This is a genomic window from Campylobacter bilis (assembly GCF_016806695.1).
In the GTDB taxonomy this organism is placed as follows: domain Bacteria; phylum Campylobacterota; class Campylobacteria; order Campylobacterales; family Campylobacteraceae; genus Campylobacter_D; species Campylobacter_D bilis.
Map to the genome: position 1 here is coordinate 1 of NZ_WUED01000008.1, position 57,671 is coordinate 57,671.

General features: G+C 29.2%; 55 protein-coding genes, 1 tRNA gene and 3 pseudogenes (1 of these 59 running past the window's edge). 39 read left to right on the forward strand and 20 right to left on the reverse strand.

From position 1 onward, the window contains the following. The 6 genes and pseudogenes from GRQ01_RS04800 to GRQ01_RS04825 all read left to right on the forward strand — a co-directional run. A pseudogene (locus tag GRQ01_RS04800) lies at positions 1-319 on the forward strand (ABC transporter substrate-binding protein); the annotation flags it as partial. A gap of 19 nt (positions 320-338) precedes the next feature. Continuing rightward, positions 339-1,235 (forward strand): branched-chain amino acid ABC transporter permease, encoded by an 897-nt coding sequence (locus GRQ01_RS04805; protein WP_158334687.1) that lies wholly within the window; start codon positions 339-341, stop codon positions 1,233-1,235. Continuing rightward, complete coding sequence (locus tag GRQ01_RS04810; RefSeq protein ID WP_373447881.1) at positions 1,235-2,329, forward strand: branched-chain amino acid ABC transporter permease; 1,095 nt, start codon at positions 1,235-1,237, stop codon at positions 2,327-2,329. Before GRQ01_RS04805 ends, GRQ01_RS04810 begins: the two co-directional genes overlap by 1 nt. Then, positions 2,289-3,059 carry an ABC transporter ATP-binding protein gene (locus tag GRQ01_RS04815; RefSeq protein ID WP_203121223.1) on the forward strand — a complete coding sequence of 257 codons (771 nt, stop codon included), beginning with the start codon at positions 2,289-2,291 and terminating at the stop codon, positions 3,057-3,059. The genes GRQ01_RS04810 and GRQ01_RS04815 overlap by 41 nt, the downstream gene beginning before the upstream one ends. Beyond that, complete coding sequence (locus GRQ01_RS04820; protein ID WP_158334688.1) at positions 3,046-3,741, forward strand: ABC transporter ATP-binding protein; 696 nt, start codon at positions 3,046-3,048, stop codon at positions 3,739-3,741. The genes GRQ01_RS04815 and GRQ01_RS04820 overlap by 14 nt, the downstream gene beginning before the upstream one ends. 17 nt (positions 3,742-3,758) lie before the next feature. Next, positions 3,759-7,004 (forward strand): cytochrome c biogenesis protein, encoded by a 3,246-nt coding sequence (locus GRQ01_RS04825; protein ID WP_158334689.1) that lies wholly within the window; start codon positions 3,759-3,761, stop codon positions 7,002-7,004. A 125-nt stretch (positions 7,005-7,129) separates the two neighbouring features. On the opposite strand, the gene GRQ01_RS04830 is transcribed toward GRQ01_RS04825, so the two are convergent. From GRQ01_RS04830 to tgt, 3 genes are all read right to left on the reverse strand, one after another. Further along, positions 7,130-7,206: transfer RNA gene (locus GRQ01_RS04830), tRNA-Arg, on the reverse strand. Between the two features lie 45 nt (positions 7,207-7,251). Then, the gene (locus tag GRQ01_RS04835) at positions 7,252-8,022 is read right to left on the reverse strand and encodes a CorA family divalent cation transporter (protein ID WP_158334690.1); all 771 of its coding nucleotides are present in this window, start codon (positions 8,020-8,022) and stop codon (positions 7,252-7,254) included. Between the two features lies 1 nt (position 8,023). Next, entirely contained in the window at positions 8,024-9,145 is a 1,122-nt protein-coding gene (gene tgt, locus GRQ01_RS04840) for a tRNA guanosine(34) transglycosylase Tgt (protein WP_158334691.1), read from the reverse strand. Positions 9,146-9,174: 29 nt separating this feature from the next. On the opposite strand from tgt, the gene GRQ01_RS04845 reads away from it, so the two are divergent. Genes GRQ01_RS04845 through GRQ01_RS04865 form a run of 5 tightly spaced genes read left to right on the forward strand, consistent with a single transcriptional unit; the run spans position 9,175 to position 16,081 of the window. After that, entirely contained in the window at positions 9,175-10,575 is a 1,401-nt protein-coding gene (locus GRQ01_RS04845) for a COG3400 family protein (RefSeq protein ID WP_158334692.1), read from the forward strand. A 44-nt stretch (positions 10,576-10,619) separates the two neighbouring features. Next, positions 10,620-11,675: a 3-dehydroquinate synthase gene (gene aroB / locus GRQ01_RS04850; RefSeq protein WP_158334693.1), complete on the forward strand. Its 1,056-nt coding sequence runs from the start codon at positions 10,620-10,622 to the stop codon at positions 11,673-11,675. Beyond that, positions 11,672-13,228, forward strand: coding sequence for a mechanosensitive ion channel family protein (locus GRQ01_RS04855; RefSeq protein WP_158334694.1), 1,557 nt, complete (start codon positions 11,672-11,674; stop codon positions 13,226-13,228). Before aroB ends, GRQ01_RS04855 begins: the two co-directional genes overlap by 4 nt. Beyond that, positions 13,225-14,487 carry a tRNA (N(6)-L-threonylcarbamoyladenosine(37)-C(2))-methylthiotransferase MtaB gene (mtaB, locus tag GRQ01_RS04860; RefSeq protein WP_158334695.1) on the forward strand — a complete coding sequence of 421 codons (1,263 nt, stop codon included), beginning with the start codon at positions 13,225-13,227 and terminating at the stop codon, positions 14,485-14,487. The genes GRQ01_RS04855 and mtaB overlap by 4 nt, the downstream gene beginning before the upstream one ends. Then, entirely contained in the window at positions 14,477-16,081 is a 1,605-nt protein-coding gene (locus GRQ01_RS04865; RefSeq protein WP_158334696.1) for an AAA family ATPase, read from the forward strand. The genes mtaB and GRQ01_RS04865 overlap by 11 nt, the downstream gene beginning before the upstream one ends. 7 nt (positions 16,082-16,088) lie before the next feature. On the opposite strand, the gene GRQ01_RS04870 is transcribed toward GRQ01_RS04865, so the two are convergent. Next, positions 16,089-16,505, reverse strand: a complete 417-nt coding sequence (locus tag GRQ01_RS04870) for a PepSY-like domain-containing protein (RefSeq protein WP_158334697.1) — start codon at positions 16,503-16,505, stop codon at positions 16,089-16,091. 93 nt (positions 16,506-16,598) lie between these two features. Here GRQ01_RS04870 and GRQ01_RS04875 point away from each other — a divergent pair, with 93 nt between their 5' ends. Both GRQ01_RS04875 and GRQ01_RS04880 read left to right on the forward strand, forming a co-directional pair. After that, complete coding sequence (locus tag GRQ01_RS04875) at positions 16,599-17,111, forward strand: rhomboid family intramembrane serine protease (RefSeq protein ID WP_158334698.1); 513 nt, start codon at positions 16,599-16,601, stop codon at positions 17,109-17,111. 1 nt (position 17,112) lies between these two features. Further along, the gene (locus GRQ01_RS04880; protein ID WP_158334699.1) at positions 17,113-17,625 is read left to right on the forward strand and encodes a SixA phosphatase family protein; all 513 of its coding nucleotides are present in this window, start codon (positions 17,113-17,115) and stop codon (positions 17,623-17,625) included. Positions 17,626-17,639: 14 nt separating this feature from the next. Here GRQ01_RS04880 and rpoD read toward each other — a convergent pair whose 3' ends face one another. Both rpoD and GRQ01_RS04890 read right to left on the reverse strand, forming a co-directional pair. Then, positions 17,640-19,505: an RNA polymerase sigma factor RpoD gene (rpoD, locus tag GRQ01_RS04885; protein WP_158334700.1), complete on the reverse strand. Its 1,866-nt coding sequence runs from the start codon at positions 19,503-19,505 to the stop codon at positions 17,640-17,642. Between the two features lie 80 nt (positions 19,506-19,585). Next, positions 19,586-20,467: a LysR family transcriptional regulator gene (locus GRQ01_RS04890; RefSeq protein ID WP_158334701.1), complete on the reverse strand. Its 882-nt coding sequence runs from the start codon at positions 20,465-20,467 to the stop codon at positions 19,586-19,588. Between the two features lie 113 nt (positions 20,468-20,580). Between GRQ01_RS04890 and GRQ01_RS04895 the strand changes: the two genes are divergently transcribed. Both GRQ01_RS04895 and GRQ01_RS04900 read left to right on the forward strand, forming a co-directional pair. Beyond that, entirely contained in the window at positions 20,581-21,678 is a 1,098-nt protein-coding gene (locus GRQ01_RS04895) for a YeiH family protein (protein ID WP_158334702.1), read from the forward strand. Positions 21,679-21,759: 81 nt separating this feature from the next. Beyond that, positions 21,760-22,332: a hypothetical protein gene (locus GRQ01_RS04900; protein WP_158334703.1), complete on the forward strand. Its 573-nt coding sequence runs from the start codon at positions 21,760-21,762 to the stop codon at positions 22,330-22,332. A 15-nt stretch (positions 22,333-22,347) separates the two neighbouring features. Here GRQ01_RS04900 and rsmG read toward each other — a convergent pair whose 3' ends face one another. Then, positions 22,348-22,914 carry a 16S rRNA (guanine(527)-N(7))-methyltransferase RsmG gene (rsmG, locus tag GRQ01_RS04905; RefSeq protein ID WP_158334704.1) on the reverse strand — a complete coding sequence of 189 codons (567 nt, stop codon included), beginning with the start codon at positions 22,912-22,914 and terminating at the stop codon, positions 22,348-22,350. Beyond that, on the reverse strand, positions 22,911-23,474 hold the full coding sequence (ribA, locus tag GRQ01_RS04910) for a GTP cyclohydrolase II (protein ID WP_158334705.1): 564 nt from the start codon (positions 23,472-23,474) through the stop codon (positions 22,911-22,913). The genes rsmG and ribA overlap by 4 nt, the downstream gene beginning before the upstream one ends. A 55-nt stretch (positions 23,475-23,529) precedes the next feature. Here ribA and hemB point away from each other — a divergent pair, with 55 nt between their 5' ends. From hemB to GRQ01_RS04935, 5 genes are read left to right on the forward strand one after another with little or no spacing between them, the layout of a single operon-like run. Next, entirely contained in the window at positions 23,530-24,507 is a 978-nt protein-coding gene (gene hemB, locus GRQ01_RS04915; RefSeq protein ID WP_158334706.1) for a porphobilinogen synthase, read from the forward strand. A 2-nt stretch (positions 24,508-24,509) separates the two neighbouring features. Next, positions 24,510-25,430, forward strand: a complete 921-nt coding sequence (argF, locus tag GRQ01_RS04920) for an ornithine carbamoyltransferase (RefSeq protein WP_158334707.1) — start codon at positions 24,510-24,512, stop codon at positions 25,428-25,430. Further along, positions 25,427-25,918 carry a DUF2603 domain-containing protein gene (locus tag GRQ01_RS04925; protein ID WP_158334708.1) on the forward strand — a complete coding sequence of 164 codons (492 nt, stop codon included), beginning with the start codon at positions 25,427-25,429 and terminating at the stop codon, positions 25,916-25,918. The genes argF and GRQ01_RS04925 overlap by 4 nt, the downstream gene beginning before the upstream one ends. Next, entirely contained in the window at positions 25,905-27,260 is a 1,356-nt protein-coding gene (gene hemN, locus GRQ01_RS04930; protein WP_158334709.1) for an oxygen-independent coproporphyrinogen III oxidase, read from the forward strand. The genes GRQ01_RS04925 and hemN overlap by 14 nt, the downstream gene beginning before the upstream one ends. Positions 27,261-27,262: 2 nt before the next feature. After that, positions 27,263-28,534 carry a (Fe-S)-binding protein gene (locus GRQ01_RS04935; RefSeq protein ID WP_158334710.1) on the forward strand — a complete coding sequence of 424 codons (1,272 nt, stop codon included), beginning with the start codon at positions 27,263-27,265 and terminating at the stop codon, positions 28,532-28,534. A gap of 149 nt (positions 28,535-28,683) precedes the next feature. Here the strand turns inward: GRQ01_RS04935 and GRQ01_RS04940 are convergent, their stop codons facing one another. Further along, the gene (locus tag GRQ01_RS04940; RefSeq protein ID WP_158334711.1) at positions 28,684-28,890 is read right to left on the reverse strand and encodes a hypothetical protein; all 207 of its coding nucleotides are present in this window, start codon (positions 28,888-28,890) and stop codon (positions 28,684-28,686) included. 233 nt (positions 28,891-29,123) lie between these two features. Between GRQ01_RS04940 and GRQ01_RS04945 the strand changes: the two genes are divergently transcribed. Further along, positions 29,124-30,275: a M20 aminoacylase family protein gene (locus GRQ01_RS04945; RefSeq protein ID WP_158334712.1), complete on the forward strand. Its 1,152-nt coding sequence runs from the start codon at positions 29,124-29,126 to the stop codon at positions 30,273-30,275. A 1-nt stretch (position 30,276) separates the two neighbouring features. Here GRQ01_RS04945 and GRQ01_RS04950 read toward each other — a convergent pair whose 3' ends face one another. Continuing rightward, a complete protein-coding gene (locus GRQ01_RS04950) occupies positions 30,277-31,017 on the reverse strand; it encodes a YaaA family protein (protein ID WP_158334713.1) in 741 nt (246 codons plus the stop codon). 103 nt (positions 31,018-31,120) lie between these two features. Continuing rightward, a complete protein-coding gene (locus GRQ01_RS04955) occupies positions 31,121-32,212 on the reverse strand; it encodes a JlpA family lipoprotein adhesin (RefSeq protein WP_158334714.1) in 1,092 nt (363 codons plus the stop codon). A gap of 182 nt (positions 32,213-32,394) precedes the next feature. Here GRQ01_RS04955 and GRQ01_RS04960 point away from each other — a divergent pair, with 182 nt between their 5' ends. Together GRQ01_RS04960 and GRQ01_RS04965 are read left to right on the forward strand one after the other, a co-directional pair. Beyond that, positions 32,395-33,234: a cysteine ABC transporter substrate-binding protein gene (locus GRQ01_RS04960; RefSeq protein WP_158334715.1), complete on the forward strand. Its 840-nt coding sequence runs from the start codon at positions 32,395-32,397 to the stop codon at positions 33,232-33,234. A gap of 32 nt (positions 33,235-33,266) precedes the next feature. Continuing rightward, positions 33,267-34,514 carry an MFS transporter gene (locus tag GRQ01_RS04965; protein ID WP_158334716.1) on the forward strand — a complete coding sequence of 416 codons (1,248 nt, stop codon included), beginning with the start codon at positions 33,267-33,269 and terminating at the stop codon, positions 34,512-34,514. On the opposite strand, the gene GRQ01_RS04970 is transcribed toward GRQ01_RS04965, so the two are convergent. Then, a complete protein-coding gene (locus GRQ01_RS04970) occupies positions 34,497-35,765 on the reverse strand; it encodes a M20/M25/M40 family metallo-hydrolase (RefSeq protein ID WP_158334717.1) in 1,269 nt (422 codons plus the stop codon). The genes GRQ01_RS04965 and GRQ01_RS04970 overlap by 18 nt on opposite strands. A 67-nt stretch (positions 35,766-35,832) precedes the next feature. Between GRQ01_RS04970 and GRQ01_RS04975 the strand changes: the two genes are divergently transcribed. After that, entirely contained in the window at positions 35,833-36,360 is a 528-nt protein-coding gene (locus GRQ01_RS04975; protein ID WP_158334718.1) for a thermonuclease family protein, read from the forward strand. 9 nt (positions 36,361-36,369) lie between these two features. After that, on the forward strand, positions 36,370-36,543 hold the full coding sequence (locus GRQ01_RS04980) for a hypothetical protein (protein WP_158334719.1): 174 nt from the start codon (positions 36,370-36,372) through the stop codon (positions 36,541-36,543). Between the two features lies 1 nt (position 36,544). On the opposite strand, the gene GRQ01_RS04985 is transcribed toward GRQ01_RS04980, so the two are convergent. The 5 genes and pseudogenes from GRQ01_RS04985 to cas9 all read right to left on the reverse strand — a co-directional run bounded on the left by GRQ01_RS04985 (position 36,545) and on the right by cas9 (position 42,725). Further along, positions 36,545-37,117 carry a hypothetical protein gene (locus GRQ01_RS04985; RefSeq protein ID WP_158334769.1) on the reverse strand — a complete coding sequence of 191 codons (573 nt, stop codon included), beginning with the start codon at positions 37,115-37,117 and terminating at the stop codon, positions 36,545-36,547. 69 nt (positions 37,118-37,186) lie between these two features. After that, positions 37,187-38,062: a tRNA 5-methoxyuridine(34)/uridine 5-oxyacetic acid(34) synthase CmoB gene (cmoB, locus tag GRQ01_RS04990; protein ID WP_158334720.1), complete on the reverse strand. Its 876-nt coding sequence runs from the start codon at positions 38,060-38,062 to the stop codon at positions 37,187-37,189. Positions 38,063-38,417: 355 nt separating this feature from the next. After that, on the reverse strand, positions 38,418-38,825 hold the full coding sequence (gene cas2, locus GRQ01_RS04995; protein ID WP_227656238.1) for a CRISPR-associated endonuclease Cas2: 408 nt from the start codon (positions 38,823-38,825) through the stop codon (positions 38,418-38,420). A 14-nt stretch (positions 38,826-38,839) separates the two neighbouring features. Continuing rightward, positions 38,840-39,732: pseudogene (gene cas1 / locus GRQ01_RS05000) on the reverse strand (type II CRISPR-associated endonuclease Cas1). Further along, positions 39,722-42,725 (reverse strand): annotated as a pseudogene (gene cas9, locus GRQ01_RS05005) (type II CRISPR RNA-guided endonuclease Cas9). Before cas9 ends, cas1 begins: the two co-directional pseudogenes overlap by 11 nt. Before the next feature lie 297 nt (positions 42,726-43,022). Between cas9 and GRQ01_RS05010 the strand changes: the two are divergent. After that, entirely contained in the window at positions 43,023-43,397 is a 375-nt protein-coding gene (locus GRQ01_RS05010) for a YbgC/FadM family acyl-CoA thioesterase (protein ID WP_158334722.1), read from the forward strand. Here GRQ01_RS05010 and GRQ01_RS05015 read toward each other — a convergent pair. Genes GRQ01_RS05015 through GRQ01_RS05025 form a run of 3 tightly spaced genes read right to left on the reverse strand, consistent with a single transcriptional unit; the run spans position 43,389 to position 45,660 of the window. Next, a complete protein-coding gene (locus GRQ01_RS05015) occupies positions 43,389-44,579 on the reverse strand; it encodes a hypothetical protein (RefSeq protein ID WP_193699221.1) in 1,191 nt (396 codons plus the stop codon). The genes GRQ01_RS05010 and GRQ01_RS05015 overlap by 9 nt on opposite strands. Next, entirely contained in the window at positions 44,576-45,184 is a 609-nt protein-coding gene (locus tag GRQ01_RS05020; protein ID WP_193699222.1) for a uracil-DNA glycosylase, read from the reverse strand. The genes GRQ01_RS05015 and GRQ01_RS05020 overlap by 4 nt, the downstream gene beginning before the upstream one ends. After that, complete coding sequence (locus tag GRQ01_RS05025) at positions 45,178-45,660, reverse strand: GNAT family N-acetyltransferase (RefSeq protein WP_158334723.1); 483 nt, start codon at positions 45,658-45,660, stop codon at positions 45,178-45,180. Before GRQ01_RS05025 ends, GRQ01_RS05020 begins: the two co-directional genes overlap by 7 nt. A 132-nt stretch (positions 45,661-45,792) precedes the next feature. Between GRQ01_RS05025 and rpmH the strand changes: the two genes are divergently transcribed. The 13 genes from rpmH to GRQ01_RS05090 form a co-directional block, all read left to right on the forward strand. Further along, positions 45,793-45,927, forward strand: coding sequence for a 50S ribosomal protein L34 (gene rpmH / locus GRQ01_RS05030; RefSeq protein ID WP_158334724.1), 135 nt, complete (start codon positions 45,793-45,795; stop codon positions 45,925-45,927). Continuing rightward, a complete protein-coding gene (gene rnpA / locus GRQ01_RS05035) occupies positions 45,924-46,250 on the forward strand; it encodes a ribonuclease P protein component (RefSeq protein ID WP_203121226.1) in 327 nt (108 codons plus the stop codon). Before rpmH ends, rnpA begins: the two co-directional genes overlap by 4 nt. Then, positions 46,247-46,585 (forward strand): membrane protein insertion efficiency factor YidD, encoded by a 339-nt coding sequence (gene yidD / locus GRQ01_RS05040; RefSeq protein WP_203121234.1) that lies wholly within the window; start codon positions 46,247-46,249, stop codon positions 46,583-46,585. The genes rnpA and yidD overlap by 4 nt, the downstream gene beginning before the upstream one ends. Then, positions 46,585-48,159 carry a membrane protein insertase YidC gene (gene yidC / locus GRQ01_RS05045; RefSeq protein WP_203121228.1) on the forward strand — a complete coding sequence of 525 codons (1,575 nt, stop codon included), beginning with the start codon at positions 46,585-46,587 and terminating at the stop codon, positions 48,157-48,159. The genes yidD and yidC overlap by 1 nt, the downstream gene beginning before the upstream one ends. Beyond that, the gene (locus GRQ01_RS05050) at positions 48,156-48,974 is read left to right on the forward strand and encodes a Jag N-terminal domain-containing protein (protein ID WP_158334725.1); all 819 of its coding nucleotides are present in this window, start codon (positions 48,156-48,158) and stop codon (positions 48,972-48,974) included. The genes yidC and GRQ01_RS05050 overlap by 4 nt, the downstream gene beginning before the upstream one ends. Beyond that, positions 48,967-50,295 (forward strand): tRNA uridine-5-carboxymethylaminomethyl(34) synthesis GTPase MnmE, encoded by a 1,329-nt coding sequence (gene mnmE, locus GRQ01_RS05055; protein WP_158334726.1) that lies wholly within the window; start codon positions 48,967-48,969, stop codon positions 50,293-50,295. Before GRQ01_RS05050 ends, mnmE begins: the two co-directional genes overlap by 8 nt. A 12-nt stretch (positions 50,296-50,307) precedes the next feature. Further along, on the forward strand, positions 50,308-52,494 hold the full coding sequence (purL, locus tag GRQ01_RS05060) for a phosphoribosylformylglycinamidine synthase subunit PurL (RefSeq protein ID WP_158334727.1): 2,187 nt from the start codon (positions 50,308-50,310) through the stop codon (positions 52,492-52,494). Continuing rightward, positions 52,491-53,249, forward strand: a complete 759-nt coding sequence (locus tag GRQ01_RS05065) for a J domain-containing protein (protein ID WP_158334728.1) — start codon at positions 52,491-52,493, stop codon at positions 53,247-53,249. The genes purL and GRQ01_RS05065 overlap by 4 nt, the downstream gene beginning before the upstream one ends. Positions 53,250-53,251: 2 nt before the next feature. Beyond that, the gene (gene purH, locus GRQ01_RS05070; protein WP_158334729.1) at positions 53,252-54,784 is read left to right on the forward strand and encodes a bifunctional phosphoribosylaminoimidazolecarboxamide formyltransferase/IMP cyclohydrolase; all 1,533 of its coding nucleotides are present in this window, start codon (positions 53,252-53,254) and stop codon (positions 54,782-54,784) included. Positions 54,785-54,954: 170 nt separating this feature from the next. Next, positions 54,955-55,392: an META domain-containing protein gene (locus tag GRQ01_RS05075; protein ID WP_158334730.1), complete on the forward strand. Its 438-nt coding sequence runs from the start codon at positions 54,955-54,957 to the stop codon at positions 55,390-55,392. A gap of 81 nt (positions 55,393-55,473) precedes the next feature. Further along, the gene (locus tag GRQ01_RS05080; protein WP_158334731.1) at positions 55,474-56,451 is read left to right on the forward strand and encodes an agmatine deiminase family protein; all 978 of its coding nucleotides are present in this window, start codon (positions 55,474-55,476) and stop codon (positions 56,449-56,451) included. Continuing rightward, complete coding sequence (locus GRQ01_RS05085) at positions 56,448-57,335, forward strand: cation diffusion facilitator family transporter (RefSeq protein WP_158334732.1); 888 nt, start codon at positions 56,448-56,450, stop codon at positions 57,333-57,335. Before GRQ01_RS05080 ends, GRQ01_RS05085 begins: the two co-directional genes overlap by 4 nt. Then, positions 57,332-57,671, forward strand: partial view of an N-carbamoylputrescine amidohydrolase gene (locus tag GRQ01_RS05090; RefSeq protein WP_158334733.1) — the 5' portion only. 533 nt of this gene lie beyond the right edge of the window; 340 of the gene's 873 nt are visible here — the first part of the coding sequence; it begins with the start codon at positions 57,332-57,334; the stop codon falls past the right edge of the window. The genes GRQ01_RS05085 and GRQ01_RS05090 overlap by 4 nt, the downstream gene beginning before the upstream one ends.

Here is a 57,671-nt window from a genome sequence, read left to right on the forward strand (position 1 = left end):
CAGTTTTGATTATAATAATCCTAGCACCAAATTAAGCAAAGATTTCATTGCAGCTTATGAAAAAGTCAAATCAACAAAAGAACTTCCAGCATTTTCAGCTATGGGTGCAGATGCTTATTTTGTAATGTTAAATGCTATGAATGCTTGTATTGATAATCTTACAAGTAAATGCGTAAATGAAAAAATTCATCAAACCAAAAATTTTGAAGGGGTTTCAGGTATTATTAGCATTGATCAAAGTGGCAATGCTATCCGTTCTGTTGTGATTAAAGAAATTAAAAATCAAAAACAAAGTTATAAAGATACTATCAATCCTTAAAAAAGGAAAATAAAAGATTATGGATTTAACCTTATTTTTGCAGCAACTTGTCAATGGATTGAGTTTAGGAAGTATGTATGCACTTATTGCTGTAGGATATACTATGGTTTATGGAGTATTAAGATTAATTAATTTTGCCCATGGCGATATTATGATGGTAGGTGCTTATGCGGCTTTTTTTAGTGTGAGTAGCTTTCATGTTCCTTTTTTAGGTTCTTTGGCTTTGGCTATGATTTTTGCTGTTTGTGTTGGAATTGCTACAGATAAAATCGCGTATAAGCCTTTAAGACAAGCACCTAGAATTTCTTTGTTAATTACAGCAATTGGAATTAGTTTTTTCTTGCAAAATTTATTTAATATGCTTTTTACTTCAACTCCTAAAACTTTTATACCGCCAAATTATTTTGAAGAAAGTGTTAATTTAGGCGGAGTGATAACAACTTATGGTTCTTTGATAGTTCCTGCACTTACTTTTATTATTTTAATGGCGCTATTATGGATTTTATATAAAAGTAAATATGGCATTGCTATCCGTGCTTTAGCTTTTGATATACAAACAGTTAATTTAATGGGTATTGATGCTAATCGTATTATTGCTATAGTTTTTGCTTTAGGTTCAGCTTTAGCCGCAGTTGGGGGTGTGTTTTGGGCTGCGAATTATTATTTAGTAGAGCCTACTATGGGCACTTTAATAGGTTTAAAGGCCTTTGCTGCAGCAGTTTTAGGAGGTATAGGTTCTATAGTAGGTGCGGTTTTAGGTGGGCTTATTATAGGATTTACTGAAGTTGTTGTTGTGGCTTTGTTTCCTGATTTATCTGGTTTTAAAGATGCTTTTGCCTTTATATTTTTGGTATTTATATTGCTTTTTAGACCGACGGGAATTTTAGGTATCAATTTTGAAAAGAGTAGGTTTTGATAATGGTTAAGATTAAAGCTTCGCATTTGCTTTTTTTGATCGCTTCATTGGTTTTTATTTTTATTTCTCCTTATATTTTTGGTGATTATGGGTTAAATATCCTTAATCAAATTGCTATTTTTATTATCTTAGCTGTAAGTTATAATCTTATTAATGGCGTCACAGGGCAGTTTTCTTTAGAGCCTAATGGTTTTGTGGCTGTTGGTGCTTATGTAGCAGCTTTGGTTCTTTTAAGTGCTGATGCAAAAAAGGATCAGTTTTTTTTAGAGGGACCTAATGCTTTTATTTTAGCTATGCATTCTAATTCTTTTATTTTAGCTTTGTTAATAGCTGGAATTTGTTCTGCTTTACTTTCTTTTATTTTAGCTTTTGCCGTATTTCGTGTTAGGGGTGATTATTTAGCTATTGTAACTTTAGGATTTGGTATTATTATAAAAATTGCTGCTATTAATTTTCCTTCTATTACCAATGGTTCAAGAGGACTTGTAGATATTCCTCAATTTTCTACGATTTATTGGACAGGTGCTATTGCTATTTTAGCTGTTATTTTGATTTTAAATATAGTTTATTCTAAGTATGGCCGTGCTATGAAAGCTATAAAAGATGATGAAGATGCTGCTAGTGCAATGGGCATTGATACTTTTTGGATAAAAACTTTGGCTTTTGGTACTTCGGCATTTTTAGAAGGTGTTGGCGGGGGACTTTTAGCATGTCTTTTAACTACAGTTTCGCCTATGCAATTTGATTTTTTACTCACTTTTGAGCTTTTAATTATTATTGTTTTAGGTGGACTTGGATCCACTACAGGGGCTATTATAGGAACGGTTTTGGTTATTGGTGGGAGCGAATGGTTGAGATTTTTAGATGAGCTTAGTATAAAAATAGATTTTTTAAATATCAATATGCAATCAACTCCAGGCTTTAGAATGGTTGTTTTTTCTGTTGTGTTGATTTTGGTAATGCTTTTTGCAAGGAGGGGCATTATGGGGCATTATGAATTGAGTGATGTTTTAAGAAAAATAGGTCAATATTTAACTTTAAAAGGAGTAAGAAGTGATTTTGGAATTAAAACAAATTTCAAAAAGTTTTGGTAGTGTTCAAGCTATTAATGAAACTTCTTTTAAAATTAATGAAGGAGAGATTTTTGCCCTAATTGGGCCTAATGGAGCAGGGAAAACTACTCTTTTTAATATTATTACGGGTAATTATAAGCCTACTTCTGGTTCGGTTGAGTTTTTAGGACGAAAAATAGATCATTTAAAACCTCATAAAATTGTGCATTTAGGTATAGCTAGAACTTTTCAAAATATCAGACTTTTTGCTAGCATGAATGTGCTTGAGAATGTTTTAATTGGTTTTAATAAGCAAATGACTTATAGTGTTTTAGAAGCTTTTTTGCATTTAGGACGCTTTAAAAAAACAGAAAAGACTTTCAAAGAAAAAGCCTATGCTATATTAGAAGAGCTTGGCATTGCACAATTGGCTTTTGAAAAGGCTACGAGTTTAAGCTATGGACAGCAAAGAAAGGTTGAAATTGCAAGAGCTATGGCAACCCAGCCAAGATTATTATTGCTTGATGAACCTGCTGCAGGGATGAATAATTCTGAAAGCCATGAACTTGCTGAGCTTATTTTTAAATTGAAAAAAGAACATAAAATGAGTGTTTTATTAATAGAGCATGATATGAAATTTGTAAATAAATTATGCGATCGCGTTTTAGTGCTTGATTATGGAAAAACAATTTTTGAAGGAAAGCTTTGTGATGCTATAAACTATAAAGAAGTTATTGCTGCGTATTTAGGGGACTTTAATGCTAATAGTTAAAAATTTACATGTTTATTATGGTTTAATTGAGGCTGTTAAAGGTATAGATTTTAAAGTTCAAGCAGCTAGCATTGTTTCATTAATAGGATCTAATGGAGCTGGTAAAACTTCAACTTTAAATGCACTTTTAAATTCAGTTAAAAAAACAGGTGAAATCAATTTTTTAGGTTACGATACTAAAAGACATTTAACCCATACTCTAGTACAAAAAGGCATAGCTTTAGTTCCTGAAGGAAGGCGTGTTTTTATTAATTTAAGCGTGGAGGAAAATTTAAAAATAGGTGCTTTTAATAATTGTGAAAATTATGAGCATTTAAGAGAACAAATGTATAAACTTTTTCCAAGACTTGCAAATAAAAAGCATACTTTAGCCGGGAATTTAAGCGGAGGAGAGGCACAAATGCTTGCAATTTCTAGGGCTTTAATGAGTGAGCCAAAGCTTTTGATGCTAGATGAACCTTCTTTAGGCCTTGCGCCAAAAATTGTAGGCGAGGTATTTGATATTATTGTGCGTTTAAAAGAAGAAGGTATAACTATACTTTTAGTGGAGCAAAATGCTTACTCGGCATTAAAAATAAGCGATTATGCTTATGTTTTAGAAAATGGTCATATAGTTATGGAAGATAAAGCTAAAAATTTAATAGGTAATGATGAAATTAGAAAAAAATATTTAGGGCTTTAAGATTTAAGGATTAAAAAATGAAAAATATAATAAAAAGTATAGGAGATTTAAGAATTTCAATTGTTTTGTTTTTGCTTTTTGCATTTTTTTGTGCTTTAGCTACTTTTGTTGAAAGCATTTATGGAAGCCCGACTGCTTGGGCAATGATATATGATACTTTTTGGTTTGAATATATACAACTTTTGCTTGGTATTAATTTATTATGCGGAATGTTTTATTATAAAATGTTTAGGCTTAAAAAATTGCCTTTAATGATTTTTCATATTTCTTTTTTGTTTATTTTAGTAGGTTCTGCAATGACTCGGTATATGGGTTTTGAGGGGATTTTGCCTATTAGAGAACAAGAGCAAAATTCCCTTGTAGAGAGTTCTAAAACTTCTCTTCGTATTTCTGCTATTAAAGATGGACAACGCTATAGTGCGGTTAATGAGCGTTATATAGGTAATTTGCCCTTTGTTAACTCGTTTAAACTTAAGCTTGATTTAGGAGATGATCAGGCTATATTAAAATACAAAGATTTGATTTTAAATGCGCATTATACTTATGAGGAAAATAAAACTTTTAATCCTTTGCTTGTTTTAATGCTTGCACAAAAAGGATCTCAGGGTGTTGATGTGAAATTTCAAAAAGGCGAAATTAAAAATATAGAAGGGATTAATTTTGCTTTTATGAATGATGATGTGAAAGCCCCATTTGTTAAAATTGATGAAAATTTGACCTTAAGTTCAAGTGAGAATTTAGATTTTTTAAATATGTCAGAAGGTAAAAATTTAAAACTTAATGCGGGAGAAAATGCAAATACTAAAGAAAAAAGACTATATGAGATTAAAGATATTAGCTTTGTAGTTAAGTTTGCTTCTTTGCATGCACAAGAAATTTTAAAAGGTTCTAATAAAGAGCAAGATGAGAGTTTTTGGCTATGGGTGAAATCTGCGTGCTTAGAAGTGGCTAGAACTGTTTTGATTTCTGTTTTTGGAGAACCACAAAATTGGAAAAATTCTTTATTATTGCATTTTAAAGAATTTGCATTGAGCAATGAGGATAACAATACAGATTTAACAACAAATAATGCTTTAAAATTAGAATTAAAGTATAAAAATCAAAGCAAAGAATTTTATGTTTTTGAATTTGATAATCCTGTTGCTATAGAATTAGTAGGACAAAAATTCTTTATTTCTTGGGCACTTTCTTATAGACAATTGCCTTTTGATATTTATTTAAGAGATTTTATATTAGATCGTTATCCAGGTTCTATGTCTCCTTCTTCTTATGCAAGTGAAATTACTGTAAAAGATAATAATCAAAATTTTGATTATAGGATTTTTATGAATAATGTTTTAGATTATGATGGTTATAGGCTTTATCAAAGTTCTTATGATCAAGATGAAAAAGGGACTGTTTTATCTGTAAATAAAGATCCTGGCAAGATTCCAACTTATATAGGTTATTTTTTGCTTTGTTTGGGCATGTTTTTAAATTTTTTAAATCCTTATTCTAGATTTAGAACTTTAGCAAGATTGGTTAATAAAGATACTTTAAAACATACTAGTGCGATTTTTGTTTTTTCGTTTTTATTTTTAGGGTGGGAAAAAGGCATTGCCCAAGATATAAATTCAAGCTTGGCTTTGGTAAATCCTCAGCATGCTAAAGAACTTGCAAGTTTAATAGTGCAAAAATCATCAGATGGTAGAATGGTTCCTTTTGATACTTTATCAAGAGAAATTTTAGAAAAAATTCATCAAAGTCAAAGCTATAAAGGACAAGATTCTAACGCTATTATGCTTTCTATGCTAATTGATGTAAATAGCTGGCAAAAGGAGCCTTTTATTTTGATGCCGCAAAATAAAGCAGTGCGTGATGCTATGGCTAATATTTTAAAACTTCCTAGTCTTAAATATATTGCTTATAAAGATTTTTTTGATAAAAATGGAAACTATAAGCTTCAAAAATATGTTGAAAATGCTAATCGTAAAAACCCTAATGCAAGAGGAGTGCTTGATAAAGAAATTTTGAAATTAGACGAGAGGGCTAATATTGTAAATTTAGTTTTTAGCGGAGAATTGTTTAAATTCATTCCTATTCAAAATGATGTTAATAATACTTGGCTTGCACCTTTTTCTGCTGTAAGTACTCTTAAAGGGGATGAAGGATATATTGTTTTGGCTTTAATACAAAATTATTTTAGTGCAGTTGATAATGCTTTTAAAGATCAAAACTGGACTAAAGCCGATGAAGCTTTAAAATTGATCAAAGAATATCAAGAAAAAGCAGGATATAAAGTCATGCCAAGCAAAACAAAAATTGAAATGGAAATTTTTTCAAATAAAACTGAAATTTTTGTTAAACTCGCACCTGTGTATTTAATCGCAGGTTTTTTGCTTTTGCTTCTTGTTTTTCTAAAAATGATTGTGCCTAATTTTAAAATCACTTTCATATTTAAAATAGTTTATATTTTAAATATTTTAGCCTTTGTTTTACATACTATAGGTCTTGGAATTCGTGCTTATTTATCAGGACATGCCCCATGGAGTAATGGCTATGAAAGTATGGTTTATATAGCTTGGGCCTTATCTTTATCGGGTATATTCTTTTCAAGAAAAAGTCCTATGGCTTTATCATTGACTTCGATTTTATCGGGTATTGTGCTAATGGTTGCACATTTAAGCGAAATGAATCCACAAATTACAAATCTTGTTCCTGTGCTTAATTCTTATTGGCTTAGTATCCATGTATCTGTTATTACTGCTAGTTATGGATTTTTAGGACTTTGTGCCTTGCTCGGTATTTTTGTATTGCTTTTAATGTGTTTTCTTAAAAAAGATGGAAAACATAATACTAATATTTTAAGAAATATCACAGAAGCAACAAGGATTAATGAAATGGCAATGATTTTAGGGCTTTGTTTGCTTACTACGGGGAATTTTTTAGGTGCAATTTGGGCTAATGAAAGCTGGGGAAGATACTGGAGTTGGGATTCTAAAGAAACTTGGGCTCTTGTTAGTATTTTAGTTTATGCAGCTATTTTACATCTTAGAATGATTCCAAAATATTGCAATCAATTTATCTTTGCTTTATGGAGTATGTTTGCTTATTGGGTTATTATTATGACTTATTTTGGGGTAAATTATTTTCTAACAGGACTTCATTCTTACGCAGTAGGTGAGGCCGCTAGAATTCCTGATTATGTTTATTGGGGATTTGCATTAATGGTAGTTTTAGCACTTTTAGCAAGAAGAAAACGTGGATTTATAGGAAAGCTTTAAAAGATATTTGAGAGTTGTTTGATTAAATGCTATTGTGAAGACAATATCATTTAATCAAACACTTCATTTATAAATAAAATGCTAGTTTAATGTAAGTTGTATAAGCGTATAAAATTAAAATATTATGGTGCGCTTAAGAGGATTCGAACCTCTGGCCTTTTGAACCGCAATCAAATGCTCTATCCAGCTGAGCTATAAGCGCAAAAATGAAAATTATATATAAAAATCCTTAAAATAAGCCAAATTTTTATTTTATTGATGAAATTTTCGTGTTTTTACTATCATCTAGATCTAATTCTTTAAGCTTTTTAGAACGATAAAAAACAGCTCCAAGAATTAAAATAAAACATATGATAGTGAAAATGTATAAAGTCCCATAAGGATTATCTTTGAAGAATAAATTATTAGTATTCATGCCAAAAAATCCTACAATAAGATTTAAGGGTAAAAATATCGATGAAAGTATGCTTAAAAGATAAATATTTTGATTCATTCTTTCGTTTTTAATCTCACTGGTTAGTTTATAAATATTATCTAATCTTATGAGATTTTCTTTAGTATTTTTTAATAGCATATTAATGCTTAAATTAAGAGCTTTGAGATTTTTTTTATATTGGTTTTGTTCGCTTAAAAGAAGATTGAAAGCTTCGCTAAGAAGATTGATTTGCTTTAAATTTTTATTCATTTTTTGTCTTAAAACAAAGGCATTTTTAAAGAAATTTTTTACAAAATTGTCTTTTAAAATAATGCTTTCTTTGTATTCTAAAATATTTTCACAATGTAAATTTTGATTTTTAAAATTCTCGATAATTTTTTTAATAAAATTTGAAAATTCTTCAAGATCAGAGGGTAAAAAACGGTTTTCATCAAGTTTGTAAATTTTATCTTCTTCAAAAGAAAAAACTTTGAATTGTTTTGCATTGGCATACACAAAAATCTTTTTTCCATAAAGATCTGAATAAAGCGTTTCTATATTTTTATTTTGTAGCATTTTTTTTAAATTTTCATCAATTTGCATTTTACTTTCCTCTTTTTGTATAAAATTCTTTTTTAAATTGTGAAAAAGAATTTGAGAGTATAGCTTTTTGCATTTGTTTTGTAAGATCAAGATAATAATGTAAATTATGCAAACTTGCTAAGCGGAAAAAAGTCAGTTCTTTAGCCTTAAAAAGGTGATTTAAATAAGCACGTGAAAAATTAGAGCAAGTATAACATGTGCATGTTTTATCTATGGGTTCATGGTCGTTTATAAATTCAGTTTTTTTGATATTAAATTTTCCAAAACTTGTAAAAAAACTTCCATTTCTTGCATTTCTTGTTGGCATAACACAATCAAACATATCTATTCCGCGTTCGACATTTTCTACTAAATCTTCAGGTGTTCCAACTCCCATTAAATACCTTGGGCGATTTTCATCCATAAAAGGGGTTAAATTTTGTACAGTTTCATACATTAAAGCATTTTCCTCTCCTACGCTAAGCCCTCCAATTGCCAAACCATCAAAAGGCATTTCATTTAAGGCTAAAGCACAGCGTTTTCTTTCTTCATAATCAGTTCCTCCTTGAATGATTCCAAAGATATTTTGTTTTAAAGTCCTGCCTTGATCTTGCATCAATTTATGGTAAGTGACGGCTTCTTTTGCCCATGATATAGTGCGATCTACAGAGATTTTGATTCTTTGTTTTGTTGTGGGTAAGGCTGTTAAATCATCTAAAACCATAGCAATATCAGAATTAAAATCATATTGCATATCTAAAACGTTTTGAGGCGTAAAAAGATGATAGCTTCCGTCAATATGGCTTTTAAATTGTATGCCTTTATCATAATGTTTAGAATTTTTACTTAAAGAAAAGGCTTGAAATCCTCCACTATCAGTTAAAAAACTTCTATCGAAATTTGTAAAACCATGCAATCCTCCGCAATTTTTAATGATCTTAGATCCAGGGCGTAAGTACATATGATAGGTATTTGCTAGGATGATTTTTGCGTCAAGTTTATCTTTTATATCATTAGCATCAAGACTCTTAACACAAGCAAGCGTGCCAACTGGCATGAAAACAGGGGTTAAAAAACCACTGTGTGCAGTGCTTATTTGACAAACTCTAGCCATGCCATCTTTATGCTTTAATTTAAATTCCATTTGTTATAATTCCTTTTTTGGAGTTAAAAATGAATCATATTTTAATTATAATAGATGGTATTTTAGCAAAGCATTTCTTAGAAAGGCTTTGTTTTGAAAAAGGATTGGGATATTTTTTTACAGTTGTGTGTCACAATGGTCAAAAAAGCAATTTAAATCTTCTTAGTGAAGATATGGATTTGCATTATTTTGATCCTACAAGTACAGCACGTCTTGAAAATATCATGGTTAAAGATTTTAAACAAGCCTTTATTTATATGCAAGATGAGTTTGAAACTAAAAAAAGTTATGAGGCTTTGCGTTCTTTAAATGCGAATTTAGAAATAGAAATAATGGATTTTTGGGGTTTAAGTATAAATGATACGCATGCGAATTTAGCTGATGCTAGAATGACTTTAAGTCGTAGATTTATGGATTTTTTGCCTGATATTGCTTTAACAGCTCAATATATAGGATTAGGGCTTGGGGAAATAATGGAGGTAAAAATTCCACCAGGATCTATTTTTGCATATAGACATATAAGTTCTATACAGCAAAAAAGATGGCGTATTGTTCTAATTTATAGGAATTCTAAAATTTATTTTGTTAAACCTTCTTTTGTTTTAGAGCCTAATGATAGTATTTTAATTGTAGGCGATCCTGTTGTTTTGCAGAGTATTTTTCATAATATACGAGGTAAAGCAGGGCAATTTCCTATGCCTTTTGGAAGTAATATTTTTGCTTTCATTGATATGAAAAACATGAGTGAAGAAATACAAGAAAGAATACTTGATACGACTTTAAAATTAGCCCATAAAAGCAATACAAAAAAGTTTTTTATCCATGTGATCAATCCTACATTAGATTCTATGTATGAAAGATTAAAGGAATTTTCTTATGAGAATCAAGGAGTATTTTTTGATTATTTTAACACCCATTTTAAAAAGCTTTATGCGCAATTGCAAAATAAAGATATTGGTTTAATCATAACTGATATAAGGACTTTTGAAAAAGAAAAAAGAAGCTTGTTTGATTTAAAGATTCCTATTATAAAAGTAGGTGAGATGGAATTTGATAAGGTTAAAGAAGCTATTATTTTAAGTGCGGATGAAAGTGAACTTGAAAATAATGCTAATGTGATTACGGATTTAAGTAAGCAGCTTGATTTTGGAGTGGTTTTGTATTATTATAATCCTAATTTGCAAAACACCACAGATATGGAAGAATATTTTAGAAGCTTATCCAAGCTTTATGATAAAAATATACAAATTATCAATAAAAATGATCAAAACCCGCTTTTAAATTTGCAATATCGTCAAGATTTATTGCAGTTTGTAAGTTTTCAAAAAGAGTTATTAAATGGAAATTTTGGCAGAAGTTTGAGTATGAATTTAAATAGACATTATTATAAAATGAGACAAAATTATCAACTTTTCATACCAGTAGAATAAATAATTAATTAAATGTGTTAGAATAAAATCAAAAAGAGTATTGAATGCAAGTAGAAGTAAAATTAAAACAAAATCCTTATAAAGTTTATATTGATGAGCTTGAAAATTTAGAATTTAACACTAAAGTTTTTATACTTTCAAATCCTAAAATTTCAGGACTCCATCTAGAAAAACTATTATCTAAAATTAAGGCAAAAGAACTTTTTATAGGCATTGTAAAAGATGGGGAAGAATACAAAAATTTAGCTACCATAGAAGAGATTTTAAACCAAATGTTTAATTCTAGGCTAGATAGAAAAAGTATACTTATAAGTTTTGGAGGTGGAGTTATTAGCGATATGGGTGGTTTTGCGGCCAGTATTTATCAAAGAGGAATTGAATTTATTAATATCCCTACAACTCTTTTAGCTTGTGTGGATGCTGCAGTAGGCGGGAAAACAGGAGTAAATAATGATTTTGGCAAAAATCTTATTGGTACTTTTTATCAGCCAAAAGCTGTGTATTGTCAAAGTGAGTTTTTAAAAACCTTAGGTTCTAAAGAGCTTAGTGCGGGCATGGCTGAATTTATAAAAATGGCTATAATTTTTGATAAAAATTTGCTTGATTTTATAGAAAATATAGATGAAAAGAGTTTTTTAAATGCTAGTTGTGAAAATGAAATTTTTACTCAAATTATTGCTAAGAGTGTGCAGCTTAAGGCAAAAATTGTAGAATTAGATGAAAAAGAATCTAAACTTAGAATGCTTTTAAATTTTGGACATACTTTTGCCCATGTGATAGAAAAATTTACAGATTATAAAGTATATTTACATGGTGAAGCCGTAGCTATAGGTATGAATATGGCAAATTATTTAGCTTGTAATTTGGGATTTTTAAGCAAGCATGAATGCCAAAGAATAGAATCCATTTTACTTAAGTTTGCTTTGCCTATTTTTTATAAAATCGATAAGGTTGAGGAATTTTATGAAGCTTTTTTTATGGATAAAAAAAGTTCTGATAAAAAACTTAATTTTATTCTTGCGGATTCTTTAGGTAAAGGTGTAATAAAAGATGATATTTCTAAAAAAGATATCATTGCAAGCTTAAAAGAGTTTCAATGAAGAAAATTATTGTTTTGATTTTTTTTGTGCTTGGTGCTTGGGGTGATGCAAATGTTAGTATTGTTAATAATGTCAACGAAAGAATTAAAACTTTAGATACAGCTATTAGTGCTAGTATTTGGAACATACGCTATGAAAATTTTATAAAATATCAAGATATTAAAGATGAATTAGCTTTATTAAATCTTGATCTTAAGAAAAGTTCTAATACTTACGAACAAGAAGAGCTTAAACGTAAAATAATCAATTTAGAAGAACAATTAAGCTTGCTTAAAGAATATAAAGATTTAAATTTCGCCCAAAGTTTTAATACACCTAATAGCATAGAAACTTTGCCTAAGCTTACTAATCCTTTAGCTATTATTGGAGCGTTTTCTCATATTAAAAAATTAAAAGAAAAAAAAGAAGAATACGCTTTTAAATTTAATGATTTTAAAAATTTAGTGGATAAAATCAGAGAAAAAAATTTAGAACTTAAAGAATTGGCTGAGCTTAGGCCAAATCCTAAAAATATAAAAGCATTAAAAATATCGGATAAGAAGTTAGAAGAATTTGAGCAAGCTTTGAATTTTGCTAGTGTTTCTTATTCTGTTTATGAGAAAAAAATTGATGAAGAATTAGTGCGAGTGGGCATTGAGATTAAAGTTCAAAGTTTAAGGGCTGTGAATATACTTATTGCTATTATTATTGTTATAGCTATAGCTTTTATTTTAAAATTCCTTGCGAAAAAATATATTAAAGATAATGAGGGTTATTATACAGCAACTAAAATCATTAATTTTATTAATATTAATATTATTTTTCTTATTTTGCTTTTTGCTTATATAGAAAATATTACTTATCTTGTAACCATACTTGGTTTTGCTTCTGCGGGTTTGGCTATTGCGATGAAAGATATGTTTATGTCTATGCTTGGTTGGTGTGTGATAGTTTTTGGTGGTAGTTTTAGAGTAGGGGATCGTGTTAAGGTTTTTCAAAATGATACGACTTATGTGGGTGATATTATAGACATTTCTTTTTTACGCATTACGCTTTATGAAGAGCTTACTCTTGAAACTTATAGTAAAAATCGCCGTAGTGGGCGTATTATATTTATACCTAATAATTTTGTTTTTACTAATTTACTTGCTAATTATACCCATCATGGCATGAAAACAGTACTTGATGGTATTGATATAAGCATTACTTTTGATAGCAATCTAGACAAAGCACAAGAAATCGTTGAAAATATCATTACACGTCATGCTAAAGGATACACAGAGCTTGCTAGAAAAAGCATGATACGTTTGCAAAATGAATATAATATTAAAAATCCTAAGGTAGAACCAAGATTTTTTATGTTTTTTGAACATTGGGGGATGAGAATTTCAGCTTGGTATATGACTAATGCTTATGCGGCTTTAGCTCTTAGAAGTACTATTAGTAAAGAGATTATTAAAGAGTTTAATAAGCATGAGGATATTAAAATTGCCTATCCAGCACAAAATTTATATTTAAGAAAAACACATGATTTTAAGGAGAATTCTTATTTTCATACAAAGGATAAAAATTGAAAGAAAAAGTTTTTTTTAAAACCTTTGGATGTCGTACAAATATCTATGATACAGAGCTTTTAAAAAGCTATGTGAAAGATTATGAAATCATAAATGATGAAAATCAGGCCCAAATTATTGTTGTTAATTCTTGTACGGTTACTAATGGTGCTGATAGTGGTATAAAATCTTATATCAATTCTATGCAAAAAAAGGGGATTAAAATCATACTTACAGGATGTGGAGCAGTCAGTAAAGGCAAGGAGCTTTTTAATGCAAAGCAAGTTTTTGGGGTTCTTGGGGCTTCAAATAAAGATAAGATTAATCAATTTTTATCTTTTAAAACAAGTTTTTATGAGCTTGGAAATTTAAATTTTATTGATAAAGATATAGTGAGTGAGTATAAAAATCATACTAAAGCCTTTGTTAAAATTCAAGAAGGTTGTGATTTTGCTTGTTCTTATTGTATTATCCCTAGTGTGCGTGGTAAGTCAAGGAGTGTAGATGAAAAAGTGCTTTTAAAACAAGTTGAAATTTTAGCATCTAATGGCTATAGTGAAATTGTTTTAACAGGGACAAATATAGGATCATATGGGCTTAAAAATGGGACAAGCTTAAGCAAGCTTTTACAAAAAATGGGACGAATTTCTGGTATAAAACGCATAAGGCTTGGCAGTTTAGAACCTGCACAAATTGATGAAGCTTTTTTAGAACTTTTAGATGAGGCTTGGCTTGAAAGACACTTGCATATTGCTTTGCAGCATACAAGTGAAACAATGCTTCGCATAATGAGAAGAAGATCACACACAAATAATGATTTAAAGCTTTTTAATATTATAGCAAGTAAAGGCTATGCTTTAGGAACTGATTTTATCGTAGCGCATCCAGGAGAAAGTGAAGAAATTTGGCAAGAGGCTTTAGAGCGTTTTAAAGAATTTCCTCTTACTCATATCCATGCTTTTATTTTCAGTCCTAGGGATAATACTTATTCTGCCACTATGAAAAACACTATTAATGGGGCTTTAGCCAAAGAAAGGTTAAATATTTTAACAAGTATAATTAAAGATAATAATTATAAATTCAGGCAAAATCATAAAATCCCTCTTGAGATTTTAATAGAAAATAAAAAAGAAGGTTTTTTTGAGGGTTATGATCAGTTTTTTAATAAAATTAAAATTAAAAGCAATGAGGATATAGCTAAAGAGTGGATCACTCTTTCTCAATATGAAGTACAAGAAAAATTTAATTTTGCAAATTTAAAGGCTAGCAATGAAAAATAAAAAAATTATAGGGATTTCTTTTTTGATAATATGTGTGCTTTTTGGAATTTTATATTTTAAAAATGAACCCAAATATATAGATCAAAATCTTTATCAAAGTTTATTAAATCAAAATTTGATACAAAAAGCTATAGTGGATAAAGATGAAATTTGGTTAAAAACTAGCGGAGAAAATTATGTTATTATTAAAGAAGGGGTAGATATAAAAGAGCTTTTAGAAAAAGTCCCTGTCGAAAATAAGCAAGATAACACCCTTTGGATATTTTTTATTTTGTTTATCTTTATCATTACACTTTTATTAAGTCTTGGTTATTTTGCACGCAAAAAAGAGCTTGCAAAATACCCTATATCAAGCAAGAGTCAAAGTCAAAATTCTAATGTAAATTTAGAAAATTCTCATATTAAACCTGTGATTTCAAATATCACTTTTGATGATGTTGCAGGGGTTGATGAGGTGAAAATGGAGCTTAGTGAGCTTGTGGATTTTTTGCAAAATCCTAAAAAATATAAAGAATTTGGTGTAAAAATGCCAAAAGGTGTATTGATGGTAGGGCCTCCAGGGGTGGGTAAAACACTTATTGCTAAAGCTGTTGCAGGAGAGGCTGGAGTGCCGTTTTTTTACCAGAGTGGTTCTAGTTTTGTTGAAATTTATGTAGGTATGGGTGCAAAAAGAGTAAGAGAGCTTTTTTCTAAGGCTAAAATGATGGCACCTAGTATAGTGTTTATAGATGAGATAGACGCTGTAGGCAAGGCTAGAGGTGAAATGTCGAATGTAGAAAGAGATAGTACCTTAAACCAGCTTTTAACTCAAATGGATGGATTTGAAGATAATAGTGGGGTCATAGTCATAGCTGCTACTAATAAAATCGAGCTTATGGATCCTGCTTTGTTGCGATCAGGGCGTTTTGATAGGAGAATTTTTTTATCTTTACCTGATTTTAAAGACAGATTAAAGATTTTAGAAATTTATATGAAAGATAAAAATAATAATGTCAATTTAAGCAAAATTGCTAAGGCAAGTGTGGGCTTTAGTGGAGCGGGGCTTGAAACCTTAGTCAATGAAGCTGCTATTAATGCTTTAAGAAGAGATAATAGCTTAGTCGAAGAAAGCGATTTTTATGCTGTATTAAATAAAGTGCTTTTAGGCAAAAAGAAAATTTTAAGTTTTAATGATGAAGAGAAAAAGATCCAAGCCACCTATCAGGCTGCAAAAGCTTTAAGTGCGTATTATTTTGATATAGGATTTGAAAAAATTACTCTTATAGAAGATCGTTTTAGAGAATATGAGCATAATATAAGATCAAAATCAGAGCTTATAAATCGTATTAAAGTTTATTTATCAGGATCTAGGGCTATGAAATTAATTTATAATGAAAGCTATACGAATTCGCAAAATGATTTTATAAAGGTTAAAGAATTGCTTGATTATATGATAAGTTTTGACATGTTAGAAGAAGCTAATTTAAAGCAGCAAAAACAAGAAATGGATGAATTTTTAAGTTCTATGAAGGATAAAATTTTAAAATTAGCCGATCTTTTACTTGAAAAAGAAAAATTAGAATATGAAGATGTTAAAAATATAATCCAAATTTAGTGTCTATTTAATCATCTATTTGTTTATCTAGTATGCTTCCATTGAAGTCTATAAGGAATTTTATGTCATTGTCGAGTTTGATTTTATAATGATTGATTTTTCTTTCGATTTCTTTGGCTTTGGTATTAGGAAATTCGTTTTTGATGATATCGACTAAATTCTTAGGTAAAAAATCTAAATTAAAGGGAAAAGCCTTGTTTTCGATCTCCTTCCAGCTTCCATCTATATCAAATTCAAGTTCAGTCCCATCACTAAGGTATACTTCATAAGAGTTTTTATCTTTTTGGACTACGCCTATGGGAGCTTTAAAATTACGCTGTAAAAATTCTTTAGAAGTATGAGGCAAATTTTCAGCAGAGATAATAATATCAGCGTTTAAACATATGCACAAGATATTAATAATGCTTAAAATTTTAATTTTCAATATTTTTCCTCATTATTTTTCACAAAATTGTAAAGAATTTATGTGAATTTTATGTGAATTTTAAGACAATATTACAAAAAATAAAGGCTGTGTTTGTTGACATTTTTTTTCATTTTTTTAAATATTTTATGTTATTTTTTAATCTCTTATGATTATTATGATTTGCTTGGGCTTAATATTTTGTTTTTCAAAGGAGCTTATTGGCAGCTTTTAAGTGCTATGTTTATACATGGTAATTTAACTCATCTTATTTTAAATATGATAGTTTTATTTCAATTTGGACGTATTTTAGAGACTTATTTGGGATCTTTTCGTTTTTCTTTGCTTTATCTTGGCGGAGGGTTATTGTGTTCGCTTTTAAGTGCTTTTTATGTATATTTTGATTTTAATTATTTTAAAACAAGCATCAATCTTGTGGGTGCTAGCGGAGCAATTTGTGTTTTGATGGGATTTTATGCTGTTTTTGATAAAAATAGTGCAAAAGGACTTGTGGTTGCGATTTTGCTTATGAGTTTTGTTCCTTTATTTATGGGTATAAATATCGCTTGGTATGCACATATTTTTGGTTTTATTTGTGGCTATATTTTAGCTAAATTAAAGAGGTAAAATGAAAAAGATTTATATCATAAGACATGCAAAGGCAAATAAAGATAAAAGCATTAATGATTTTGATAGAAAATTAGCTAAAAGTGGAAAAGAAGATTTGAAAAAACTTTGTAAAAACCTTGCTGTGTATCAGATACAACCTGATTTTATATTATCAAGTCCTGCTATTAGGACTGCTAAAACAGCCAAAAAATTAGCCAAATTTTGTAATTTTAATAAAAACAAAATTCAATTTAATAAAAAACTCTATCTTGGCAATGTTGAAGTTGTGTTAAAGATTTTGCAAGGTATTGATAATAAGTTTAATGAGATATTCTTAATAGGTCATAATCCTGTATTGATAGAACTTGGAGAATTATTAAGTTCATTGTGTTTGGCTTCTTTTCCTACCTCTTCTATATTGTGTTTGGAATTTAATATTGATGAATTTGAAAATTTAAAAGAACATACAGGAAAATTAGTGTTTTTTGAACACGTGAGAAAACTTAAAGAAGAAAAAGATTTGGATTTTTAAAAAAATATAAATTTTTATTTCCAACCTTCTATATAATTTTTAAGTTTTCTTCCTACCTTAGGATGTTTAAGTTTTTTAATAGCTGAACTTTCGATTTGTCTTACTCTTTCTCGGGTGACATTAAGTTCTTTGCCTATTTCTTCTAAAGTCCTATCACTTTCATCTTCCATGAGGCCAAAACGCATACGAATAACAGCTTTTTCTCTGTCGTTTAATTGATCTAAGACTTCATCGATTTGTTCTTTTAAGTCGTCTTTTAAAATATGTTCCATAGGAGAAAGCGAATTTCTATCTTCTACAAAATCTCCAAATTTTCCATCATCTTCATTGCCTATAGGAGCTTCAAGAGAAATAGGTTCTTTAGTGATTTTAATCACTTGTTTGACTTTATCTATACTTAAGCCAACTTCTTTAGCTATGATGCTTACATCAGGTTCTTTGCCGTCTTTTTGCAGGTATTCACGGATGATTTTATTGATTTGATTAATAGTTTCTATCATATGAATAGGAATTCTTATAGTTCTTGCTTGATCGGCTATAGCTCTTGAAATAGCTTGTCTGATCCACCAAGTCGCATAGGTAGAAAATTTATATCCTCTTTTGTACTCAAATTTATCCACTGCTTTCATTAATCCTATATTGCCTTCTTGAATAAGATCTAAAAAAGGCAAACCACGATTTGTATAGCGTTTAGCTATGCTTACAACAAGACGTAAATTGGATTTAGCCATCCTACCTTTGGCTTCATCAGAGATTTTTTTACCCCGTTTGATTTGTTCTAAAATTTCTTTTAAACGCGATTTTTCAAGATCAAAACTTTTTTCACTAGCTTCTTTGGTTTGAAAGAGTTTTTTAATCTCCATATAAGTACTTACCATGGTTGTTTCAAGAGATCTTTCTGTGATTTCTTCTTTGCTAAGTTTGGTAATATCTTTTAAAATATCTGCATGACGTTTTTTAAGTTCATCAGAAAACATGGGTAAGCGGTATTCTAAACGCTTTAATTCTTTATCAAATTCCTCATCGCTTTTTAATGCAGTTTCCATTGATTTAACAATTTCACTAATAAGTTTTGAAGTAGGACCTAAATCCATTAATTTTTCTTTTAGAATATTTTTTTTAAATGCAATGCTAAGTTTGTCTAGAAGTTCATCCCCGCTTTCTTTATCTTTAGAAGTTTTTAGCCAATCTTTTTTGGCTTTTTCAAGAGCTTTAAATTTTTCAATCACTTTTAAAGTTCTTTCATCTTCTTTTTTATAAGTTTTTTTATTCTGTTCTTCATCTGCTTCTAATTCTGTTTCGTTTTCATCTTCATCGATATCAAGTTCATCGAGTTTGTCTTCGCCTTTTTCTTCATCGTCAAAACTTTTAAATAATTCTTTTACGCGTCTTTCTCGATTGATTAAAGGTTCTTGATAATCTAAGATAAAATCGATCAAATAAGGCACAGAACAAAAAGCATCAATGATAATATCTTCACCAAGTTCTATTTTTTTAGAAATTTCAATTTCTTCATCTTTATTAAGCAAGGCAATTTGCCCCATTTCTCGTAAATACATACGTACAGGAGAGTCTGATCTACTCCATTCTAAGAGATCGTTTTCATTGGCTAAATCAAATTCATTTTCTAAGCTTGTATCTTGGAGTTTTTGTTTTTCTTCTTGAAGTCTTTTTGCATCTTCAATATTTTTCATTTGAGCAATTTCAGCAGCCGAGAAAAGCTGTACTTTGTGCTTTTTCATCAAAGCTTGCACTTTTTTGGTTATTGTAATATTTGGTTGTTTAGTGAGGTATTTTACTAGCTTTTCATAAGTAATATAATCTTTTGCATTTTCTTGAAACAATTCTTCTAATTCAGCTTCTTGAATTTTAGCATTCATTGATTTTCCTTAGAATTTATATAAGCTTTGGATTTTATCTAAAAATTCCTTAATTTTGTATATAAATTGGTTTTTTATAATTATGATTTGAAGATTTTTTCAAATTTTTCTAAAGCTCTATTGAAATTATAATTTTTCCTTTTTAGGGTATAAAATTTACGTTTTAAATTGATGTTTTTTAATTTGATTTCATAAAGGGTAGAATTTTGCAATTCCTTTTCTATACTTTTTTTAGAAAAAATTGAAATAGCTGTTTTTTCCAAGATTAGTTCTTTTATAGCTACCATTCTATCAAGTTCTAAAAAAATATTGAGTTTTTTTGAACTTTCGCCAATTTCATTAAGAAATTTATCCCTTAGACCCGATCCTGCTTCTCTTAATATCCATTTGTAATTTAAAAGTTCGTCTATATAAAATTCTTTTTTACTTAAGCTTTTATCGCTTGTTGCTACTATTAATTCATCCTCTTGCCAAAAGGTCATTTCTAAATTTTCATATTCTATTAAATTGTGATCAAGTTCTGCTTCAATGATTGCAAATTCTATAAATCCGTTTTTAAGCAAATGCAAGCATTCTTTTGAATTTTTCGTTTGTAAATGGATGATTATATTTTTAAATTCTGTTTTAAAATCAAATAAAATAGGAACTAAAAAATGTTCAGAAATGCTTTGAGTGCATGCTATGTCAATCCTACCTAAGATCATGCTTTCATCATTGAGATTTTCTAAGCTTTTATAGTATTCTTGTACTAATTTTAACCATTTTTTTCCTAATTCTAAAGCCTTGGGCGTGGGTAAGAGTTTTTTCCCAAGTCTTTCAAACAAAACACTGTCTAATTTATCTTCTAAATTTTTAATTATGATTGAAACATTAGGTTGGGTTATAGAAAAATTATTAGCTGTATTAGTGGGGCTTTGTGTGTTTAAAAGATCTAAAAAAATTTCCATATCTTTAATCTTCATAAATTGTTATCCTTATTATAATAAAAAAAAATTATTATAAAAATTAAAATAATATATTTTTATAATTTTAATAAACAAAATATAATAACACAAAAATTTAAAAAGGAAAAATTATGAAAACAAGTTTTTTAAAACATATGTTTGCTATGGTGCGTTCGAATTTTAAAGGTTTGTTTTTTACAGCTTGCATAGCATTTTTTGCCATGTATCTTTCAAGTTTGCAAAGCATTAAAGATACTACTCATTTAGCAGCCACTGCTTTTGCTATTATTATAGGAGTTTTGCTTTCGCCTTGGTTTTTTAAATATCAGCATTATTTTCAAGCAGGAGTGCATTTTAGTGCTAAAAAACTTTTAAGATTAGGGATTGTTTTATATGGTTTTAATATCACTTTAACAGAACTTTTAAGTGTAGGTTTAAAAGGGTTTTTACTCTCTGCTATAGTCATCTTTTTTGTATTTATTATAGCTTTATTCGTGGGAGTAAAATTATTTAAATTAGACAAAGAAACTTCAATGCTTGTGGGTGCTGGTAGTGCTATTTGCGGTGCTGCTGCAGTGTTGGCTTTAGAAGCTAGTTTAAAAAGTGATCCTTTTAAGGGTATTTTGGCTGTTGGTACTGTGGTGATTTTTGGACTTGTATTTATGTTTTTATATCCTATTGCTTTTTCTTTAGATTTATTTCCTTTTTTTGATCAAAATGCTATGGGTGTTTTTATGGGTGCGACCTTGCATGAAGTAGCTAATGTTGCGGGTGCAGCTGAAATGGCAAAAGATATGGCAGGTTTTGAGCAAGGTGCTTCTAATATTGCAGTGATTGTGAAAATGATGAGAGTGATTTTGCTTGTTCCATTTTTGCTTATTATTACTTATTTATTTGCGAAAAATCAACATGTAGGTACTGGAAAAACTGCTAAAAATATTACTATACCTTATTTTGCTTTTGCTTTTTTAGCTATGATAGTTTTAAACACTTATTTAGCAAGCAAAGAAAGTATTTTAGGTCTAGCTACAAGTGATATTATTTGCTTAGGCAGAACTTTTTGTACTGTGTGTATTGTTTTTGCTATGGCTGCTTTAGGTTTGCAAATTGATTTTAAAAAGTTTTTAAAAAGTGGTTCTAGAGTGTTTGGTTTGGCTTTTGTTTTAGGACTTGTTTTGATTTTTGGTGGTTATTTTTTAACCCTGGTATTTAAAGATATACTTTGGTAAAAAAATAATTTTTGTTAATTAAATTTAAGATATAATTCATCTTATTTTAAAATTTTTAATTATTTTATTAAGGAAATAGTAATGAAAATGATTTTTACAAGCATTTTAAGTTCTTGTTTATTAGTTTCAGCTTTAAGCGCTGTATCCTTTAAAGAAGATAGCTTAAAAATATCTTTTGAAGGTTATAAAACAGAAAGCATGGTAGGGGTAGAAGGTGAGTTTAAGAATGTAGAATATAAATTTCCTAAAAACACTAAAGATTTACCAAGTTATCTTAAGGGTGCTAAAGCCACTATCAAACCAAGTGAAGCTTTCATGGGTGAAGGCAATGACACTATAACAAATAATATTACTAAGGTGTTTTTTCCTAATTTATTAGGTGATACACAGATTAAAGTAATGTTTGAAGATGTTGTTGCAGGTCAGAACAAAGGAGTGATTTCGGCAAAAATCACTATGGATAAAAAAAGTATTATCATACCTTTAGTCTATGAGTTAAAAGATGATAAATTTAAAGCCAAAGGTCAGTTGGATTTGCATGCTTTTAAAAACAGTTCTAAAGCCTTGCAAGCATTAAGCGATGCTGCTCCAGGACATGGTGGAATTTCTTGGCCTTTAGTAGATATTAGTTTTGATGCGGATGTAGTAGAATAAAAAGTAGCCTTATGGCTACTTTAAAATACAATATTTTCTTAAATTATTTTCAAAAATTTTATAGTTTTTTATATCTTGAAGTTCTTTGTGAATTTTGCTGCCTTTCCATAGAATAAAAACTGTATTTTTATAGTGTATTTTTTTGCAAATTTCAAGCAAAGGTTTAATATCCATTAAGGCCCTTGAAGTGATAATGTCTGCTTGAAGCAGATCTTTATAATCTTGAATTTTTTCTTTATAGATATTTAAATGATCAAGTTTGCATTCTATTTTTATACTTCTTAAAAAAGCAGCTTTTTTGGCATTAGGTTCAAAAAGATGAAAATCATTTTTTAGCAAAAAGGCTAAAAATACTGCGGGAAAACCCGCACCACTTCCTATATCTACGATGTTTTTTGCTTGAGAAAAATCATAAAAATCTAAAATTTTAACGCTATCTAATATATTTTCATCGATATTTTTTAATTGTGTGAGGTTGTGAATGCGGTTAAATTTTTTTAATATATCTTTGTAAATGCGGATTTTTTCTTCAAAAGCTTTTAAATCATATTTTTGTAAAAAACCATAATTTTGAAAATTCATTTACTTAAATGTCCCATTTGGATTTGCTTTATATTTAAATATTCTGCATTAAAGCGATTAGGCTCTATGAGGATGGGAACACGTGCAATGATTTTTTCTTTAATGGAATTTATTTTTTCAGGATTGTTTGTTAATAAATTTACTTTAGAAATCCCATAATGTTTGAGTATAAAATCTACTATTTCATAGCTTCTTTCATCGGCTTTAAAACCAAGTTGATGATTGGCTTTTATCGTATCAAAACCTTTATCTTGCAAGGCATAAGCGTTGATTTTATTAAAAAGTCCTATTCCGCGTCCTTCTTGTCTGAGATAAATCACCATCCCTCCTTTTTCTTCTATGTATTTTAAAGAAAATTCTAATTGTTCTCCACAATCACATTTTAGGCTTCCTAAAGCATCTCCTGTAAGACATTCTGAGTGTATTCTTAGATTGAGTGGGTTTTTAGGAAGGTTTTTAAATATACACAAATGTTCTTTTTCGTTTTCTTTGAAACTTTGCATTTGGAAATTTCCCCATTTGCTAGGCAAATTCGCAATTTCTGAAATTTTTATTTTCATTTACTACTCTCTATAATCAAATTTATGTTAAGATTGTATCTAAAAAGGATAAAAAATGTTTAAAAGATTTAGAAGATTAAGACTTAATAACAACTTAAGAGCTATGGTAAAAGAAAATTCTTTAAGCATAAATGATCTTATTTATCCGCTTTTTGTAGTTGATGGAAAAGGCATAAAAAAAGAAATTGCTTCTATGCCTGATGTTTTTCAAATGAGTTTAGATGAGATTTTAAAAGAATGTGAGAATATAATAGATTTAGGCATTAAAGCTATTTTACTTTTTGGCGTGCTTCAAGAGGATAGAAAAGATAGCTGTGGGAGTGATGCTTTAGACGATGAGGGGCTTATTGCAAGAAGTATAAGAGAGATTAAAAAGCACTTCCCTCAACTTTTTGTTATTAGTGATCTTTGTTTTTGTGAGTATACTGATCATGGGCATTGTGGGATTATTGATATAAAAACTAAAAGTGTAGATAATGATGCGACTTTAGAAATTTCATCGCAACAAGCCTTAGTGCATGCTAGAGCTGGGGTAGATATGATAGCTCCTAGTGGTATGATGGATGGTATTGTGCAGGTTTTGCGTGAGGTTTTAGACAAGAATGATTATGAAAATTTACCTATAATGAGTTATTCGACTAAATTTGCTTCAAGTTATTATGGTCCTTTTAGGGATGTGGCACAATCAAGTCCAAGTTATGGCGATAGAAAAACTTATCAAATGGATTTTGCAAATGGCAAAGAAGCCTTAGAAGAAAGCTTAGAGGATATGATTGAAGGTGCGGATATTTTGATGGTAAAACCTGCTTTAGCTTATCTTGATGTGGTAAAAGAAATTTCTTTTTATTCTAATGTGCCTTTGTGTGTTTATAATGTAAGTGGAGAATATGCTATGTTAAAAGCTGCACAAAAAGCAGGAGTGATTGATTATGAAAAAGTGCTTTTTGAAACTATGATAGCTTTTAAAAGAGCGGGGGCAAAGCTTATTATTACCTATCATGCAAAAGAAATAGCTAAGATGTTAAAAGGCTAAAAATGAAGCATTTTTTAACTTTAAAAGATTTTTCTAAAAAAGAAATTTTAGATCTTATAGAACATGCCTGTAGACTTAAAAAACATCCTCAAAAGCTTTTAAAAGATAAAACTTTAGCAATGATTTTTGAAAAAAATTCAACTAGGACAAGATTGGCTTTTGAACTTGGTATTACGCAATTAGGCGGCAAGGCTTTGTTTTTAAATGCAAATGATTTACAATTAAGCCGTGCAGAACCTATAAAAGATACTGCTAGAGTGATAGGATCTATGGTAGATTTTGTTATGCTTAGGGTAAATAAACATGAAACCTTACTTGAATTTGCAAAATATTCTAAAGTCCCTGTGATAAATGCTTTAAGTGATCTTTATCATCCAACCCAAGTTTTAGGCGATTTGCTAACTATTAAAGAATATAATAAAATACAAAATTCAATTGCAAAAATAGCTTTTATAGGCGATAGTAATAATATGTGTAATTCTTGGCTTATAAGTGCTGCAATTTTAGGTTATGAGCTTGGTGTAGCCATACCTAAAAACTATGAAATCAATCCTCAAGTAGAACAATTTGTCGCAAAACAGGCTAAAATTTCAGGAGCAAAAATATCTTTAAGCTATGATAAATTTGAAGTTTTAAGAGGCAAAGATGTGGTGATTACAGATACTTGGGTTTCTATGGGTGAAGAGGATAAAAAACAACAAAAGATAAAAGATTTTGATGGTTTTATAGTTGATAAAAAGGCTATGGATGCGGCTAATAAGGATGCGATTTTGCTTCATTGTTTGCCAGCTTATAGGGGTTATGAGCTAAGTGAAGAGATTTTTGAAGAACATGCTGAAGTGATTTTTGAGGAAGCAAAAAACCGTCTTTATATAGCAAAGGCTTTGCTTTGCTTTTTGGATTATGAGAAAGGAAAAAAATGAAAGAACTAGAAAAATATAATACTTGCTTAAAACGTATCGATGAGTTTAGTCAAAATTTAGGGATAAAAAAAGAAAACAGAACTATTTTTGAAATGAAAAAAAGTGAGAATGAAAATGAAAAATGTTTAGTTCTTAAAAATGGTAGTTTTGAGTCTCCAGAGCCTTGGTTTGTTATAGATGATAATAATGAAATTCATACTTTGCTTTCTTTGCAAAGTCTTAAAAATATGCTTGAAAATTTAAAACAAAGTCAAAAAGAAAATTTTGAATTGCGTTTGGAAAAGGCGATTTATCAGCAAATTCCTGTGGATTTTAATGATGTTTGGACCGTTGCGATGGATGAAATCAAGCAAAAGGCACAAAATGGTACTATGGAAGTGAGTATTGATCTTGAAAAATTGATTTTGAAAATAAAACAAGAACATCCTAATTTATTTGTAGATATGCAAGCAATGATAGAAAGGGTAAATCAAAATGAGAGATTATAAAGCTTTTATTAAATACTCTAAAGTAGGGCCGCGTTATACTTCTTATCCTACAGCGGTGGAGTTTAATACAAGTTTTAAATACGAAGAATATATTGAAATTTTAAAAAAGCAAAAACGAGAACTATCCTTATATTTTCATTTGCCTTTTTGTAGGAGTGCTTGTTATTTTTGTGGATGCAATGTGATTTATACTGCAAAAGAAGAAAGCAAAGAAAGATATTTAAATTATCTTTTTAAAGAGCTTGATATTTTAAGTTCTATTTTAAATCCTAAGCGTGAGCTTGTTCAAATGCACTTTGGGGGAGGAACTCCGACTTTTTTTAGCGCTAAACAGCTTGATAATTTGATTGTTAAAATCAAATCCATATTTTCAAATTTTTCTCATGATGCTGAAATCAGTTGTGAGGTTGATCCGCGTTTTTTAAATGAAGAACAAGCTGAAGTTTTAGTACAACATGGTTTTAACCGTATAAGTTTTGGTGTGCAAGATTTCGATGAAAGAGTGCAAAAAGAAATCCATCGTATCCAGTCTTTTGAATTGACTCAAAATGCTTTAAATCTTGTTAGAAATAAAGGAATAAAATCTGTAAATGTTGATTTGATTTATGGCTTGCCTTTTCAAAGTTTGCAAAGTTTTGCTAAAACTTTAGAAAAAGTAAGACTTTTAAATCCTGATCGTTTAGCGATTTTTAATTACGCGCATGTGCCTTGGCTGAAAAAAAATATGAGAAAATTTGATGAAAATACTTTGCCAAGTCCTGATATGAAGCTTGAAATTTTAGAATTTTGTGAGAAATTTTTAGGTCAAAATGGCTATGAAATGATAGGTATGGATCATTTTGCTAAAAAAGATGATGATCTTTTTAAGGCTTTAGAAAATGGCACTTTGCATAGAAATTTTCAAGGCTATACTACTAAAGGAGGTGCGGATTTAGTTGGTATAGGGCTTACTAGCATAGGAGAAGGAGAAAGGCATTATGCACAAAATTTTAAAGATATGCTAAGTTATGAAGCTGCAATTGATAAAAATATCTTGCCTTTTGAAAAGGGAGTGAGATTAAGCAAAGATGATGTAATAAGAAAAACAGTCATTATGCAATTAATGGCTAATTTTAAATTGGATATTAAATTAATAGAAAAGGATTTTTCTATTAATTTTAAAGAATATTTCAAAGAAGAACTTAAGGCTTTAGAAGAATATAAAGATTTGCTTGATTTAGATGAAAATTTTATCAAGGTTAATGAAACGGGGGTTTTGCTTATACGTAATATCGCTATGTGTTTTGATGCTTATATGAAAAATATTAGTGAAGATAAAAAAGTTTTTTCAAAAACGGTGTGAAGATGAATTTTAGTCAAATTAGCGATGCTTGTGTAAAGTGTGGTAAATGCATACCTGTTTGTACTATACATGATATTAATCCTGATGAGAGTACAAGTCCTAGGGGTTTTTTAGATCTTTTAAGTGCTTATAAGGATGGGAATTTAGAGCTTGATAAAGAGGCTAAAAAAGTATTTGAATCGTGTTTTTTATGTACTAATTGTGTTGAAGTATGTCCTAGCAAGCTAAGAGTAGATAGTGCTATAGAAGAAGTGCGTTATGATATTGCTAAAAAATTTGGCCTTGCTTGGTACAAAAAATTGATTTTTTTCTTTTTAAGAAAACGCAAATTTTTGGATTTGCTAGCAAAATTAGGCTATGTGTTTCAAAGCTGTGCTTTTAAAATCCAAGATTTAAATACAGGTAAAAATTCAGGAATGAAAGCAAGGTTTTCTATGCCTTTTATTAAAAAAGGTAGATTGCTTACAAGTTTTCATAAAAAGAGTTTTTTAAATTCTAATCCTCATTTTATTGATAATAATGGAGAAAAAACTATAGGTTTTTTTGTGGGTTGTTTGGCAAATTATTTTTATATAGATACAGCAAATTCTGTGCTTAAAATTGCTAAAGAATTGAAAATTAATGTGGATTTAATGAACGAGCAAAAATGTTGTGCTGCCCCACAATTTTTCACTGGAGATTTTAAAAGCGTTGAAGTTTTAGCTAAGAAAAATATAGAGTATTTTGAAAAAAAGTTGGAAAAATTAGATGCTATTATAGTTCCTGAAGCTACTTGTTCGGCGATGTTGAAAATAGACTATGAGCATTTTTTTATAATGAGAAATAAGCCAGAGTGGGCAAAACGTGTGAAAAATATTGCCTGTAAGATTTATATGGCGAGTGAGTATTTTTATAAATTCACTTCTTTAGAAGAAATTTTAAAAACTAAAAATAAATTTAATTATAGCGTTACTTATCATGATCCTTGTCATGCAAGAAAAATGCAAGGAGTTTTTAAAGAGCCTAGAGAGTTTTTAAAGACAAATTATCATTTTGTTGAAATGAGTAATTCTAATGCTTGTTGTGGTTTTGGCGGGATTAGCATGCAAATAGATTATTATCAAAAGGCTTTAAGTGTAGGAATGAAAAAAGCTAAAATGATAGATGAGAGCAATGCTTGTGTGGTTAGTGCAGAATGTTCTGCGTGTAGGATGCAAATTGCTAATGCTTTGGAGCAAAGTTCAAGTAAGGTTGTCTTTCAAAGTCCTTTAGAATTGATAGCAAAGGCTTTATGATAATATGATTAAAGATTTTTAAAATCATAGCTATAAAAGGTTTTAAAAAGACTAAAGTGCTTTATTTTTTACTTTAAAAGCAGATTGCAAAAATGAAAATTTTTAAAACATTTTCGTTTTTACAATGAAAATGCTGTGAATTGGATGATTTATTTTATTATGTTTTCTAGATTAGAACGGTTTTTTTCAATTAAAGAGCGGTTTTTTTGAGTGGTTTCTTTAAGTTCGATTATATCTTCTTTTATATTGTGTATGTTTTGATTAAGAAGTTTAATCTTTTTCTCATAGCGCATGACGATAATAAACACTACAAATAAAAAAATAATAATCAAAAAAATAAATAATAAAAATTCCATATTTTTCCTTTATATTAAAACTGATTTTTTATAGTACCATTTAAATGCTTCAAAAATCTTTTTATGGATTTTTACATTTTATATTTTAAGTTTTTTGCTGTATTTGTGCTTTTTAAAATTCCAAAAGGTAACAAAGAAATGCAAATGATTGACGCAAAAAGATCTTGTTTTTGAAGTTTTTATTATACTATATAGTATTGTTAGTTTTATTTAATATTAAGGAGAAAAATATAATGAATTTAATTCCAGAAATACTAGATTTACAAGATGAATTTAAAAAAATCCGACATCAAATTCATGAGAATCCTGAACTTGGTTTTGATGAGTTTCATACTGCAAGATTAGTAGCACAAAAACTTAAAGAATTGGGCTATGAAGTCTATGAAAAAATAGGAAAAACAGGAGTTGTTGGGGTTTTAAGAAAAGGAAATGGTGGTAAAAAAATAGGGCTTCGTGCAGATATGGATGCTTTACCCTTGCAAGAAGACACTGATTTAGTTTATAAAAGCAAAAAAGCAAATATCATGCATGCTTGTGGTCATGATGGTCATACAGCTTCTCTTTTGCTTGCTGCAAAATTTTTAGCAAATCAAGAATTTAATGGCACATTAAATCTTTATTTTCAGCCTGCTGAAGAGGGATTGGGTGGGGCTAAAGCTATGATAGAAGAGGGTTTGTTTGAAAAATTTGATAGTGATTATATTTTTGGGTGGCATAATATGCCTTTTGGCAAGAAGAAAAAGTTTTATATTAAAAAAGGTGTTATGATGGCATCTTCGGATAATTATAGTATTGAAATTATTGGTAAAGGTGGACATGGAAGCGCTCCGCAAAAAACAAAAGATCCTATATATGCGGCTTCTTTACTTGTGGTGGCTTTGCAAAGCATAGTTTCTCGTAATATCAATCCTCAAAGCTCAGCTGTTGTAAGCATAGGTGCTTTTAATGCAGGATATGCTTTTAATGTTATTCCTGATAAGGTAGAGATTAAAATGAGTGTTAGAGCATTAGATGAAGAAAGCAGAAGATTAAGTGAAGAAAAAATTGGAAAAATTTGTCAAGGTATAGCCCAAGCTAATGATATACTCATCCAAATCAACAAAAACCCTGTAGCGCCTTTAACTATGAATGATGAACATGCTGTAGAGTTTGCATGCGAGGTTGCAAAAGAAATTTTTGGTGAAGAAAATTGTGAATTTAATCACAGTCCTTTAATGGCAAGTGAAGATTTTGGCTTCTTTTGTGAAAAAAGAAAATGTGCTTATGCATTTTTAGAGAATGAAAATGATATTTATTTACATGATTGTAATTATGTTTTTAATGACGAACTTTTAGCCAGAGCAGCAAGTTATTATGCAAATTTGGTTTTAAAATATCTTCGGTAAATTAAGTTAGAATTTCAAGTATGATTTCTTCTTTTAAACCTTTGATTTGAATTTCTTGAAGTTTTAGGTTTGAAGGGAGATTTTCTAGAAGATCTTTATTGCTTTTTGCTTGAATTTTGGCACTAGTAGCAAGTAAAATTCCCCTATAAGCTTTGGCAAAATGGCTTATTATTTTACCATTTTTTATAAATTTATAAGTACTAAATTTTTGTTTTGGAGTATAAAATTTATTGTAAAACTCAGCCCTTAAATCTAACAGTTCTTGATCTTTTAAATATAGATCTAAAGCTTTGCTAAAATGTTCTTTATAAAATTTTTCTATAGCAAAATTTCCAAGTTTAGCACCTTGTTTGTATTTATAAAAAGGCAAAGTATCGCTAGCTTTTACCACTCCAAAAAGATTAGAAAAGATAAGAGTATTTTCTAAGATATAATTTTGACTTTTTTCATTTAGGTTTTTGAAATTTAAGTATTCATAGCTTACGCCATTGTAGAGTGTGATAGCTTTTTGCGTAGGAGCGGCTTTTAAATCCTGCTTGAATTTTAGAATTTCTTTTTCATCTTTAATGCCAAAAAGTTCTTGTAAATCTTTTAACTCGGAGTTTTTAATGATTTCTTCATATTTTTCTAAAGCTTGCATTCTAAAATCAAACAATTCTTTAAATATAAAAGAGTTTTTATTAATAGCTTTTTGATCGCAAATTTCGTTTTTACTTTCACTAGGAGAAAAAAGTATATTCAAATTTATCCTTTTTAATATTTGTTAAAAAAGATAGCTAAAAGCTTATAAATTTAGGCTTATAAAACTATAATTATTTAAATTTTTAAGCTTTTTGCAGTAAAAATTAAAACGATGGAGCATCCATTAACATAGAAAGCATTAAAAATGGAAAGAGAATTTTTAAAACTTCTGTTAGGTCTTGATCATTGATATTTAGTTTTTCTATATTATTGATCATTTCTATACCATATTCATTAAGGGCTGTGTTTTTAAATTTCAAATCAAGGTCAAATTGATATTGATTGTTTTGAGTCATGCTTTTTAAAACATTTAAAGTTTTATTGAAAATAAGAGCTTGTTCTTCATTTTGACTTTGGATTTTTAGAGTTTGTAAGTTTTCTTTAACTTTGTTTAAGATCTCTGTAAATACACCTTCTGTTTGAAGAGTAGAATTGATTTTAAAATTATTTAAAACAATATATTTTTTAGTTTCGTTATTAAAAATTAAGTTTTTATTTGTTGTAAAAAAATCATTGGTTAAATTAGTAGTATTTAATTTTATGCCTTGAGTGTCAAAATAATTAAGCAAATCTTCTTTCATTGTGATATCAAAACTTATACTAAGATTTAATTTTGCACCATCAAGCTTTATAAGAAAGCTATTTGAATAATCATTGTCTTTTTTGCTTAAAAAATGTCCAAAGGATAGGGTATAAGAGTCTGAATTTAATTTTTCTATAAAAGCATTGATTTTTGGATCTTCTTGAGCTAAACTTGCATTGATATCATGGATTATTTCTTTTCCAAGTTGGAAATTTTGAATAAACCAATTTGTTTGTAGGATTTTTTCTTCTTTTAAAAGATGTTCATAGTATTGTTTAATGTTTGTATTTTCTTTTGCTTGTTTTTTGTAGATTTCATTAGATTGTAAAAGGATATTTTTTGCCTTGAATAATTCTTGATAATTGCCATGACTATCTTTTATCGATGTTTTAAAATCTGGACTAAGACACTCAATGAAAGCTTTGTTTGCCTTACATGAAAAATCTGATAAATCGATTTTAATGTCAGAATTTTCAAAAAGGCTTAAAGTATCTTGGGCTAGTGTTTGATTTAATTGATTTTGATATTTATTAACTGTAGTTTGGTCTATGGAATTTTTACATGCTGATAATAAAATAGCTAATGTTATGGCTATGAAAATATTTTTTTTCATTTTTTATCTCCTAAATCTTAAGCAAGTATTATATCAAGTTTTATTTAAAGTTGACATAATATTAAAAGAATGTATAAGTTGATGATATTTTTTATATAAGCAAAATCTTTTATCTTAAGATTAAAAGTATTGTTGATAATTTTAAGTATAATTGTTCTTGCAATTTCAAATAAAGGAATAAAATGAAAAAAATACTTCTTAGTGTTTTGCCAGCCTTTGTCATGTTAGTTTTGGTTGCTTGCGGGGGAAATTCTAATTCTCAAACTTTAAATTCCCTTGATGCGATTAAACAAAGAGGTGTGATTAGAATTGGAGTATTTGGAGATAAGCCACCTTTTGGTTATGTAGATGAAAAAGGTCTAAATCAAGGCTATGATGTGTATTTAGCTAAGCGCATAGCAAAAGAGCTTTTAGGGGATGAAAATAAAGTCCAATTTGTCCTTGTTGAAGCGGCTAATAGAGTAGAGTTTTTAAAATCAAATAAAGTAGATATTATTTTGGCTAATTTTACTAAAACTCCTCAAAGAGCTGAGCAAGTAGATTTTTGTTTGCCTTATATGAAGGTCGCTTTAGGTGTAGTCGTGCCAAAGGATAGTAATATTACTAGTATACAGGATTTACAAGATAAAACTTTATTATTAAATAAAGGAACAACAGCTGATGCATATTTTACGCAAAATTATCCTGATATAAAAACTTTAAAATATGATCAAAATACTGAAACTTTTGCCGCTTTAATAGATGGTAGAGGGGATGCTTTAAGCCATGATAATACCTTGCTTTTTGCTTGGGTGAAAGATCATCCTGATTTTAAAATAGTCATTAAAGAATTAGGCAATCAAGACTTTATCGCACCTGCTGTAAAAAAAGGCGATAAAGAGCTTGAAGAATTTATTAATGCTTTAATTCTTAATTTGGATCAAGAGAAGTTTTTTAATAAAGCTTATGATGAGACTTTAAGATCTCATTTTGGAGATGATGTGAAAGCTGATGATGTGGTTGTTGAAAATAAGAAAAATTAAAAAGGGTTAAAAGCCCTTTTTTAGGATAAAATATGCAAGAAAAATACAAAAATATTATTTACGCTTCTTTAGGTGGGATTTTAGAATTTTATGATTTTGTACTTTTTGCCTTTTTTTTGGATATTTTTGCTAGGGTGTTTTTCCCGCCAAATGATATTTTTTGGACCCAAATAAATGTTTATATAGCTTTTGGTGCTGCTTATTTAGCACGTCCTTTTGGAGCTGTTTTAATGGGGCATTTTGCAGACAGATACGGGCGTAAAAATATTTTTTATATATCTATGCTTTTAATGGTTTTACCAAGTTTTGCTTTGGCTTTTTTGCCAAGCTATGAAAATATAGGTATTTTTGCTACTTTGATTTTATTTTTTATCCGTATTTTGCAAGGCTTAGCAGTAGGAAGCGAGGTTAGCGGAGCTTGGATTTATGTTAGTGAATTTGTAAAAGGGCGGCAAATTCCATTGGTTCTTGGCTTTATTTCAGCGACTTTAACTATAGGTTTGTTATTAGGTAATCTTGCGGCTTTAGGGGTGAGGACTTATTTTAACCCACAAGAAGTTCAAAGCTATGCTTGGAGGATTCCTTTTATTATAGGAGGATTTTTTGGGATTTTAGCATTGTTTTTAAGGAATAAATTAAGCGAAACTCCAGAATTTATAAAAATGCAAAATGAAAAAAAAATCTTAGCCTTTCCCTTACTTCAAGCTTTAAAAACGCATAAAACAAAGATGTTTATATGTTTTTTAATGACCTTGGTTTTAACAAGTGGTGTGGCGACTTTAATGATTTTACCAAAATACTTTGAAGATCTTTTAGTAATCAATAAAAACTCTGCTTTGTGGATACAAAATTTTGCCATTTTAGCCGTGATTTTTGGATCTTTGTTTCAAGGAATATTAGCTAGTAAATGGGGAAGTTATAAAATTTGTTCTTTTTTTAGTATGGTTTTTATAGTTTTTAGTGTGCTTTTTAGTTTTTATGATGAAAATTTTTTATTTTATTTTTTATTTGCTTGCTTTGCACAGGGTATTATTACTTTTGCACCTGTATTTATGACGCAAATTTTTAAAAGCGAGTTTAGATTTAGTGGGCTTAGTTTTGCTTATAATATTTCTTATGCTATTTTAGGTTTTTTAACCCCTTTTATAGTAAATGCTTTTTATAAAGAATATTTAGGCGTTTATTTTTTTATAGTGGGATTTTGCTCCTTACTTTGTGTGTTTTTATTAAAACGTATTTTTGCAAGAAGCAAAGTAGAAAAATCATGCATTATCTTTTAAAACTTCAAAAACAACTTTAGATATTTTTTCTACAGAAGCGATTTCGCAGCGTTCTTGAGTCGAGTGAGGATTGTGTATATTTGGACCTATAGAAGCGCATAGGAGTTTTTGCTTTTTTTCTATGATGCCACATTCTAATCCTGCGTGAATGGCTGAAATTTTAGCTTGAGGTGAGACTTTTTGAAGAGCTTTTAAGACTTTATCACTAAGAGCATTAGCTTTACCTTCCCAAGGATCGTAAAAATTCAAACTTTTTGCTTTATAACCAAAGGCTTTAAAAAATTCTAAAGTTTCAAATTCGATTTGTTTTAAACCATCAAGTACATTAGATCTTGCAAAAAGAGTAAATTGGATTTGTTTATCATGCATTCTTAATGTGGCTAGATTGATGCTAGTTTGAACTATGCCTAAATTAGCATCATACGCACGCACCCCATGCGAGAAAGCATTGATAGTGTCTAAAAGCTTTTTACTTTGATCACAAAGTTCAAATTCACCTTCTTCTTTTAGGCAACATTTTATCCATTGATTGGATTTAACTTCATTTTTAAAATACACTAAGGCCATGGCGTGTTTTGGTATAGAATTTATTCTTTCTCCGCCTTCAAAAAAAAGAATTTCCCCATCATTTTCTTTTATAAATCTAGCCATTTCTTTAATAGAATTTTTTTGATTTTCTAGTATGTCTATACCTGAATGTCCTCCTAAGAAATTTTGTGCTTTAAGTTCATAAATTTTACCCCTTTTTTTAATGGTGCTAAAATTTAAGCTTGCATGGATATCAACCCCACCTGCACAACCTATCATCACTTCATCATCACTTTCATGATCTAAATTTAAAAGCATTTGAGATTTTAGTGTGTGTTCAAGTGCATTTACGCCTAGGAGTCCTACTTCTTCATCATTAGTAAAAAGGCATTCTAAATTGTTAAATTCTTTCATAGCACCCATCATAATAGCTACTCCTATACCATTATCTGCACCAAGACTTGAGTTTTTAGCTTTTAAAAATCCATTTTCTTCATACACTGCTAGTTTAGGTGCATCTCCCATACAAACCATGTCATAATGGCTTTGTAGACAAATTTTAGGTTTTCCTTTAATAGCGTGGATATTTCCTGCTTTATCTATAGTTACTTTAAAGCCTTGATCTTTAGCATAAGAGCTTAAAAATTCTTTCATTTGTTTTGTTTCATAGCTACAATGTGGTATTTGACATAATTGTTTAAAATTTTCTATTATATTTTCCATTTTATCTCCTTTATTTTGCTAAAATTATGGCATATTTTTTAAAATTTAAAGCTAAGATGATTGAAAAATGAGATTAAATAATAAAAAACTGTTTAATTTAAGAAGATTATTAAGTGATCCTAAGAAATTTTTCTCACTTTTAATTTTTGTCCTTGTTATTGCTTTTGTCCAAAACTTTATTGCACAAAATTCAAGCTTTGAAGGAAAGGTTATTAGGGTAATTGATGGAGATACTATAGAGCTTTCTTATGGGGATAAAATTACTAGGGTGAGGTTTTTTGGTATAGATGCGCCTGAACTTAAGCAAAGCTTTGGTCCTCAATCTAAAGAAGCTTTGAGCAAGATATTAAAAGGCAAGCAAGTGCAAGTAATTTATAAGAATAAGGATGTTTATGGTAGAATCGTAGCTATTGTTAAATTAAACGATCTTGATGTGAATAGATTTTTAGTGAGCAAAGGATATGCTTGGGCAGATATTTATTATAATGAAGTTTATATCAAAGAGCAAGAATATGCTAGAAAAAACCGTTTAGGTCTTTGGAAAGAAAGTAATCCTATAGAGCCTTATAAGTGGCGTAAACAGAATAAATTCTGAAAGGAAAATATGAAAAAATACGTTTTAATACTATTATCAATTCTTGGAATTTCTGGATGTTTTGTGAATGAAAGAGGAATTTCTAATCGCTATTATGATGATTGTAAAGAGTATTATGATGCAAGTGGGGTTTATCATAAGGATTGTCCGAAAAATTGGATAGATATTAAAATGACTCCTTGAGTTATTTTCCATTTAGCGAGCTTACTAAAGCAGATGCTACAGCTTCGGGATTGTTTATTTTTGAAGTAGGGTTTTCTTTAGGTTTGGCAGTTTGAAGTGGGGGACGTTTGAGTTTAAAGATATGTTCATCTGTGCTTACTATTTGTATAGTTCCTTCAAACATTTTGATTTCTTTAACATGTCCTATTACTTTAACATCTCTTTTTTTAGAAGTTTCATCAAAGAGTGCACTAGCTTCAAGTTCTAAAACATCTCCTAATTTTAATGGCGCGTAAAAAAAGCATTTTGTTCCAAGAACGACTGAAAATTCTTTGTTAACAGAAGCTTGTGCTACATAATTTGCTGCAGCAAAGATAAAAGCGTCAAAAATCAATCCTTGATCATCTACAACCATTTCATTTGTGGTTATTAAAATTGATTTGGCATAGTTTTTATTAATTTCTATAATAGTCCCTGCAAGAGAGCTGTTTAATTCAGGGCAAGTGAGTAGTTCTGTTTTGACTCGCGATATGTCTTCTATGGATGCATATTCTTCAAGCTGGGTGTATTCTTCGAAATTGTCTTTTTTTGCCATATTTAAACCTTTAATTATACTCATTGCCTTAAAATATATCAAAGTATATCGGTATTAAAAAGAAAAAATTTATATTTTGATGCGTACATAAACTCTTTTTGGTGCTTCATAACCTTCTAGGGTGAGGTTTTTGTTTTTTGGGTCTAAGAAATTTTCTAAAGAAAAAGAATCTATCCATTCTGTTTTTCTTTGTTCTTTTTCATCAGTTACTTTTTTTGCTAAAACTTCAAATTTTTTAAACCCTGCTTTTTCGCACCAGTTTTTCAAAGCACTAATACTAGGTACAAAATAAATATTTGGGATTTTAGAATAAGTCTTATTAGGCACAAGGGCAATTTCTCTTTCATCTTCTATATACATAGTGTCTAAAAAAACGCTTCCGTTTTTGTTAAGTCCTGCTTTTAAATCTTTTAGCATTTTTACAGGATCGCTTCTATGATAGATAACCCCAAGGCAAAAAATCACATCAAATTTTAAATTATAATTTGGCAAAGCTTCCACTCCTAAAAGTTCGTATTTTATAGGAGTTTTAGCTAGAGCATTGATGAATTCAAATTGCAAGCTGTATTTTATAGAAGGATCAAAACCTATAAGTTTTTTAGGATTAAATTCTAGCATTTTAAACATATAATAGCCATTATTACAGCCAATATCTGCAACGCATTTTTGAGAAAGTTCTTGCATAAAAGGTTTAAGAATATTAAATTTGATAAAGCTTTGCCATTCTGCATCAATAAAAAGTTCATCTATTTTAAAAGGTCCTTTTCTCCAAGGTTTTAATGCTTGTGCTAGGGCTAAAATTTCTTCTTTAGCTTGAGAGTTTGTGGATAAATTGATGCTATTTTCTAAAGTTAATTTACAAGAAAGCTTATATTCTTTTAATTTTTGTATCTTAGAATATAAAGGATGGTTGATTAATTGCTTTTGAAGGGAATTGGTTTGCATTATATTCCTTAAAAATTTGCTTTTTATATTTGAAATTATAGCATCAAAACTAAAGATATAAAAGACTAAAATTATGACTTTGCTATATGGCTATAGCAATTTGATTTATAATTTCATATTGATTTATTAAATTTTTAAAATCTTTGTAATATTTATGGTAAAATAAGCTCTATAAGCTTTTATTGTTTTGCTTATTTTTTATTAAGTTTTTTATAGTATGATAATATTTTATCATAAAGAGACTTAAACATTGTTTTATGTTTTCACATGAAAAATGTGTTATATTTTTTAACAAAGAGCACTAAAATAAATGGTTTTTGGTTAGCTATGCGGGTTTACAATACCTTTAAAACCATCAAAATTCAAATAAACTAGCTTGTTTAAGCTTAGTTTTTTGTTTTTCTTTTTTTATTGTTTGATTATGGTATTTAAACTCTTGACTTTTTTCATCATATTCAAAAAGAACTAAATTTTTCTCATCATTCATTTTTTCATCGAAAGAAACTCCACCTAAGAGGATTTGCATATTGTCAAATTGTTTTTCTGTTATGGTTAAAACCCTTATATTGCCATAAGGTGGTAGAATTTTTTCTACAGATTTAATCGTTGTTTTGGTTGAAGCTATTCCTTTGCAAATTTTCATATACACGCTAAATTGCATCATGAAAAATCCAAGTTTTATTAATGAAGTTCTGAATTTATTTGTATTTTTTTGCTCTTGTTTGGTTTTAGTAGGCATATCAAACATTAATAAAATTCTCATAAACTTATCTTCTATCATATAAAATTTACCATTATAAGCTCATCATTTTCTAATAAGGTATTTTTAAAATTTTGCACATAAAAATTAATAGCCCTATTTAAAGGATAAGCTTTATTGTTAATGATGATTTCTTCTTGTAAAATGCCAATTAATTTTTGTTTTGTTTCTTTATCTAAAAACTCACTTTCTTTTGTGTCCTTTAGCTTAAATACACATAAATCAATTAGAGGTCTAAAACTTTCTATTAAATCATCACAAAGATTAAAATCATTATAGATATTATCATATTTTATGCCCTGCCATGGCAAAAGCCCGCTTATACATACTGATCTAACTATAAGTGATCTTATAATAGCATAGCCATAATTTAAAGCAGAGTTGATAAAGCATATTTCATTTCTTGTAAAATCTTTGCCAAATAAAGTTTTAAAATACAAGGCAGCAGCTCTTGCTTCTAAATTTGTAGAGTCATTTAAATTGACATTTTTAGTCATATTTGAAAGTTCTTTGCTTGCTTTGATATGATTGGTGATTTTCAAAATATAAGCCTGATTTGAAATTTTATTTTTGATGATTTTTGCCATAAAATTGCTTTTCTTTGTAAGCTTACTGTGATTTGTTTTTTATCTATTTTTGCACTGATAAAATGCCCTAAAAAGGGAGAGAAAATTCTATTGATATTATGAGCTTCATCGCAAGTTAAAAGTATGATTTTATATTTGGTCAAAGTGCTAAGTAGGTTAGATGTGATGCTTGCTTGTAAAGATTCTAAAATGATGAAGTTAATATCTTTTAGAAAAAATTTAGCCTCTTTATCATCTTGTTTGATAACAAGATGATTGAGTTCAAGGCTTAATTTTGCTTGCTTTGATATTAATATGCTTTTAAATGCTTCATCATAAGCCATGTTTTTTACTTGTTTTTAGGCAAATATCTTGTCTTTTTTGTTTTTCTTTTATTTTAATTTTATCTCCAAGGGGTGTTATAAGGTATTTATCAAATACTTTTAAAGTTTGAATTCCTACCCCTTGTGCTTCAACATTATTTTTGGTTGCCTTAAATAATAATTTTTTTTTGATTTTCTGTGAGATTTTCTAATTTATTATCGTGTTTTTTAAGACAAATACTAGCATTGCTGATATTAAAAGTACTATAATATGCAAATTCAGGTTCTTCCATACCTTTTTTTGTATTAAAACTAAATCATTATTATGCAAAGAAAAACAAAATTCATAGCTTTCATCTAGTTGAATCCATTCTTTATTTGTACTAGAAGTTACTAATTTATCAGGAAGCTTGCCTAGAGCAATGTCCATGGTATAAATAGGTATGGCATAAAATTTATTTTGTTTTTTAAAAATATCAAGTCTTACCATAGTATCATTATCAACATATTTTGTGCCGATTTTTCTTATTTTGCGGCATTGTAATGCTATATTAAAACTTTCTTCTGAACCATATCTTTCAATCATTTCATCTTTAGAACAAAATGTTTACTCATGTAAAGCACCTCTTGCTCTTTTTTAGGAGGCTGTGAGACAAAAATGGTATCGATTTTGTTTAAAACTTTTTCTCTAAATCCTTCAAAAGGTTCAAAAAATTTAGTTTGGTATTTAAGTTTTTGCTCATAAGATTTTGCTTTTAAAAGCTCTTGTTCTTTTTTAAAATCTGAAAAAGCTTTTATAATAGAGTGGGTACTATAGGCAATTATAATTGCATCTATTGCATGATGGAGATGATTGCTCCTATCCTTTTCGCTAAAACCCCATGTGTGTCTTAAAACTGCAGTAAGCATTCCATTGAGTGTTTGTACGTGAACTCTACTTCCTTTTTTCTGTGCTTTTTAAGCTAGTATCTTCATCTTTACTTAAAGGCAAGAAGTCTAAATAGTCTTTTGTGAAATTACTTACTAGAGTAGCAATATATCTTGTATCGTTTAAGTCTCTGCTGATGAAATCTTGCCCTTGCTTGTTTTTAAAATTTTCATCTAAAATTTTCATTTTCTTTTTATAGTTAAGACTTTGGGCTAGGTTTTTAATAGTACTCCATTTTTTCTCATCGTGCCCAAAGGCCTCAAAAGGAGTTCGATTGCCTTTTTCTTGATTTTCTTTAGTGAAGACTAAAACCTTATTTGAAAAAGAATCATCAAAGCTTCTTGAATAAGGATAAATGTGATCTATTTCTAAAGCATTATCATCTTTTAAATCATCTAAGGTTATTTTCTTACCACTATAGATACAAATTTCATTTTGTTCTTGCCAGAGTTTTATTTTTAAAATATTTCTTTTACTTGCTTTAATGCCTATATCTTCACAAAGTTTTAAGGCATTATCGTTTTTTTCTTGTTTTGATCTTGTTCATTTTCTATCTTTGTTTTCATTTTTTTGCTAAGAGCTATATCTCTTGCTAATTCTAAGTGGATTTTATGCACTTTGCCATATTTTTTAAGTAAGGCATTTAAAACTTTTCTAACTGACTTATGGCTCTATTTGCAACAGGATTGCTAAGTTCTTGTGCAAATATGGCATCACAAAAAGCAGGAAGAAAATCATATTTTTGAGAACTTGATTTTATTTTTAAATTGCAAATTTCACAAGCTTCATCATATCTTTTTCCTTCTCTCATCAAAGGTAAGATTAAATTAAGTGCTTTAAAGCTAAGATTTATATGATCATTAAAATCAATGCCTAATAAAGCATCTATTTGCTCATCTTCTAGATTATAATTTTTTAAAGCGATTTTTAATTTATCATCATCTTTTATTAAAGTAATATGTGTAGCTATTTCATCAAGTTCTTGTCTGTTAAGATTGTGTTGGTTTAAAGCTTTTTAAAATCCTTTAATTTTTTGAAGTTAATTAATTCTATATTTTCTGGATTTTTTTATCGCCTTTAAGGCTTTTAAAACCAATACTTGGATCTAAATTGATATATTCTCTTGATTTTTTATAGCTAATACTTCCTTTATCAAGAATATGGTCTATAATTTTTTTTGATGATTTGAGAGGATATGAGGGTTCTCCGCTTTCTTTTTCTAGGCTTTTTAGCTCATTAATAACCTTAGTTAAAGTTACAAATTCAATAGCACTATAAGAATTTTTACAAGCTCGTTTTTCATCTTCGAAAAAAGTACAAGTCCCTACTAAGTGCGAAAAATCTTTTAAAGGTCTTTGGAAAAACGCCAGTTCTATGATTTGTTTTATAAAATCATCATTATAGTTATGTCCTAATTCTCTTTGTTTTTCTAAAATTAGCTTTAATTCTTTTTCTAAATCACTTGCTGAAAAACAATGTTCATAATTTTTCTGTTTTTTATCTTTTTTATCTTTTATTTCTCGATTGCGTACATTTTTGAAATTTTTTGGTGCCTTCTCGGTATTTTTCAAAAAAGTTTATATATAAGTATTCTCCAACGCTTTGATATTCTTTTAGTTTTGAGTCATTTTTTCTTAATGCATCTAAAACTTTGCCTTTATCACTATCATTGGAGTTTTTTTGATTTTTTTTCATATAGCCACGATGTTTTGCTATATGTAAGATTACTCTTGCTAGATCTTTAGCTTCTAGCTTTTGGCTTAATGCCTTATATCTTAACTCATAAGGACTGATTAATTTTCCTTCATAAGCCTTAGGTAATTCTCCTTCATCTGCGATATAATCTTTATAATTTAATTTTAATTCTTTAGCAAGCATATGTTTTATACCAATTTAATCTTGCTTTTCTTCTTCTAAGACGCCTTCTAACGCTTCTTGCATTGCGTCTGGGTAGGGCTAAAGATTTTTTATCTTTTGGATCTTCAGTCCCATGAAATATTCTTACACCACAATCTTTTAATTCCTCATTTTCAACGAAAGCCCATCCTATAGAATTAATCCCTATGTCAAAACTTAGAATTTTCATATTGTTCCTTAAAAAAATTATTATTTTATAACGAAGTTTACAAAATCTAATGTAAAAAAAAGACTAAAAATTCAAAATAATTAAAAATCTTTTTTTAAAAAATACTTTAGTTATTAATATATTTTTATAGTTTTTATACAAGTATGATATTTAAAAAAGCTTTATATATTTAATTTTGTTTTTTATAATTTTAAAAAGCGGAGTTAAAGACAGAGTATTGTATAATCTAAAGTATATTTTTATTTGGTATATAATGATTATATAGATTAAAGCTATGAAATTTAAGGATTTTTGATAATGAAAATACGCATTTATTATGAAGACACAGATGCGGGTGGGGTGGTGTATCATAGTAATTATTTAAAATTTTGTGAAAGGGCAAGAAGTGAAATTTTGTTTGCTAAAAAAGCAGATGTTTTTGATGCTTTTAAAGGCCATTTTTTGCTTACAAAAGCTGATTGTAATTTCATAAAGCCTGCAAAATTAGGCGATATTATAGAAGTTAAAACTAAAATTTTAGAAATTAAACATACATTCTTAGAAATTTTACAGACAATTTATAAGGATGAAATTTTACTTTTTAGAATGAAATTAACTCTTGCTTATATTAAAAACAATAAAGTTAGCAGAATGCATACGCATTTAAAAAAGCTATTTGAAGAATTATTTTAATTCTTCAAAACTAGCTTGAGATCCTTGCATGAGGCGTACTTTATAATTTACTTGAGAATTTTGGATTGTTTCATCAAATAAACTCTCGCTTTTTTTGTTTAAAAACTCAGTGTAAAAATAATCCACTCCAATACTAGTTGCATAAGCAATCCAGTTATAATCTATGCTTTGATTAAAAATTTCATTAAGATAAATTAAATTATCATCATGATTATAAATTGAATTAGCAATGATGAAATTTTCTCTATCGCCTTGCTGAGTAAGGCTTAAAAAGGTAGGATTATAATTGATTTGAGTCGATAAAAGTATATAAGGTTCAATATTATAAATTCTTAATTGAGAGCTTGCTAAAGCTGTTTTGATCAAAGGAGTATTGAAAAATATAGAAGCGTTATTAACTCCTCCTTGAGATTTTAGCAATTTGTTAAAATCAAGTTTTTCTCCTTCTATAGTATAGATTCTAGCATGGTTATTTTGAGCAAGTATTCTTGAGTTTAGATTGCTAGATAGTGCAGAAGCATCGCTAAATATTGCGATATTGTTGTTTGATTTTTCCAAAAGTGCTGCAATTTGAGCATCATAATCTATGCTTCCAAAGATAATATTTTTATTTGAGATTTGAGTGTTATTTTTATGGATAGTTGGGATAAAGATTTTCATGTTTCCAGAATAATTTTTTAATTCATTGCTACCTTTGAGGGTAAATCCGGCTATAGCATATTGATACTCTTGAGTTTGTGCTTGATCAAGGGCTGATTGGATGGAGATGCTATCTTCTGTGCCTATTAGAAAAACTTTTACTTTAATCTCAGCCCTTTGTCTTAAAAGATAGGCAATGCTTGAGTTTATTATAGTACTTGAATAGCTTTTTATGGTTTTTTCTGGGATGATGATTGCAAGTTTGACAGAAGTGATTTTTTGTACATTTTGTTCAAAATCTGTAATGGAATTTAATAATTTAGCATAAACATTAGATAAAAATTGATTATTTTGATCTACAAATTCGCTTAAAAAACTAAGATATAGTTTTGATTCTAAAAGTTCAAAAAGGCAGTTAGTATTGCATTCTTGAGTGTTGAGTTTAGGATAAAAATTTTCCATAGCTTGGGTATTGATTAATTTTTGTTCTTTTGCAAAAAGCAAGCAACAAGATAAGAAAAAGCTTAAAATTATTTTTTTCATAAAAATCCTTTAATTTTTTTTAAATCTTGCATGAATTGTTGTTCATAACTTGGGTTTTTTTCTATGAAATCTAATCCATAATTTGGCATGATGAAAAAATTTTTATACGCAAAGATTTCACCTCTTAAAACATCAAAGTCTCTAAATCCTAAGCCTTTAAAAGCATCTTCTCCTAAGCAAAGTACTAAAGAAGGTCGGACCAGCTTTAACTCATTCCAAAAAAAGGGCAAGCAAGATTGTAGCGAAAAATCATCGAATTTTCCATTGCAAAAACACTTAAAAAGATAAGAAAAATAAAAATCCTCATTACAAAGTCCTAAAATTTCGTGTATATAATGTTTTAATCTTTCGCCTTTTTTGGAGTTAAGCAAGACCCCGCTTTCGTTTTCACTTTTTTGTCCATAAGCATCAAGAATTAATAATTTTACATTTTTCATTTTAGCTTCCATAAGGGCAAATTTTCTTGTTTTAGATAATTGGCACAGGGTGCAAGCTTGAATATTTTTTTTTAATTCTTCAAAAGTTTGGATTTGTTCGTAATGATTTGTTTGCGTATCAACAAAATCAAACCCCATAGCTTTAAGATAATAAAGACTTCTTAGCATAAATCGCACAATTTTTCTAGATTTTCCCCACTTAGACGGTAGCTTCTCCATTGTTTAAGATGTTCAGCTTTTAGACTTTGGTAAAATTCAATTCCTATAATATTATCATTTAAACAAACCCAATCCAGTCTTTTTAGATTTTCTTTTTTGCAAAGCTGTGCTAGGAATTTAAATACCATTTTTCCATAACCTTTTTTACGAAAAGCTTCTCGTATATAAATATCTTCAAGATAAATGCCTCCACTTCCCCAAAAGGAAGAAAAAGTATAAAAATAAATCATATAGCCTATAGTTTTATCATCTTCTTTTAGCAAAAAAGCACGTGCAAATTGGTTTTTTAAAAGCGATTGTTCTAGCTTTTCTTTAGTGCATTGAAGAAAATCTAGCATGTGCTCATATTTTGCAAATTCTATTATCATTTCTTGTAAAATATCTAAATCTTCTTGTTTAATGCTAATAATTTTAAATTCTGACATTTTTAGCCTTTTAAAAAATAATTCTAAAAATTTATCACAAGAATTTAAAAATTACTCTTAATTAAAAGCAATTTATAAGTAAGATTAAGATAGAATATAAGACTATTTTATAATTTTTTAAGGAAAAATCAAATGAAAAGAACTTATCAGCCACACGGCACTCCAAGAAAGCGCACCCATGGTTTTCGCGTTCGCATGAGAACTAAAAATGGTCGTAAGATAATCAATGCAAGACGTTTTAAAGGTAGAAAAAGACTCGCTGTGTGAAAAATCTTGATAAATTAAGTACAAATGAGGAATTTTCTTCTGTATATAAAATAGGTAAAAAATGGCATTGCGAGGGAGCAGTCATTTTTTATCTTAGTAGTTATGAAAAAAAAATAGCAGTTGTTGCTAGTAAAAAAGTTGGAAAAGCAGTGGTTAGAAATCGTTCAAAGCGAGTATTAAGATCTTTATTTGCTAAATTCGAAAAATATCTTCAAAATGGTAAATATATTTTTGTAGCTAAAAATGAAATCACTGAGCTTTCTTTTTCCAGATTGGAAAAAAGTCTAAAATGGGGATTGAAAAAACTAGAATGTTTCAAATAATATGCCTAAAAATACTCCGTTTTTATCAGAAATTTTTAAGTCCTTTAAAACCCCCTGTTTGCAGATATTATCCTAGTTGTTCTGAATATGCTTTTTGGCAATTTCAAAAAAAGAATTTTTTTCTAGCTTTTCTTTTTGCTTTTTTTAGAATTTTAAGATGCAACCCCTTTTTTAAAGGTGGATTTGACTATCCTAAGGTTTATAAAAAATTTCATTTTAAAAATTTATGTTTTAAACCTATGTTTTTAGCACAAAAACAACTTTGTTTTTTATATATACCTTATAAAAATAAAAGTTTTTATCTTGTAAAAATTATCTTTAAAAGGACAAATTAGTGAATCAAGCAAATAATATTTTTCAGCAAAAGCGTATACTTTTAGCGGTTGTGATTTCTTTTTTATTTTTTGTTGTGTATGATTATTTTTTCATACCTAAAAATCCTATTAAAATTGAGCAAAACATTACGCAAAATAGTTCTAAATCTCTTAATTTAGCTCCTAATGCTACAGCAGATATTAGCACTACAAGCATTGCAACAAAAAATATCATAGCAAATGTTAAAAGCAAGCATTTTCAAGCCGAAATTGACTCTTTAGGTCGTATTGTAAATTTTTATCTTAAAGATAAAAAATATCAAAATGAAAATGGGGAATTTATTAATCTTATTCCTAAGCAAAGTTCTTTATATCCTTTAGAATTACGTTTTAGTGATTTTACTCTTAATCAAGAAGCTTTCAATACAGCTTATCAAGCTGATAAAAAAGAATTATTTGTTGATGATAATACAAGCCAAACTCTTCATCTAACCCAAAGATTATCGCAATTAGTCGTAGAAAAAACCCTTGTTTTTTATCCTCAAGGCAATTATGAAATAAAGATTAAGCTAAGTAAAGATGCGCATTATTTCATTAGCCCAGGTTATCGTCCTGATATTGCAATAGATAGCTATACTGTACATGGTGCTTTAGTTATGGATAATAAAGAGAGTATCCATACTTATGAAGATGAAAAAGTTGATAAAGATGAAAACATTAAAAATGCTTTGTTGGTTTCAGCTTTTGATAGATATTATACGACTTTTTTTTATAACTTTGAAAAGCCTTTAAATGCTATCATAAGCAAGGATGAGAAAGAAAATCCTTTAGCTTTTGTTTCAAGTACAAATGAATTTCATGCCGGTGCTTATATAGGTTCTAAGGAGCATGTGATTTTAAGGGTTATAGATCCGCGTCTTGAAGCTGTTGTAGAGTATGGCTGGTTTACTTTCATTGCTAAGCCTATGTTTGAGTTTTTGAATTTTTTACATCAGTATATAGGAAATTGGGGTTGGGCTATAGTAGTGATGACTTTGATTGTACGTATTATTCTTTTTCCATTGACTTATAAATCAATGATTTCTATGAATAAGCTTAAAGATCTTGCACCAAAAATGAAAGAAATTAAAGAACGCTATAAGGGTGAGCCTCAAAAAATGAATATGCATATGATGGAGCTTTATAAAAAACACGGTGCTAATCCTATGAGTGGCTGCTTGCCTATACTTTTGCAAATTCCTATATTTTTTGCAATTTATCGGGTTTTACTCAATGCTATTGAATTAAAAGCGGCACCTTGGGCATTTTGGATACATGATTTATCTATAATGGATCCTTATTTTATTTTACCGATTTTAATGGGCGTAACTATGTTTGTACAACAGCTTATTACGCCTATGACAATACAAGATCCTATGCAAGCTAAAATTATGAAATTTTTACCAGTTATTTTTACTTTTTTCTTTATTACTTTCCCTGCAGGGCTTACGCTTTATTGGTTTATAAATAATCTTTGTTCTTTGGTGCAACAATGGGTGATTAATAAAATGTTTGCTAAAGAGCATCACAAAAAAACAAATGGAGTAAAAAAATGAAAATTGAAGCCATGGATCTTCAAAGTGCTTTAACTGAAGCTTCAAGGAATTTAGAATGTTCTGTGATGGATTTAGAATATGAAATCATACAACATCCAAGGAAAGGTTTTTTAGGGTTTGGTAGGAGAAAAGCTATTATAGAAGCTACAATGAAAAAAAGAATTTTGAAAAAAAATCCTAAAAAGGATTTTATGGCTTTTAAAAATAATAAAATCGATCAATTAGAAAATAATCAAAATGATAAAATCGAAATAAAAAATGAAAATTTTTCTATTCAAAAAGAAAAATATGAGATTAAAAATGATGCAATTTTTGATAGTTTTCATCGTGCTAGCGAACAATTACGCGATACTCAACAGATCTTAGAACAAATCCGCATCCAGCTTGTAAAACTTTTAGAAAGTTCGCAATTTAAAATCGAGCTTAAAGAGCTTAAAATGTACAATCAAGAATGTGTTTTTATCCATTTAGATGGAGAAGATGCTGCTTTAATGATAGGTAAAGAAGCTCATCGTTATAAAGCAATCTCGTATCTTTTGCACAATTGGATCAATTTAAAATATAATCTTTTAGTGCGTCTTGAAATCGCACAATTTTTAGAAAATCAAATTCAAAGCATGCAGTTTTATTTACAAAGCGTGATTAAAAAAATAAAAATCACCGGACGTGGACAAACCAAGCCTTTAGATGGGGTTTTGATCAAAATTGCTTTAGAGCAATTAAGACTTGAATTTCCAGACAAATATGTAGGTATTAAGCAAAACAATGATCAAAGATTTGTTGTGATCAATGATTTTTTGAAAAAAGATGAGTGATACTATAGCAGCTGTTGCTACAGCACATGGCGTGGGTTCGATTTCTATTGTAAGGTTAAGTGGAGAACAAGCCTTAAAGTTTGCTTTAAAATTGATTAAAAAAAAATGCCTCATTCCTCGTCAAGCTACCTTTGCAAAACTTTTTAATCAAAAAAATGAAATTATAGATGAAGCCATTGTGATTTATTTTAAGGCCCCTTTTAGTTTCACAGGTGAAGATATAGTAGAGTTTCAAACACATGGCGGTTTTAGTGTGAGTGAAATTTTACTTGAAGAGCTTGTTTATTTGGGTGCAAGACTTGCTTTAGCAGGAGAATTTAGCAAAAGAGCCTGTTTAAATGGAAAAATGACTCCTTTAAAAGCTTTAAGTATACAAGATCTTATACTTTCAAAATCCGCACTTGCTGCAAAAATTATTGCTCGCAATATGCAAGGAAGCTTAGGAAAGCTTTTAGAAAAAATCCGCAAAGATTTGGTAAAAACTTTAGCCTTTGTTGAAACAAGCATTGATTATGCAGAGGATGATTTGCCTATTGATTTATTAAATCAAATTCATACTATGTGTGAGGAAAATTCCAAAATTTTAAAAGAAATTTACACCCTGTCTCAAAGCAAGAAAGGTTTGATTGAAGGTTTTAAAATTGCTATTGTAGGCAAACCAAATGTGGGAAAATCTTCTCTTTTAAATGCTTTGCTTTCCTATGAAAGGGCTATTGTTTCAGATATTGCAGGTACTACACGCGATACTATAGAAGAGAGTTTTAAACTTGGTACGCATTTATTACGCATTGTTGATACTGCTGGTATAAGAGAAAGTAAGGATATTATAGAACAAAGAGGCGTTGAGTTAAGTAAAAAAAGTTTAGAAGATGCAGATCTTATTTTAGCTGTTTTTGACGCTTCAAGAAAAGAAGATGAAGAAGATGAAAAAATCTTTGATTTATTAGAAAAAAGCGATAAAAAGATCTTTTGGATTTTAAATAAAAATGATTTAGAAAATGTTTTTGAAAATACTCAAAAAAAAGATTTTATTAATTTAAGTGCTTGTGGTGATATTGCTTTGTTAAAAAAGCAATTGCAGGCTTATCTTGATTCTTTTGATAGTGAGGGTATTATGGTGAGTTCTTTAGATCTTCTTAATGCTTGTAAGATAGCAAGTGAAGCTATTTTAAGATCAAAAGAACTTTTAAGAGAAAATTCTTTAGAATTATTTGCTTTTGAATTGAATTTAGCGATAAAGGAGCTTGCAAGATTTACTAAAGATTTTCAAAGAAATGAAATTTTAGACGAAATGTTTAGTAATTTTTGCTTAGGAAAATGAAAGGATGAAATTATGGATAAAGAAACGATAAAATCACACAAACTTAGTGAAGAAGAATACGCACAGATTTTAAAAATTTTAGGACGTGAGCCTAATTTGCTTGAACTTGGTGTGATTTCTGCTATGTGGAGTGAGCATTGTTCTTATAAATCCAGTAAAAAATATCTTAAAGATTTTCCCACTAAAGCCCCTTGGGTAATCCAAGGACCAGGTGAAAATGCAGGGGTTATTGATATAGGTAAGGGTATGGCAGCTGTTTTTAAAGTAGAAAGCCATAATCATCCTAGTTTTATTGAACCTTTTGCAGGTGCGGCCACCGGTGTAGGTGGGATTTTACGCGATGTTTTTACTATGGGTGCTAGAGTGGTTGCAGGACTTAATTCTTTAAAATTTGGGGATATTTATGATAAAAAATGCGGTCATTATCAAAAATACCTTGTTAAAGGGGTTGTGAGTGGAATTTCTCATTATGGAAATTGTATGGGGGTGCCTACTGTTGGTGGAGAATGTGCTTTTGATGAATGTTTTAATGGTAATATTTTAGTCAATGCCTTTGCTTTAGGGGTTTGTAAGAGTGAAGATATTTTTTATGCTAAGGCACAAGGTGTAGGAAATCCTGTTATTTATGTAGGGTCAAAAACAGGTCGTGATGGTTTAGGCGGTGCTGTTATGGCAAGTGATAGTTTTAATCAAGCAAGTAAAACTTTAAGACCTACGGTGCAAATAGGTGATCCTTTCAGCGAAAAACTTTTAATGGAAGCTTGTTTAGAGCTTTTTAAAACAGATTATATTATAGGTATCCAAGACATGGGTGCGGCTGGGCTTAGTTCGAGTTCTTTTGAAATGGCAGGTAGAAGTGGCAGTGGTATGAAGCTTTTTTTAGATAAAACCCCTATGCGTGAAAGTGGTATGACGCCTTATGAATTAATGCTTAGCGAATCTCAAGAAAGAATGTTAATTTGTGCTAAAAAAGGCTATGAAGATAAAGTTATAGAAATTTTTAAAAAATGGGATTTAGATGCTGTAGTCATAGGTGAAGTTACCAATACAGGCCAAATGGAATTATTTTGGCATGGTGAGCTTGTAGGGCTTATTCCTATTGAACCTTTAAGTGAGAAAGCACCTGTTTTAAGCCGTCCTTTAAACAAACCAAAATATCTAGATGAAATTAAAGATTATAGTTTTGAGTTGAAATTAAATGCACAAGATCTTTTCGTGCAGATGTTAAAAAATGAAAATGTAAATAATAAGGCTTTTATTTATGATCAATTTGATTCTAGTGTACAAACTAATACGATTAAAGCAGATGGAAGCTTAGGTGCAAGTGTGATTCGCATCAAAGAAAATGGTGCGAGTGTGGCAATGGCTATAGAATGTAATTCTCGTTTTAATTATATAGATCCTAAAATCGGTGCGGCTTTAGCTGTTGCAGCTGCAGGTAGGAAGGTTGCTTGTAGTGGGGCTAAACCCTTAGCAATAAGCGATTGTTTAAATTATGGCAATCCGCAAAATCCTGAAGTGATGTGGCAATTTAGCCAGGCTTGTGAGGGTATAAAGCAAGCTTGTAAAGAATTAAATACACCTGTGGTTAGTGGCAATGTTTCTTTTTATAATGAAACTGAGGGAGTAAGTATTCATCCAAGTCCAACTATAGTTAATGTGGGTGTATTAGAGGATGCAAATAAAACTTTAAAAGCAAGTTTTGAAAAAGAAAATTTAAATATTTATCTTTTGGGCGAGAGTTTTGGAGAATTTGGGGCTTCTTTGGCTATGAAAATACAGGATAGAAAGCTTGGAGGCACTCTTAAGGAATTAGATTATAAAGCCGAGCTTGCACTTTGGAATTTGCTTTATAATGCTAATGAAAAAGCTTTGCTTGAATGTGCTAATAGTGTAGGTATAGGTGGTATTGCTATAACCTTAGCTAAAATGTGTGCCATTTCTCAAATGGGTGTGGATATAAAAAGCGGTTTTAAAGATGAAAAAATGATTTTTGATGAGAGTTCAAGTCGTGCCATAGTAGCACTTGATAAAACAAAAGAACAAGAATTTTTGAGTTTGATTGAAGAATTTGGAGTAAAGGCTTATAAATTAGGTTTTACTACCAATAAACAGCAATTTAAACTTGATAATATTAGTTTGGATAAAGATGAGCTTGATAGGCTTTATTTTAATAGTTTTAAAGAACAAATTCAATGACTGTAATTTTAATTATACTTGCAATTTTAGCCTTTTATTGGTATTACAAAACCTGGGCAAAACAAGATCTCTTTAAATCAGCTAGAAGTGGAGCTAAGGCTTTTGCACGTGGGGTTTTAGAAGAGAGGATGGATGAGTTTAAAAGGCGTATGAATTATTATGTCATTGCACTTTTAGCAAAGATTGCAAAAAGTGATGGTAGGGTAAGTCAAAATGAAGCTAATATGATAAAAGATCTTTTAGATGCTAATGCTAAAGATGACAAAGAAAGGGCTTTTTTAAAGGCGAGTTTTAATGAACATAAAGAAGATCTAAGCAATGCTTTTTATGTTGCTAAAGACTTTTTAAAAGAAGTTCCTTTGCCTAAAAATGAGCGTTTTAATGTCTTACGCGTGCTTGTATTTATGGCTTTGATTGATGTAGATTTTAATGCTAAAAAGCGTGAAATTTTAGAGCAAATTGCAAGGGCTTTTGACATAGCAAAAAGCGATTTAGATGCTTTTATTCTTAATCTTTCTAATTTAAAAAGTACACAAAAAGAACTTACTTTAGATGAGGCTTATAGAATTTTAGAACTTCAAAACGATGCTGATTTAAATACTGTGAAAAAGCAATATAGGTTTTTAGCTAAAAAATACCATCCTGATATTTTAAATGCTAATAATGTTAGTGAAGAAGAGCTTAAAAAAGGTGTGCAAAAATTCCAAAAAATTAATGAAGCTTATGAAAAAATTAAAAAACATTTAGAGAGGTAAAAATGAGAGCATTATTGAGTGTAAGCGATAAAGAAGGCATAGCAGAATTTGCTAAAGAGCTTGAAAAATTAGGTTTTGAAATACTTTCAACAGGAGGTACTTTCAAGCTTTTAAAAGATGAGGGAATAAAAGCCATTGAAGTGAGTGATTTTACCCAAAACCCAGAGCTTTTTCAAGGACGAGTTAAAACCTTGCATCCTAAAATTCATGGTGGGATTTTATACCAAAGATTTAATCAAAATCATGTAAAACAAGCAAAAGAAAATGAAATTTTAAGCATTGATTTAGTTTGTGTGAATTTATATCCATTTAAAAAAACCACTATTATGAGTGATAACTTTGATGAAATCATTGAAAATATCGATATAGGTGGACCTGCCATGATAAGAAGTGCAGCTAAAAACTATAAAGATGTTATAGTTATTTGTGATCCTCTTGATTATAAAGAAGTTGTTAGTGTTTTGAAAAAAGGCGAAAATAATGAGAAATTTCGCTTGAATTTGATGATAAAAGCTTATGAACATACAGCAAATTATGATGCTTATATAGCAAATTATATGAATGAATGCTTTCATTTAGGTTTTGGTAAGAGTAAGTTTATAGTAGGGCAAAAAGTATGCGATACTAAATACGGAGAAAACCCACATCAAAAAGGGGCTTTATATGAATTTGATGCTTTTTTTAGTACAAATTTTAAAGTTCTTAAGGGTGAAGTTAGTTTTAATAATCTTATTGATATTAATGCGGCTTTGAATTTGGCAAGTAGTTTTGGTAAAGATCCTGCAGTTGCTATAATTAAGCATGCAAATCCTTGTGGTTTTGCTATAAAAGAAAATTTAATACAAAGTTATATTGATGCTTTAAAATGTGATAGCATTAGTGCTTATGGAGGTGTGCTTGCTATAAATGGTACTCTTGATGAAGCTTTAGCACAAAAGATCAATGAAAACTATATGGAAGTCATCTTAGCTGCTAATGTCGATCCTCAAGCCTTAAAAGTATTTGAAAATAAAAAAAGGATTAAAATTTTCACTCAAGAAAACCCTTATTTAATGCGTAGTTTTGATAAATATGATTTTAAGCATATTGATGGGGGTTTTGTGTATCAAAATAGTGATGAGCTTGATGAAGAAGAAATTAAAAATGCTAAATTAATGTCGCAAAGGCAAGCAAGCAAGCAAGAGTTAAAAGATCTTCAAATTGCTATGAAAATTGCTGCATTTACCAAATCAAATAATGTAGTTTATGTAAAAAATGGTGCTATGCTTGCTATTGGCATGGGTATGACAAGCAGAATTGATGCGGCTAAAGCAGCTATTACTAAGGCTAAAGCAATGGGACTTGATTTACAAGATTGTGTTTTAGCAAGCGAGGCGTTTTTTCCATTTAGAGATAGTATAGATGAGGCTAGCAAAGTAGGGGTAAAAGCTATAATACAACCAGGAGGCAGTATAAGAGATGATGAAGTTATAAAAGCTGCAAATGAGTATGGTATGGCACTTTATTTTACAGGTGTGAGGCATTTTTTACATTAATTATAAAAAGAGGTATTTTGTAAGTTTTTTAAAAGAATGATTTGTAAATTAATTTAAAAAATAAAAAATGAAGAATTTTTAAAATTCTAATTAAACTTGTAAATGAGTTAAAACTAGTGTGTCATAATCTTAAAAACAAAATTCATTAACTTTTAATTTAAAGGAATGCAATGAAAAAAATGTTTCAAATAGCTTTAAGTGCAGTTTTTTTAGCCGCTTGTTCTAATAGCTCTACTTCTTTGATCCTAAATTCTAAGTCAGATAAAGAACTTACGCAAAATCACCTTTTTAAAATAGAAAAAATCATAGTAAATGGTAAAACTTATGATCCTAAAAACGCAGAAGAAAGTCCAAATATTACCTTTGAAAATAATAAATTTTATGGTTATGCAGGATGCAATCGTTTTTTTGGTTCTTATCAAAATAGTGGTGATATTTTGCAAATTGAAGGTGATCGTGTAGCTTCAACTCAAATGCTTTGTCATCCTTTAGATGTGATGGATTTTGAAAATTCTTTTCTTTCGAATTTTAAAGGGACTTTTCAAATTTCTGATGAAAACGGTAAGCTTGTCTTAAGTAATGATGAGATGAAAATCTTTTTCCAATAAAAAGTTAGAAAATTAAGACAAAGATTTTAAATTGGATTAAATTCTAAAAAAGATGCAATTTTTATCAAAAAAGGAATTTAAATGATAAAATCAATTCCTGAGTGGAGTGAGCAAGAGTATTTAATCCTTGCTTTGCCTCATGCAAAAAGTGATTGGAATCTGTATTTAGATGAAATTTTGTGTAGTTATAAAGAATTTATAAAAGCGGTTAGCCCTTTCCAAAAGATCTTGCTTATAGCTCCTCATGAAAGCGATTTCGAAATTTTTAAAGACTTTTATAATGTTGAATTTTTTAAATGCGACACAAACGATACTTGGATACGTGATTTTGGTGCTATAGATGTCTTAGAAAATGGTCGTTTGCAAGCACTTGATTTTACTTTTAATGCTTGGGGTAATAAATTCCAAAGTGAACTTGATAATGCTGTGAATTCTAAACTTTTTAAGGAAAAATTCCATGAAAAACTTAAAAAGATTGATTTGGTTTTAGAAGGCGGTAGTATTGATTTTAATGGTGATGGTGTTATGCTTACAAGTTCACATTGTCTTTTAAATAAAAATAGAAATTCTCATTTAAGTAAAAGTCAAATTGATAAAAAATTAAAAGAAATTTTTGGTTTAAGGCAAATCATTTGGCTAGAAAATGGTTTTATAAGAGGCGATGATACTGATCATCACATTGATACTTTAGCAAGGTTTATTAATAAAAATACCATAGCCCATTGTATTTGTGAAGAAGAACAAGATGAGCATTATTTACCCTTACAAAAAATGAAAGAAGAGCTTGAAAAGACTGGGTTTGAATTATTAGAACTTCCTTTGCCTAAGCCTTTGTATTATCAAAAGCGAAGGCTTGGAGCTACTTATGCTAATTTTGTTTTTGTCAATGGGGCTTTAATTGTGCCTTTTTATAAGGATGAAAATGATGCCATTGTCCTTAAAAGGCTTGCTAAGGCCTTGCCAGATTATAAGCTTATAGGAGTAGATGCAAGGGTGTTTTTGCGTCAAAATGGATCTTTGCATTGTTCTTGCCAAAATCGTTTTAAGGGTTTAAGATGAGTTTGCAAAAAAAAGCAACGCTTATAGCTAGTTTGTGTGCTATTGTTTTAGCTTTAATTAAATTTATGGTAGGTTTAGCAAGTGGTTCTGTCGCGGTGCTTTCAAGTGCTATAGATTCTTTGATGGATTTTGCTATTTCTGCTTTTAATTTTTTAGCACTTAAAAAAAGTTCTCAAAAGGCTAATGAGAATTATAATTTTGGCTTTTCTAAAATTGAAGCTTTGATGGGTTTATTAGAGGGTGTTTTTATTGTAGGAGTTGGAGTTTTTATTTTTTATGAAAGTATTTTAAAAATTTATAATAAAGAAGAAATTAAAGATTTAAATTTAAGTATTTATGTGATGATTTTTGCACTTTTGGTAACTTTTTTTCTTGTGCTTTTTTTAAATCATGTAGCTAAAAAAACTCAAAGCTTGATCATACAAAGCGATGCCTTGCATTATAAAACAGATTGTTTGAGTAATGCTTGCACTTTGGGATCTTTGATTTTGATATATTTTACAAATTTACATATCATTGATGCGATTTTTGGTATAGTTATTAGCCTTTATACAGCATTTTCTGCTTTTAAAATCATTAAAAAAGCTTTGGCTTTTTTAATGGATCAAGCTTTGTCTAAAGATCAAGTGGATAGAATTTGTGCTTTAATTGCTAGCAATCATGAAGTTATTTCTTATCATGATTTAAAAACTCGTAAAACTCCAAATTGCAATTATTTAAGCGTGCATTTGGTTTTTTGCCCTATAATTTCGCTTTTAAATGCCCATAAAATTTCAGATGATATAGAAAATGGTATTCGTAAAATGTTTCATGATGAAAAATGGGAAATACAAATTCATTTAGATCCTTATGATGATGAAGAGCAAGAAAGGCAAAGACAATGAAAATTGCTTTAATACAACAAAAATTCCACATTAATAAAGAAAAAACTATAAAAAAAACATGCCAATTAATACAACAAGCTGTTGAACAAGGTGCTGAACTCATTTGTCTGGGAGAACTTCATCAAAGTGAGTATTTTTGTCAAAGTGAAAATGTAGATTTTTTTGATTATGCAAAGGATTATGAAAAGGATGTGCAATTTTGGTCAAGCGTGGCAAAAAAATATGGTGTGGTATTATTAAGTTCTCTTTTTGAAAAACGGAGTGCAGGGATTTATCACAATACAGCAGTGGTTTTTGAAAAAGATGGACTGATAGCAGGAAAATATCGTAAAATGC

Bases quoted from the DNA above. Each gene is read 5' to 3' on its own strand.
- GRQ01_RS04805 (WP_158334687.1), top strand. From the start codon at position 339: ATGGATTTAACCTTATTTTTGCAGCAACTTGTCAATGGATTGAGTTTA.
- GRQ01_RS04820 (WP_158334688.1), top strand. From the start codon at position 3,046: ATGCTAATAGTTAAAAATTTACATGTTTATTATGGTTTAATTGAGGCT.
- GRQ01_RS04825 (WP_158334689.1), top strand. From the start codon at position 3,759: ATGAAAAATATAATAAAAAGTATAGGAGATTTAAGAATTTCAATTGTT.
- GRQ01_RS04835 (WP_158334690.1), bottom strand. From the start codon at position 8,022: ATGCAAATTGATGAAAATTTAAAAAAAATGCTACAAAATAAAAATATA.
- tgt (WP_158334691.1), bottom strand. From the start codon at position 9,145: ATGGAATTTAAATTAAAGCATAAAGATGGCATGGCTAGAGTTTGTCAA.
- GRQ01_RS04845 (WP_158334692.1), top strand. From the start codon at position 9,175: ATGAATCATATTTTAATTATAATAGATGGTATTTTAGCAAAGCATTTC.
- aroB (WP_158334693.1), top strand. From the start codon at position 10,620: ATGCAAGTAGAAGTAAAATTAAAACAAAATCCTTATAAAGTTTATATT.
- GRQ01_RS04855 (WP_158334694.1), top strand. From the start codon at position 11,672: ATGAAGAAAATTATTGTTTTGATTTTTTTTGTGCTTGGTGCTTGGGGT.
- GRQ01_RS04865 (WP_158334696.1), top strand. From the start codon at position 14,477: ATGAAAAATAAAAAAATTATAGGGATTTCTTTTTTGATAATATGTGTG.
- GRQ01_RS04880 (WP_158334699.1), top strand. From the start codon at position 17,113: ATGAAAAAGATTTATATCATAAGACATGCAAAGGCAAATAAAGATAAA.
- rpoD (WP_158334700.1), bottom strand. From the start codon at position 19,505: ATGAATGCTAAAATTCAAGAAGCTGAATTAGAAGAATTGTTTCAAGAA.
- GRQ01_RS04890 (WP_158334701.1), bottom strand. From the start codon at position 20,467: ATGAAGATTAAAGATATGGAAATTTTTTTAGATCTTTTAAACACACAA.
- GRQ01_RS04895 (WP_158334702.1), top strand. From the start codon at position 20,581: ATGAAAACAAGTTTTTTAAAACATATGTTTGCTATGGTGCGTTCGAAT.
- GRQ01_RS04900 (WP_158334703.1), top strand. From the start codon at position 21,760: ATGAAAATGATTTTTACAAGCATTTTAAGTTCTTGTTTATTAGTTTCA.
- rsmG (WP_158334704.1), bottom strand. From the start codon at position 22,914: ATGAATTTTCAAAATTATGGTTTTTTACAAAAATATGATTTAAAAGCT.
- ribA (WP_158334705.1), bottom strand. From the start codon at position 23,474: ATGAAAATAAAAATTTCAGAAATTGCGAATTTGCCTAGCAAATGGGGA.
- hemB (WP_158334706.1), top strand. From the start codon at position 23,530: ATGTTTAAAAGATTTAGAAGATTAAGACTTAATAACAACTTAAGAGCT.
- argF (WP_158334707.1), top strand. From the start codon at position 24,510: ATGAAGCATTTTTTAACTTTAAAAGATTTTTCTAAAAAAGAAATTTTA.
- GRQ01_RS04925 (WP_158334708.1), top strand. From the start codon at position 25,427: ATGAAAGAACTAGAAAAATATAATACTTGCTTAAAACGTATCGATGAG.
- hemN (WP_158334709.1), top strand. From the start codon at position 25,905: ATGAGAGATTATAAAGCTTTTATTAAATACTCTAAAGTAGGGCCGCGT.
- GRQ01_RS04935 (WP_158334710.1), top strand. From the start codon at position 27,263: ATGAATTTTAGTCAAATTAGCGATGCTTGTGTAAAGTGTGGTAAATGC.
- GRQ01_RS04940 (WP_158334711.1), bottom strand. From the start codon at position 28,890: ATGGAATTTTTATTATTTATTTTTTTGATTATTATTTTTTTATTTGTA.
- GRQ01_RS04945 (WP_158334712.1), top strand. From the start codon at position 29,124: ATGAATTTAATTCCAGAAATACTAGATTTACAAGATGAATTTAAAAAA.
- GRQ01_RS04955 (WP_158334714.1), bottom strand. From the start codon at position 32,212: ATGAAAAAAAATATTTTCATAGCCATAACATTAGCTATTTTATTATCA.
- GRQ01_RS04960 (WP_158334715.1), top strand. From the start codon at position 32,395: ATGAAAAAAATACTTCTTAGTGTTTTGCCAGCCTTTGTCATGTTAGTT.
- GRQ01_RS04965 (WP_158334716.1), top strand. From the start codon at position 33,267: ATGCAAGAAAAATACAAAAATATTATTTACGCTTCTTTAGGTGGGATT.
- GRQ01_RS04970 (WP_158334717.1), bottom strand. From the start codon at position 35,765: ATGGAAAATATAATAGAAAATTTTAAACAATTATGTCAAATACCACAT.
- GRQ01_RS04975 (WP_158334718.1), top strand. From the start codon at position 35,833: ATGAGATTAAATAATAAAAAACTGTTTAATTTAAGAAGATTATTAAGT.
- GRQ01_RS04980 (WP_158334719.1), top strand. From the start codon at position 36,370: ATGAAAAAATACGTTTTAATACTATTATCAATTCTTGGAATTTCTGGA.
- GRQ01_RS04985 (WP_158334769.1), bottom strand. From the start codon at position 37,117: ATGGCAAAAAAAGACAATTTCGAAGAATACACCCAGCTTGAAGAATAT.
- cmoB (WP_158334720.1), bottom strand. From the start codon at position 38,062: ATGCAAACCAATTCCCTTCAAAAGCAATTAATCAACCATCCTTTATAT.
- cas2 (WP_227656238.1), bottom strand. From the start codon at position 38,825: ATGAGAATTTTATTAATGTTTGATATGCCTACTAAAACCAAACAAGAG.
- GRQ01_RS05010 (WP_158334722.1), top strand. From the start codon at position 43,023: ATGAAAATACGCATTTATTATGAAGACACAGATGCGGGTGGGGTGGTG.
- GRQ01_RS05015 (WP_193699221.1), bottom strand. From the start codon at position 44,579: ATGAAAAAAATAATTTTAAGCTTTTTCTTATCTTGTTGCTTGCTTTTT.
- GRQ01_RS05020 (WP_193699222.1), bottom strand. From the start codon at position 45,184: ATGCTAAGAAGTCTTTATTATCTTAAAGCTATGGGGTTTGATTTTGTT.
- GRQ01_RS05025 (WP_158334723.1), bottom strand. From the start codon at position 45,660: ATGTCAGAATTTAAAATTATTAGCATTAAACAAGAAGATTTAGATATT.
- rpmH (WP_158334724.1), top strand. From the start codon at position 45,793: ATGAAAAGAACTTATCAGCCACACGGCACTCCAAGAAAGCGCACCCAT.
- GRQ01_RS05050 (WP_158334725.1), top strand. From the start codon at position 48,156: ATGAAAATTGAAGCCATGGATCTTCAAAGTGCTTTAACTGAAGCTTCA.
- mnmE (WP_158334726.1), top strand. From the start codon at position 48,967: ATGAGTGATACTATAGCAGCTGTTGCTACAGCACATGGCGTGGGTTCG.
- purL (WP_158334727.1), top strand. From the start codon at position 50,308: ATGGATAAAGAAACGATAAAATCACACAAACTTAGTGAAGAAGAATAC.
- GRQ01_RS05065 (WP_158334728.1), top strand. From the start codon at position 52,491: ATGACTGTAATTTTAATTATACTTGCAATTTTAGCCTTTTATTGGTAT.
- purH (WP_158334729.1), top strand. From the start codon at position 53,252: ATGAGAGCATTATTGAGTGTAAGCGATAAAGAAGGCATAGCAGAATTT.
- GRQ01_RS05075 (WP_158334730.1), top strand. From the start codon at position 54,955: ATGAAAAAAATGTTTCAAATAGCTTTAAGTGCAGTTTTTTTAGCCGCT.
- GRQ01_RS05080 (WP_158334731.1), top strand. From the start codon at position 55,474: ATGATAAAATCAATTCCTGAGTGGAGTGAGCAAGAGTATTTAATCCTT.
- GRQ01_RS05085 (WP_158334732.1), top strand. From the start codon at position 56,448: ATGAGTTTGCAAAAAAAAGCAACGCTTATAGCTAGTTTGTGTGCTATT.